We start from the raw sequence: 57,671 nt of genomic DNA, 5'->3' as shown, positions 1-57,671 counted from the left end.
TTAGCGGGCGATTTCAACCTTCGCTAACTTCTCATAATAGCAGGCCAGCGCGCTGTGGTCGGCGCTACCCTGTCCGTCGTTACGCAGCGCCTGCATCATCTCCATCACCGCCGCCGTTAGCGGCAGATGCGCGCCGATGCTGTGCGAGGTATCCAGCGCGTTCGCCAGATCTTTGATATGCAGGTCAATGCGGAAGCCGGGTTTGAAGTTGCGATCCATCACCATGGGCGCTTTGGCATCCAGTACCGTACTGCCGGCCAGGCCGCCACGAATCGCCTGATAGACCAGATCCGGATTCACACCCGCTTTGGTCGCCAGTGATAACGCCTCGGACATCGCCGCAATATTCAGCGCCACAATCACCTGGTTGGCCAGCTTAGTCACGTTACCCGCACCGATGTCGCCGGTATGCACCACCGATCCCGCCATCGATTTCATGATGTCGTAGCAGGTATCGAACACCGCTTTATCACCGCCGACCATCACAGAGAGCGTGCCTTCAATCGCTTTAGGTTCACCGCCACTGACCGGCGCATCCAGCATTTTGATCCCTTTTTCTGCCAGCGCATCGTGGACTTCACGGCTCGCCAGCGGCGCAATGGAGCTCATGTCGATGACCACCAGGCCTGGCTTCGCCCCTTCGATAATGCCATTTTTACCCAGGCAGACTTCGATGACCTGCGGCGAGTTGGGCACCATGGTAATCACCACATCGCACTGCTCAGCCACCTCTTTTGGCGATTTCGCCACGGTCGCGCCCAGTTCAGTCAGTTCCGCTTCGTTGTCAGCGTTATGATCGCGCACCACCAGCGAATAACCGGCTTTCACCAGATTTTTACTCATTGGTTTGCCCATAATACCCAGGCCGATAAATCCAATTTTCATTGCGTTTCCCCTTGATTGATTAGCGCTTAAATTTGTCGCATAACGCCTGAGAGGCGTTGCGGAACATACCGACATCGCTGCCGACGGCGACAAAAGTGGCGCCCCACTCCAGATAACGACGCGCGTCCGCTTCCACCGGTGCCAGAATGCCGCTCGGCTTACCGGCGGCTTTGGCGCGTTCAAAAATGTGTTTAATCACTTTCAGCACTTCAGGATGCGCAGGCTGACCGAGATAGCCCAGCGCAGCAGAGAGATCGCCCGGCCCGACAAAAATACCGTCAACACCGTCCACCGCCGCGATGGCGTCAATGTTGTCGACCGCCTGCTGGGTTTCGATCTGCACCAGCACCGTGATGTTGTCATTGATGGTGTTGTTGTAATCCGGCAGGGTGCCGTACATGTTGCTGCGGTGCGAAACCGAGACACCGCGAATGCCGGCTGGCGGATAGCGGGTTGAGGCGACGGCACGCACTGCTTCCTCTTCGGTTTCGACAAATGGCACCAGGAAGTTGTTAAACCCGATATCCAGCAGACGCTTAATAATCACCGGCTCGTTGCAGGGCGGACGCACCACGGGCGCACTGTGGCTGCCTTTAAGCGCCATCAGCTGCGGCACAAACGTGGTGATATCGTTGGGCGCGTGTTCGCCATCCAGGACCAGCCAGTCAAAACCGGCCAGCCCTAAAATCTCGGTAGAGATCGGGCTGGCAAGCGCACACCAGCTGCCGATCAGGGTTTCACCCGCTAATAAACGACGACGAAATCCATTTGGCCAGGCTGCATTACTCATGGTTAAACTCCTGTGACGATGGCTCCCCGTGGGGAGCCGAAAAGGTTAACGTACCAGGCAGGGACGTTTGTTGTCGTAGGTCCATCCCGGCACTAAAAATTGCATCGCTTCGGCATCGTCACGCGCGCCCAGCCCCTGCTTCTGATAGAGCGCGTTGGCCTGCATCACCTGATCCATATCCAGCTCGACGCCGAGACCGGGCTTCTGCGGTACCTGCACCATGCCGCCTTTGATCTGGAATGGCTCTTTGGTCAGGCGCTGATTGCCCTCCTGCCAGATCCAGTGGGTATCAATGGCGGTGATCGCGCCCGGCGCGGCAGCGGCGACGTGGGTGAACATCGCCAGCGAAATGTCGAAGTGGTTATTGGAGTGCGAGCCCCATGTCAGGCCGAAGTCGTGACACATCTGTGCTACCCGCACCGAACCCTGCATGGTCCAGAAGTGCGGATCCGCCAGCGGAATGTCCACCGACTGCAGCGACAGGGTATGGCCCATCTGACGCCAGTCGGTGGCGATCATATTGGTGGCGGTTGGCATGCCGGTGGCGCGGCGGAACTCCGCCATCACTTCACGGCCGGAGTAGCCCTGCTCTGCGCCACAGGGATCTTCTGCGTAGGCGAGCACATCTTTGAGCTGTTTGCCGAGCATGATCGCCTCGTTGAGCGACCAGGCCCCGTTGGGATCAAGGGTGATACGGGCTTCAGGAAAACGCTTAGCCAGCGCAGTAACCGCTTCGGCCTCTTCGCCGCCGCGCAGTACGCCGCCTTTGAGTTTGAAATCGTTGAAACCATATTTCTCATACGCCGCTTCCGCCAGCCGCACCACCGTCTCCGGGGTTAGTGCTTCTTCGTGGCGCAGGCGATACCAGTCGCAGGGATCGCTCTCCTGGCTCTGGTAAGAGAGGGACGTTTTGCGGCGGTCGCCGATGTAGAAGAGGTAGCCGAGCATCTCAACGCGGTCGCGCTGCTGTCCGTCGCCCAGCAGCGAGGCCACATTAACCTCCAGATGCTGACCCAGCAGGTCGAGCAGCGCCGCTTCAATGCCCGTCACCACATGAATAGTGGTGCGCAGATCGAAGGTCTGGGTGCCGCGCCCGCTGGCATCGCGGTCGGCGAAGGTGCTGCGCACCAGGCTGAGAATGTTTTTGTATTCGCCCACGGTTTTGCCAATCACCAGCGACGCCGCATCTTCCAGCGTCTGGCGGATTTTTTCGCCGCCCGGGATTTCGCCGACGCCGGTGTGTCCGGCGTTATCTTTGATAATCACAATGTTGCGGGTAAAGAATGGCGAGTGAGCGCCGCTGAGGTTCAGCAGCATGCTGTCGTAGCCTGCGACCGGAATAACCTGCATGGCGGTGACTTTCGGTGTTGAACTCATCTCCTGCTCCTTATGCTGTTGCACGGCCAAATGCCGGGCGTTTGCGATCAAATGTCCAGCCGGGGACCAGATATTGCATCGCCGTAGCGTCGTTACGCGCACCGGCGGGCAGTGACTGATAAAGCTGATTGGCTTTGTTTACCTGCTCCCAGTCGAGCTCAATGCCCAGACCCGGCGCATCCGGTACGGCAATTTTCCCGTTGCGGATTTGCAGCGGATTTTTCGTCAGGCGCTGATCGCCCTCCTGCCAGATCCAGTGGGTATCAATCGCGGTAGGATTGCCTGGCGCCGCTGCACCCACATGGGTGAACATCGCCAGCGAAATATCGAAGTGGTTATTGGAGTGGCAGCCCCAGGTGAGGCCCCACTCATCGCAGAGCTGCGCGACCCGCACGGCACCGCTCAGCGTCCAGAAGTGAGGATCCGCCAGCGGAATATCGACCGCATTGAGCATCACCGCGTGATTCATCTCGCGCCAGTTGGTGGCGATCATATTGGTGGCCACCGGTAAGCCGGTTGCGCGCCGGAACTCGGCCATCACTTCACGTCCCGAATAGCCCTGCTCCGCGCCGCACGGATCTTCGGCGTAGCTCAGCACATCCTGCATCCCTTTACACAGCGCTATCGCCTCGTCCAGCAGCCAGGCGCCATTCGGGTCGACCGTAATGCGGGCGTCGGGAAAGCGCTGCTTCAGCGCCGCCGCGGTGGCAATCTCCTGCTCGCCCGGCAACACGCCGCCTTTGAGCTTAAAATCTTTGAAGCCATATTTATCCGCAGCCGCCTCAGCCAGCCGAACCACGGCATCGCTGGTCAGCGCTTCCTGATGACGCAGGTGATACCAGTCGTGGCTGGCCTGCTCACCACTCAGATAGGGCAGATCGGTCTTGCGGCGGTCACCGAGATAGAACAGATAGCCCAGCACCGTCACTTCATCACGCTGTTTACCTGGCCCCAGCAGTTCAGCCACCGGTACGCCCAGACACTGTCCCAGCAGATCGAGCAGCGCCGCTTCCAGCGCCGCTACCGCGTTGACCCGCAACTCAAAAGTCCAGGCACCGTTGCCGAAGGTGGTGAAGTCAGCCGACTGATTGCCTTTGTGCACCTGCTGCACCAGACGGTTCATTCGCGCAATCTGCTGGCCTTTCACCTGCGGAATCGCTTCTACCAGCGTCTGATAGATGGTGTCGCCGCCGGGGGCTTCACCGACGCCGGTGTGACCGGCGCTGTCGGTGAGAACCACAATATTGCGGGTAAAACAGGCGTTGTGCGCACCGCCAATATTGAGCAGCATGCTGTCATAGCCGGCGACCGGGATAACCTGCATCTCAGTAATCACCGGCGAACTTTGCGTATTCATAATGCATCCTTACCGGGCCAGGTTTTCAGTTCGACACGTTTGATATCGCCCGCGATCACCAGGAAGCTGAATGCGGCGACAAAGGCATGAATACCGACATAGATCAGCGCGCCTTCAAAGGAGCCGCTGGTGGCGATGATGTAACCGATGGCGATAGGCGTCACGATGCCAGAGAAGTTACCGAACATGTTGAACAGACCGCCGCTCAGGCCACTGATCTCTTTCGGTGCGGTATCTGCCATCACCGCCCAGCCCAGCGCACCGATGCCTTTACCAAAGAACGCCAGTGCCATGAAGAACACCACCACCCATTCGGTATCGGTGTAGTTACACATCACCATCGAAATAGAGAGCAGCATGCCGAGCACGATCGGCGTTTTACGCGCGATATTCAGCGAGCCGGTTTTACGCATCAGCCAGTCGGAGATCACCCCGCCCAGTACGCCGCCGAGGAAGCCGCACACCGCCGGAATCGAGGCAATAAAGCCCGCTTTGAGAATCGACATGCCGCGCGCCTGTACCAGATAGACCGGGAACCAGGTGATAAAAAAGTAGGTTAAGGCGTTAACGCAGTACTGACCGAGGTAGATACCCAGCATCATGCGTGACGTCAGCAGCTGTTTGATCTGGAACCACTTCTCGCTCCAGCTCACTTTGCGGCTATCCTTTTTGACATCCATGTTGATCAGCGCACCGCCCTGCTCCATGTACTCCAGTTCGGCTTTATTCACGCCAGGGTGATCGGTGGGATCGTGGATCACTTTCAGCCAGATGAAACTGAGGATGATGCCCAGGCCGCCCATGAACCAGAACACGTGCGCCCAGCCCACGGAAGAGACCAGCCAGCCCATGATGGGCGCGAAGATGACGGTGGCGAAGTATTGGGCCGAGTTGAAGATCGCCACGGCCGTGCCGCGCTCCTGCGCCGGAAACCATGCCGCGACAATGCGGCTGTTGCCAGGGAAAGAGGGCGCTTCGGCCAGTCCCACCAGGAAGCGCAGAATAAACAGCGACATGATAATGCCGAAGCCGCTGAACAGATCGACGAACCCTTGCAAAAAGGTAAAGAGCGACCAGGTAAATATGCTCCAGAAATAGACGCGTTTTGAGCCGAAGCGGTCAAGCAGCCAGCCGCCCGGAATCTGACCAATAACATACGCCCATGAGAAGGCTGAGAAGATATAGCCGAGTCCGACCGAATCGAGGCCAATATCTTTTGACATCGCCGAACCGGCAATCGAAATCGTTGCGCGGTCACCGTAGTTGAATGAGGTGACGATAAATAACATCACCACAATCCAGTAACGGGCATTGGTGCGTTTCTGCACCGTTTCCGCGGTCTGGCTGAAACTATTCATGATGCACTCCTGAAATATAGCGTGAGCTACATTCGCTCTGACTGCATACACATCGCGTTGGGTATCAGAGAGAAGTTGGGTTAAACACGGCGATCTTTTTGTTTTGGCAAACTTTATTTATCCATCCGGTGTCTGGCAGCCGCGGCGGTTAATAACTCCAGGCAACCTCTTTCGGATGAATAATACGTCGTGACAGATAACCTGACTTTGGCTAACGGAACTCAGTATAAGAACAGCCTGTGGCGATCACATTGGCGCATCGCCCTGGAATAATCGCCTTATTGAAGTGATTGTCTGGCGAATGCACAAAAGCCTGCGGTATAGCTCACGAAAGTGGCAAATACCCGTGCAAAATCCGCCCCGGATAACGCTTTGCCCCGCTGTTTGTGAGGGTCTTCACTTGCTTTTGGATAATCGACCCAAAACAGCGAGGTGAATTGCCTTAATGGTGGTCATTTGCACAATGCGCGACCCGCCCCGCCTCCCTATACTGAAGCTGGCAAACAAGGGCGTGACAGGTCAGATCATTACAACGTGCCGCACAAGTACGGTACGACAGACAGGAAGGTGAGCGATGAACCCAAAAACAGATGAACAACCGCTCTATATCAAAGTCCATGAGCACGACAATGTGGCGATTGTGGTTAACAGCCTCGGTCTGCCAGCCGGTACGCAGTTTGCGGATGGTCTGACCCTCACAGAGCATGTGCCGCAGGGCCACAAAGTGGCGCTGAGCGCGATTAATCAGGGTGCAGAGATCGTGCGTTATGGCGAAGTCATTGGCTATGCATTGCGGGATATTGCCCAGGGCAGCTGGATTGACGAGTCACTGGTCGCGCTGCCGGAAGCCCCTCCGCTGGAGAGTCTGCCGCTAGCCACCCAGGTTCCGCCTGATTTGCCGCCGCTGGAGGGCTATACCTTTGAAGGTTACCGCAATGCGGATGGCAGCGTAGGCACGCGTAACCTGCTCGGCATCACCACCAGCGTCCACTGCGTGGCCGGTGTGGTGGATCATGTCGTACAGATCATTGAACGGGAGTTACTGCCGCGCTATCCGAACGTGGATGGTGTGGTTGCCCTGAACCACCTTTATGGCTGTGGGGTGGCGATCAACGCACCCGCGGCGGTCGTGCCGATTCGCACCATTCATAACCTGGCGCTGAATGCGAATTTCGGCGGCGAAGTGATGATCGTCAGCCTCGGCTGTGAAAAGTTACAGCCAGAGCGTCTGCTGACTGGCACCCCCGACGTGCAGGCGATTTCGCTGGACGACCATGACATCGTGCGTCTGCAGGATGAAAAGCTGGTGGGCTTTGGCGCGATGGTCAATGAGATTCTGCAGGTGGCGGAGCGTCATCTCCAGCGGCTGAATCAGCGCCAGCGCGAAACCTGCTCTGCAGCAGAACTGATTGTCGGCATGCAGTGTGGTGGCAGCGATGCGTTTTCGGGCGTGACGGCAAATCCTGCAGTGGGCTTTGCCTCTGATCTGCTGGTGCGTTGCGGTGCCACCGTGATGTTCTCCGAAGTCACGGAAGTGCGTGATGCGATTCACCTGCTGACGCCGCGGGTGATTAATCAGGAAGTCGGTAAGCGCTTACTGGAGGAGATGGCCTGGTATGATAATTACCTCGACCAGGGCCAGACCGATCGCAGCGCTAACCCGTCGCCGGGCAATAAGAAAGGCGGGCTGGCGAACGTGGTGGAAAAAGCGCTTGGCTCGATCGCAAAATCGGGACGCAGCGCCATTGTTGAAGTGCTCTCGCCCGGCCAGCGGCCCACGCGACGCGGATTGATCTACGCGGCCACGCCCGCCAGCGATTTTGTCTGCGGTACGCAGCAGCTGGCATCCGGTATCACCCTGCAGGTGTTTACTACTGGTCGCGGTACGCCTTACGGTCTGGCCGCAATTCCGGTGATCAAGATGGCGACGCGTAATGCGCTGGCAGAGCGCTGGCACGATCTGATGGACATCAATGCCGGGACGATTGCTACCGGTGAAGAGAGTATTGAGCAGGTGGGCTGGCGACTGTTTGAATTGATTCTGGATATCGCCAGTGGCAGGAAGCAGACCTGGTCCGATCGCTGGGGCATTCGTAATCAGCTGGCGGTGTTTAACCCGGCGCCTGTCACCTGACAGTGCACTCAACGGACATCGCCGTGCGCAACACAGGCTTATCTCTGTTAAGGCAGAGATAAGCCTGGCCTTGCAATCAGAGCTGCGCGCCCCAGGCTTCAACCCACGGCGAGGTAACCGCCTCCGGTTCCGGATTTTCAGTGGCATCAACCAGTAAAACCTCACCAACCCGCTGAGCGCCCTGCTCCTGCAGCAGCGCGTCAAAGGTTTTACCCGCGCCACAGAAATGGTCATAGCTGCTGTCACCCAGCGCGATCACGCCATAGCGCAGCGCGGGCTGATGACCGAGCTGATCTTTAATCGCATGGAACAGACCTGAAATCGTGTCGGGAAAATCGCCATGCCCGGTAGTAGAAGTGACAATTAACGCCACGTCGCTGGCATAGTTTTGCCAGTCAGCCAGCGTCGGATCGTCAAATACCGTTACGCTGTGCCCCTGCTGCTGCAGAATGGGCTCTGCTTCTTCCGCGACCAGTAGCGCATTGCCATATACCGTACCTACAAAAATGCCAATCTTTGCCATCTGCTTTCTCCCTTATTCTGAAACGTTATCCTGTCCTGGCGCTGCATCAAACTCAACCCGCGGCACCTCAGGAATGCGATCCTGCCAGCCAAACTGGTTCATCAGATTCTGCCAGACGCCATCCAGTCCGGCGCGAAGCAACAACGGTTCACCGGTCACCGGATGAGTTAATGCCAGGCTGCTGGCGTGCAGCATCAGGCGGTTAGCGCCAAAATGTTCGGCAGCACCCCGGTTCTGACGCAGATCGCCGTGCGCCGAATCGCCAATAATCGGATGACGCAGGTGTGACATATGACGACGCAGCTGATGCTTGCGACCGGTTTTAGGAGCCAGTTCAACCAGGCTATAACGCGAAGTGGGATAACGGCCAATGCCGACCGGCATCTCGACCGTTGCCAGTGACTGATATTCGGTGACCGCGGGCTGTGCGGTGCGCGCTTCCGTGGCGTGTTTATCGGCAATCTTATCCAGCTCTTCCACCAGCGGATAATCGAGCGTCCCGCTGCTCTCCAGCCAGCCGCGAACCACAGCGTGGTAGGTTTTCTGCATCTGGTGCTGTTCAAACTGCAGGGAAAGCAGACGTCCGACTTCACTGGAGAGCCCCATCAGCAGTACCCCTGACGTGGGCTTGTCGAGACGATGCGCCGTAAACACATGCTGTCCAATCTGATCACGAACGGTCTGCATCACAAACACCGTTTCATGGCGATCCAGCCAGCTGCGATGAACCAGCCAGCCGCTGGGCTTGTTGACGGCAACCAGCCACTCATCCTGATAGAGTATCTCCAGCATCAGTGGGCAGCATCCGTGATTAACGCATCAAGTTGACGCAGGGTCAGCAACAGCGGCGCAATACCCGGCTGGTCAGGCACCAGAGCCACCTCATAATAGGGGGCCACGGCAAAATTTTGTGGTAACGGATGTCGGGCCGCAATCAGGGCATGCATCCGGGGGACTAACACCCACTGGAGCCACTGCAGCGGCTCCAGCGTATCCAGGCAAAAGGGTTCGCGGCTCTCGAGCGCGCCCTCGGCCGGCGGGGTACTCTGCCAGAGATGATGCTCACGCATCACCGCTTCCAGTTGTTCCAGCCGTTGCGTAATCAATTGTTCATGCGCCATGCGCCACCTCCGCGAGCAGTCAAAAATGGGCGGCAAGCATATCACTTGTTGGCACAGGCACAAAAAAAGGGAGCACTGTATAAACAGTGCTCCCGGTTCGTTTGCAGCCATCCCGCCACGTTAATGCTCCCTGCTCTTCCATGACAACTTGTCCAGTGCGAACTCCTGTCGCGCATCGTCCTGATGTATCCTTAGCATCCTGGCCCACCACCTCTTCTGAGGGGGTTCTCATTCTCCATCCTGGAGGTGTCCCTTGCTCAATCCTGAGCGATCCTGTTTCATCCTGAAACCTTCCGTGTGCCGTAAGCTCCGTTACGTTCCTGCCTCATGGCTTATCATCATCCTGACGATATCTTTTTCCTGAGCCTCCTGCAGTGCGAAACATTTTGACAGAACTCGTTACGCGCACAAGGTACTCACAGCAGAACTTTACGAAATGTGCGGCGTAAATTCAGATAAACGCCATTAAGTTGATGATTCACAATATTTTTACATCTCAGCCTTCCGGAAGTCTCACCTGTTATATAGCGATCTCTCACAGCACATGTAAGAGATGTCTCACAAGGTCAGGGGCAAATCACTGCAACTCAGATGATAACCGGTTGTAATGACTTAAGAAATATCTCAAGCGTTTCCGCTAATTTCACACGCTGTTTACCGCCGGGCTGCTCCAGAATCACTTCGCCGCTGAGATTAGAAAGCGAGATGATCTCCTGTTCTGACTCGGTGGTGGCGATAAACAGCGTAGGCGACTGTTTAAGGCGGCGCTGCATCACCAGATGCCCGATCAGATTCTCCTGTAAACGCAGGAAATCATCCTCACTCCAGACCTGTAAGAGTGTCAGCTGATTCTCACCAAAACTGGCCTGCATATCGCCGGCAAACTGCGTGGTATAGAAAGCCGTGATCTGCGGCTGGAGCTGGATGTCGATCGCCCGCTCAACTGCATCCAGCGTCTGTGGCAGAGTAAAAGGCTGCGGCTGCCAGACGACCCGCTGATCGCGATCCTCCAGGGCACAGGGCGAAGGTACACCAAAGAGATCGCTGCTGGCCGGCGCATGCCCGGCCTGCTGAAGCCAGTGCTGGCAGTACCGGGTGGTAAAGTCGCGCAACGCGGCGGCAGTTTGCTGCATCATTCATATTCTCACTTCTGATGGGTTACACTTAGCCACTTTGATTAATTTTGGTGGTAACCGCAATGACTACTCACGAACAGGATCAGGCACTCAGCAACCTGACGCTGGGCAAACCCACAGCCTATCACGATCATTATGACAACAGCTTACTGCAGGCGGTGCCGCGCAGCCTGAATCGTGAACCCCTTGGCCTGTTTCCCGATAGTCTGCCCTTTACCGGCAGTGATATCTGGACCCTGTATGAACTCTCGTGGCTCAACAGCAAAGGTCTGCCACAGGTTGCCGTTGGCGAAGTGGTGCTCGATGCGCAGAGCCGCAACCTTATCGAGTCAAAAAGCTTCAAGCTCTACCTTAACAGTTTCAACCAGACCCGCTTTGCCGACTGGGGTGAGGTTCGTCAGACGCTGGAGCGGGACCTGAGTGCCTGTGCTGAAGGTGAAGCGCGGGTCGCGCTGTTCCGTCTCAATGAAGTGGAAGGTCAGCCCATCGGCCATTTTGAGGGAGTTTGTATTGATGAGCAGGATATCGCCATAGAGGATTACCGCTTCAATGCTGACTATCTGGCCGATGCTGCGGGCAGCGAAATCGTTGAAGAGACGCTGGTCAGCCACCTGCTCAAGTCAAACTGTCTGATTACCAATCAGCCCGACTGGGGCTCCGTGATGATTCGTTATAAAGGCCCGCGTATCAACCGTGAAGCGCTGCTGCGCTATCTGGTCTCATTCCGCCAGCACAACGAATTTCACGAGCAGTGTGTCGAACGCATTTTTAATGATGTGATGCGTTTCTGCCATCCGGAAGCGCTGACGGTGTATGCACGCTACACCCGTCGTGGCGGACTGGATATCAATCCATGGCGCACTAATGTGCCCTTCTCGCCCGGTTTTTCGCGACTGGTTCGTCAGTAGTTTGCGAGACTTCTCGCAGGCTGCATGCACTAAGCGCAGTTCCGCTTGAGCTGTGCGGGCCGACAAGGCTACTCTGGTGATGGCGGCTACCTGCGGGTGGCCGACCAGGGATTTTCGTCACTGCCGTTGCAGTGCCAACACGCACCCAGGCGGGTGTAAAGGAGTTCATTTGATTACCCATATCAGCCCTCTTGGCTCGATGGATCTGCTTTCACAGCTGGAAGTCGATATGCTCAAGCGCACAGCCAGCAGCGACCTCTACCAGCTGTTTCGCAACTGCTCTCTTGCCGTGCTTAACTCCGGCAGCCAGACTGACAGCAGCCAGGAGCTGCTCTCCCGCTTTGAAAATTTCGACATCAATGTGTTGCGCCGTGAGCGCGGCGTCAAACTGGAGCTGATCAATCCACCGGAAGAGGCGTTTGTGGATGGCCGCATCATCCGTTCACTGCAGGCTAACCTGTTTGCGGTGCTGCGTGACATCCTGTTTGTCAGCGGCCAGCTCAACATGCCGGGTCGGTTCACTGCGGCTGAAGAAAATGACTCCGCCACTATCACCAACACCGTGTTTTCCATTCTGCGTAACGCGCGGGCGCTGCACATCGGCGAGTATCCCAACACCGTGGTCTGCTGGGGCGGTCACTCGATCAACGCCGTTGAGTACCAGTATTGCCGCAATGTCGGAACTCAGCTTGGACTGCGTGAACTGAACATCTGTACCGGCTGCGGGCCGGGCGTGATGGAAGCGCCAATGAAAGGGGCCGCCGTAGGCCATGCTCAGCAGCGCTATCGTGACAGCCGCTTTATCGGCCTGACCGAACCCTCCATCATTGCGGCAGAACCGCCGAATCCGCTGGTGAATGAGTTGATCATCATGCCGGACATCGAAAAACGTCTGGAAGCTTTTGTGCGCATCGCCCATGGCATTATCATTTTCCCGGGCGGCGTAGGGACCGCAGAAGAGTTGCTCTATCTGCTGGGCATCCTGATGAATCCGCAGAACAGCGATCAGGTATTACCGCTGATCCTGACCGGGCCGGAAGAGAGCGCCGACTACTTCCGCGTGCTGGATGATTTCATCGTTAACACCCTGGGCGAACAGGCGCGTAAGCATTATCAGATCATCATCAACGATGCAGCCGAAGTGGCGCGTCTGATGAAGAAAGCGATGCCGCAGGTAAAAGAGAATCGTCGCGAAACCGGCGATGCTTACAGCTTTAACTGGTCGATTCGCATCGAACCCGATCTGCAGGTGCCGTTCCTGCCAACCCATGAAAATATGGCGAATCTCAATCTCTACACCAATCAGCCACCCGAAAAGCTGGCTGCTGACCTGCGCCGCGCCTTCTCAGGTATCGTAGCCGGTAACGTCAAAGAGATGGGCATCCGTGAAATCCGCGAGAAGGGACGCTACAAACTCCATGGCGACCCCGACATCATGCACCGCATGGATGAGCTGCTTCAGGGATTCGTTGCACAGCAACGCATGAAACTGCCAGGCACCGCCTACATTCCCTGCTACGAAATTATCAAATAAACCAGGAGGCAGCCCCCGGGCTGCCCATACTCTCATGGCTCTTCATCTTGTTATTGTTGACGCGTTGAATCTGATTCGCCGTCTGCATGCGGTACAGGGCTCCCCCTGTGTCGAAGGCTGCGTGGCTGCGCTGCGCCAGATACTGGGTCACGCCCATCCGACTCATGCGGTGGCGGTATTTGATGGCGAAGCGCGTCATCAGGGCTGGCGTCATCAGCTGCTACCCGATTACAAAAGCGGTCGCCCGCCGATGCCAGACGATTTACAGGCAGAGATGCCGGCGTTACAGGAGGCCTTTCGCGCCGCAGGCGTAAACTGCTGGATAGCGGGCGAGGATGAGGCGGACGATTTAGCGGCGACGCTGGCGGTGAAAATGGCTCAGGCCGGACATCAGGCCACCATTGTTTCAACCGACAAAGGCTACTGTCAGCTGCTGGCACCCGAGATCCGCATCCGCGACTACTTCCAGAAACGCTGGCTTGATCTGCCTTTTATCGAGGCTGAATTTGGTGTGGCGCCCCAGCGGTTACCCGACTACTGGGGATTGTGCGGCATCAGCAGCAGTAAAATTCCGGGCATCACCGGCATCGGTCCGAAAAGCGCGAAACAGCTACTAACAGAGTTTCACACGCTTGAAGGGATCTATCAGCAACTGGATCAGGTGCCAGCCAGATGGCGGGAGAAGCTCGCTGAGGGTCAGCAGATGGCAGAGATCAGCCGTCAGGTCGCAACCCTGAAGCGGGATCTGGTGCTGCAGGGCAATCTGAATACGCTGCGTTATACCGGCTGAGTGCCCCTGCACTCAGCCCTGCGATTAACGTTCGTCGCGACGACCACCGGCAGCCGCCCAGATTCGGCGCACATGTACGGTCACCTCTTCGCGGTCATGGTAAAGCTGACGAGCGCGAATCTGCACGTTAATACCATTATCATCGAATCGTTCCTGCATCATGGCCAGATTCTGCGTCACCTCTTCATAGCGCTTTTTCATGGGCAACTTAAGGTTGAAGATCGCTTCACGGCACCAGCCGTTGACCAGCCAGTCGGTCATCAGGTTAGCCACACGCACCGGCTTCTCCACCATGTCACACACCAGCCAGCTGATGTTGGTGCGTGGCGGACGGAATTTAAAGCCATCCGCTTTCTCGTGCATCACCTGGCCCGTATCCATCAGGCTCGGTGCCATCGGTCCGTTGTCCACCGCATACACCATCATGCTGCGCTGAACCAGCTGATAGGTCCAGCCGCCCGGACAGGCACCGAGATCCACGGCGTACATGCCGCTGGCTAAACGCTCATCCCACTCATCCGCAGGGATAAAGACGTGAAACGCCTCCTCCAGCTTAAGGGTGGAACGGCTTGGCGCATCGGAGGGGAACTTAAGGCGTGGAATACCCATGTAAAACGGCGAGCTGTTTTCCCGGATGGAGTAGCCGACGTAACAGGTGCCCGGTGCGATGAAAAACACATGCACGACCGGGCGCTTCGGGCTCTCATAATTCAACAGGATCTTGCTTTCACGCAGTGCCGAGCGCAGCGGCACGGTGAACTTGCGGCAGAACTTAGTCAGCTCTTTGGCTTCGTTGGTGTCTGGCACTTCAACACGCAGTTCGCCGCCCTTTTCCACTACGCCGGTCAGCATGCCGACAATCGGGGTAATGCGATCTTCCTGCGGCAGGTCACGCAGCATTTCGCCGACGACCAGCATCTGACGGGCAAAAATCAGCTCGTCAAACGGCAACTCACGTGCCAGCCGCTCGGCATCTTCAAACTGATAGCACTCGAACAGCACGTAGCCAGAGTCATCTTTAACCCGTGGAAAGCCGTAGATTTCACGTTCAGCCGCTTTGGCGCTGATTTCCGCCGCACACTCTTTTTCAAAACCGGGGCGACAATAGAGTAAAACTTTATTCATGGCGTTCTGCCTTTCGTTTAAGACGCAGCGCGCCAATCAACATCAATACCCAACCGGCGAGGAAACAGACCCCGCCCACGGGTGTGATAAAAACCCAAAACTTCAGATGTGACAGCGCCAGACAATAGAGGCTGCCACTAAACAGCACGGTGCCGAGCGCCATCAGCGCACTGCTCCAGTAAAACCAGATATTGGCGCGGCGTAACATCGCAGCACCCAGCCCCATCACCGCTAAGGTGTGATAAGCCTGATATTCCAGCCCGGTATGAATCCAGGCCATTTCAGCCGCACCAAGCGACTGACTTAAAACGTGGGCACCAAATGCGCCAAAAGCCACCAGCAGAAATCCGCTGATAGCCGAAAAAACAAACATGGCACGACTGGACATTAACCGATCCTCAGAGTCCTTTTGCATCTGAATGCAAATAAATCAATACGTTATTGTTGATAGCGAAAGCGGAATTTTTCTTGTTCGGTTGCAGCTTTTTCCAGGATCCACTGTCGGAAGGCGGCTATTTTACCCAGTTCTGCCTGACTGTCATGACAAACCAGATAAAAAGCGTTTTTACTGACTAATACATCATTAAACGGGCAGATTAATCGCCCCGCTTCTATTTCGCTCTGCGCCATGACGTTATTCGCCAGCGCCACGCCCTGACCATGAATCGCCGCCTGCAATACCATGGCGCTGTGGCTGAAGATTGGCCCCTGCTGCACATTGATATGCTGCAGGCCCAGTTGCCGGATATAAGATTGCCAGTCCCGGCGGGAGGCATCATGCAGCAGAGTAAAACGCGACAGATCCATCGGTGTTTTTAGCGGATTATCCCCGGTCATCAGCGACGGTGAACAGACAGGCAGCAGATATTCGGCGTAGAGTTTTTCAACCCGCAGGCCGGGCCAGTTACCCCGACCGTAAAAAATCGCCACGTCGACATCGTCGGCCAGTTTCTCTTCGTCGCGGTCAACCGCCTGGATACGCACGTCGATTCCCGGATAAGCCATATTAAAGCTGGAGAGGCGGGGAACCAGCCACTGAATGGCAAAGCTCGGCAGTAAACTAACGGTCAGCGCACCCTTGGCACTGCGCGCCTGCAGTTTGCGGGTCGCTTCGTTGATTGCCGAGAAAATCTCTTTGATATCGAGATAGTAGCTTTGTCCTTCTTCGGTCAGTAATAGCGAACGATTCCTCCGGCGAAATAGCTTTAACCCCAGAAAATCTTCCAGAGATTTAATCTGATGGCTTACAGCAGCCTGGGTGACAAACAGCTCTTCTGCGGCTTTGGTAAAGCTTAAATGGCGTGCAGCTGCATCAAAAACACGCAGTGCGTTGAGAGGAGGAAGGCGTTTCGACATGGTTTTCCGTATCCGGATCGGCAAAAAATACGCTGGCTTATACAAAGCGTTTACGTATTAGAATTTTTAATCCGAGGCATTATAATTTGTCCGTTGAGGAACCTCCAGCAAATACCTATAGTTGCCGCACTTCCTGAGCCGGAACGAAAAGTTTTTAGATTTGTGAGTGAGTTCGCAGATTTTCTGAAAGCTTTTGGCCTGTGGTCGTGATGTTGTGTTTGCAATTTTTGATCCGACGATTGCGGATCGAACTCTTAATTCCTGTAGATTTACCCTGTCTGTCCATAGTGATTTTTAAATAGCACCGCAAATTGCGGTGCTTTTTTTTTGCTGCTTAGTTGCCAGACTCTACCATCTCTTTGACATCAGAGCGGTTGATTTGCTGCTCGTTGCCATTCGCATCTTTATAGCTGATCATGCCGGTATCGTTATCGACTTTAGGCTTGCCGGCAGCCACAATGGTGCGACCATCATTGGTATGCATCACGTAATTGCTTGAACAGGCGCTCAGGGTAAAAGCCAGGGTACACACGGCCAGTACTGCGGTTAATTTTTTCATCTGCTATCTCCTTGTAGATTGATTGCATCAAACCACCCGCGTTACGCTAACCAGAGGCAGCCGATAAGTGAGATCGACTAGTAAACGTCCGATCGTTATGCGGGTTTGGTTCAAACCTTGCAATATTCAGCATAACGCGCTTTTCCAGCTTTGCCAGACGCAGACCATTCTTTCAGTGTGGTCCTAATTTTTCTTATCATGGACCAGGCATGACCGCATTCAATCCCACCGCATTTCGCCAGCAGTTTCCCGCACTCGCCGACGCAGGCGTTTATCTCGACAGCGCAGCGACCACGCTGAAGCCGCAGGCCGTCATTGACAGCACGCAGCAGTTTTACAGCCTCAGCGCGGGTACAGTCCATCGCAGCCAGTTTGCCGCCGCCCAGGCCTTAACCCATCGCTATGAGCAGGCGCGCAACCAGGTTGCCCGCTGGCTTAACGCCGCTGACGATCGTGAGATTGTCTGGACGCGCGGCACCACCGAAGCGATAAACCTGGTGGCGAACAGCTGGCTGCGCCCGCGCTTACAGCCTGGTGATGAGATTGTGGTCAGCGAGGCAGAACACCACGCCAACCTGGTACCCTGGCTGATGGCCGCGCAGGCGTGCGGTGCCCGCGTCGTAAAATGGCCGTTAGGCGCGGATCGCCTGCCGGATATCAGCCAGCTGCCCGCCCTGCTCAACAGCCGTACCCGCCTGCTGGCGGTCGGACAGATGTCGAACGTCACCGGCGGATGTCCCGCACTCGCTCAGGCGATCCCGCTCGCTCACGCCGTGGGCGCGAAAGTGATGGTCGATGGCGCACAGGGCGTGGTGCATTGTCCGCCTGACGTACAGGCGCTGGATATCGACTTTTACGCCTTTTCCGGACATAAGATTTACGGCCCAATGGGCATTGGCGCGTTATATGGCAAAGCGGAACTGCTGGAGGCGATGGAGCCCTGGCAGGGCGGCGGTAAGATGATAACGGATGTCGATTTCAGCGGATTCACGCCGCAGCCGGTGCCGTGGCGTTTTGAGGCTGGCACCCCGAATGTGGCGGGCGTGGTGGGCCTGAGTGCAGCACTGAGCTGGCTGGCGCAGTACGATCTGCCCGAAGCGGAGCGCTGGAGTCAGCATCTTGCGACGCTGGCGGAAGAGCAGCTGGCGGAATTACCCGGTTTCCGCAGCTTCCGCTGTTCAAATGCCAGCCTGCTGGCATTTGAATTCGCTGGCCTGCATCACAGCGATCTGGTGACGCTGCTGGCTGAGCAGGGAATCGCCCTGCGCGCTGGCCAGCACTGCGCGCAGCCGTTGCTGGCGGCGCTGGGCGTCAGCGGCACGCTGCGGGCCTCTTTTGCACCCTATAATAATCTGCAGGATGTTGATGCGCTGGTGCGCGCCATGAAGAGCGCCATCTCGCTGTTATCGGAGTTTTGATTATGCATTCATCGCCGTTAGCGCCACACCCGTTTGGCGAAGAGATTACCGTTGCCAGCCTGAAAGAGAGCTTTGGCCGCTTTCATCAGTGGGAAGATCGTTATCGTCAGCTGATCCAGCTGAGCCGCCAGTTGCCTGCCTTACCCGGGGAACTGAAAACAGCGGAAATTGAACTGAGCGGTTGTGAAAATCGGGTCTGGCTGGGCAGCCAGTTACGCGAAGATGGCACGCTGCATTTCTATGGTGACAGTGAAGGACGTATTGTGCGCGGTCTGCTGGCCGTGCTGCTGACCGCCGTTGAGGGCCAGACGCCGCAACAGCTGCTGGCAATGGATCCCTTAAAACTGTTTGATGAACTGGGCCTGCGCGCCCAGCTCAGTGCCTCCCGCAGCAGCGGCCTGCAGGCGCTGGCCGCCGCAGTGGAGCACGCCGCGCGTCAGGCGCTGACGGCGTCCTGACGGGCAGCACGCGCCAGAAACTTCTTCAGCGCATGCGAGACGGCAACAAAGCCGAAGGTGGCGGTTACCATGGTGGCCGCGCCAAAGCCGGATGTGCAATCCATTCTCTTCGGCCCCTCCGCTGTGCTGCGTGAAGCACAGACGCTGCCATCAGCCTGCGGATAGACCAGCGCTTCGGTAGAAAAGACGCAGTCGATGCCAAGTTTGCCCTTGCTGTTTTTCACCACGCCCAGGCTTTTCAGTCGTTCGCGCAGCTTCGCCGCCAGCGGATCCTGGATGGTTTTCGCCAGATCGGCGACCTGGATCTGAGTGGGATCGATCTGCCCACCCGCGCCACCGGTGGTGATCAGCGGGATCTTATTCCGGCGGCACCAGGCGATCAGCGCCGCTTTCGGTCGCACGCTGTCGATAGCGTCGATCACATAGTCGAAACCCGCTGCCATCAGTTCGGCGGTGTTCTCTGGCGTAATAAAGTCATCAATGCAGATCACTTCGCAGTCAGGATTAATCGCACGCAGCCGTTCTGCCATCACTTCTGTTTTAGCTTTGCCGACGTTGCCCTGCAGCGCATGAAGCTGTCGGTTGGTGTTGGTAATACAGACATCATCCATATCAATCAGGGTGATTTTACCAATCCCGGTGCGCACCAGCGCTTCCGCCGCCCAGGATCCGACACCGCCAATACCGATGACGCAGAAGTGTGCGTCAGCAAAACGTTGCAGCGCATCCTGGCCATAGAGACGCGCCGTGCCGCCAAAGCGCTGATGCCAGGCGTCATTTAACACTTTCATAGTTGAACCTGTTACGTCGTGCGGGCCCGAAGGCCCGCAGAGAAGAAATTAGTTAGCGCCGAGAAGCAGTGAACCATTATTACCGTTTTGCGGGCTGGAGAACAGCGGCTGTCCGGCACCCGGCGCGGCTTTAATTACCCAGACGCGTCCGTAGTGATTATAGAAGCCCGCCAGATGCGCAGCGTCGGGGCCGATACCCTGATAGATATCAAAGTGCTGGCCTTTAATCGCGCCACCCACGTCGAGTGCCACCATCAGGCGCATCTCATATTTGCCGTTGAATTTGCCCTTCTCATTTAACTGCGGCACTTCAGCCAGCAGTACGGTGCCCGCCGGAATAATTGAGCGGTCAGACGCAACGGAGGCTTTCGCCACCAGCGGAACTGCGCTGGCACCGCGCACCGGCGTAAACGGCTCAGCCTTAAAGAAGACAAATGATGGGTTGGTTTCCAGCAGCGCACGGACCTCCTGCGGTGAGTGCTCCTGCGCCCACTGACGAATCGCCTGCATCGACATATCTTCGCGCTTCACTTCACCGCGATCGATCAGCTCTTTGCCAATGCTGTGATAACCCCAGCCATTTTTACCGGCGTAACCAAAGAAGGTCATCGGGCGGCCATCGCCAAAGTCGACATAACCACTGCCCTGCACATCCATCATGAAGTTATCAATCAGGGAATTGCTGTAGGCGATGATGTAGCGGTCATCGAGTCCGCCACTATAGATAGAGGCGCGGCTCGGTAATTTTTCTCCGCGTTTGCGCGGCGGCATACGGTAGATGGGATACTGGAATTCGCCCTGACGGGTGTAGCGCGCTTCTACTACCGGTGTGTAGTAACCGGTGAACTGCACGTTACCGTAGTTATCCGTTCCCTCCATCTGCCAGGCGTTAAGCCCATACTGACGAAGCTGTCGGGTATCGGCACCCGCCATCAGCCAGCTCTCAATCGCGCTATAGGTGCCGTTCTGACGGCTATACAGGGCGGATGAGGCGGACTGAATCTGACGGATCTGCTCGCCAAAATCTCTGCCATTAACCGGTGCGCCTTTGGCATTGGGCTGATTCACCAGCGCCAGCGGTTGTTCCAGTTTGCCATCTTTATATTGCTGACCGCGATCGGTCGGTTTGGAGCTACAGGCCGCCAGCAGCGTTATTAACGCGCCAGTGAGTGCATACTTCACCCAATGTGATTTCATTATCTTCTCTTTTTATAACTGTTCGCCCCGCGACGATAGCAAAGCCCCCGACAGAATGAAATGCATCCGCTCAGACGTAGCACATATCAGTTTAATAATTAACCAGATGGTTGAATCCTTCAGCAACTGGCTGTTAATTTGGCTTTTATCTGCAAAAAGGGGTTGCATGAATTAGCGCGGAGAGTATAGTGCGCTTCCACGGACGCGGGGTGGAGCAGCCTGGTAGCTCGTCGGGCTCATAACCCGAAGGTCGTCGGTTCAAATCCGGCCCCCGCAACCAATACTTCTGCAGCAGTTTTACAGAAGTCACAATGTGAGAAGTAAAAGTAATAGAAGCAATACGGACGCGGGGTGGAGCAGCCTGGTAGCTCGTCGGGCTCATAACCCGAAGGTCGTCGGTTCAAATCCGGCCCCCGCAACCAATACTTCTGCAGTTGTTTTACAGAAGTCACAATGTGAAAAAAGTATGATACGGACGCGGGGTGGAGCAGCCTGGTAGCTCGTCGGGCTCATAACCCGAAGGTCGTCGGTTCAAATCCGGCCCCCGCAACCAATCATTTAAACACCTGAAAGGGTGTTTTTTTGTTTCTGACGTTCCCAAAAGCCGCTTCAGCCTCTTTCTGCCCTGAAAAGCGCGCGGATAGCCCGGCTACCCGCACTCCTTTACCGATGGGCCAGCGCCGCCCCACTCTCTACATACGCTTTGATGCCGTTCAGAATCGCCTCTGCCACCTGATGCTGGTAACGGGTGGTTCGCAACTTGCGCTCCTCCTCCACATTACTGATAAACGCCGTCTCGACCAGAATTGACGGGATATCAGGGGCTTTCAGCACCGCAAATCCGGCCTGATCCACGGTGCGTTTGTGCAGATGGTTGATGCGCCCCATGCGATGCAGCACCTCTTTGCCGAATTTAAGGCTGTCATGAATCGTCTGACGCTGCACCATATCGAACATGGTGTGATCGAGATAGCGGTCACCGCTTTTGCTGACGCCGCCAATCAGGTCTGATTCATTCTGAGTCTGAGCCAGGAAACGAGCCGCCGCCGAAGTGGCACCGCTGGTTGATAAGGCAAACACTGAAGAGCCGCGTGCCGCGCGACTGGTAAAGGCATCCGCATGGATCGACACAAAGAGGTCGGCACGCTGTTTACGGGCTTTGGCAACCCTGACGCGCAGCGGAATAAAGACATCTTCATTGCGCGTCATATAGGCTTTCATATTGGACTCTTTATCGATCAGCGCTTTGAGTCGCCGTCCAATCTTCAGCACAATATCTTTCTCGCGGGTCTTATATTTGCCGTGCGCGCCCGGATCTTCCCCACCGTGACCGGGATCGATCATGATAATGATCGGACGATCGCGCCCCGCTTTGCCGGGTAAGGGCGCCTGCACCCCTTCATCTTTCTCCAGATCGCCCTGGTTGTAATCTTTCAGCAGGGCCAGCAGAGGATCGTCCTCAACCTGGTTCTGGCTCGGATAGAGATCGACCACCAGCCGGTGATTGATCCCGGCGACCGGCGAGAGATTAAAGATCTTCGGCGCGACGTTGCGCTTTAATTCCAGTACCACGCGCACCGTGTTGCTGTCGAACTGACCGACACGGGCATTTTTAATAAAGGGATCGTCGACCCGAACCTGCTTATCTACCCCTTTCAGAACCGGATTGAGATGCAGCCCCTGAATATCAATCACCAGGCGTTCGGGATTGCTCAGCGCAAACTGCTTGTACTTCAGCGCGACATTGGACTCCAGCGTCATCCGCGAGTAGGTCGATGAGGGCCAGATACGCACCGCCACAATGTGGTTCTTCGCCGCCAACCCTGTCCGGCTGACGCTTAACAGCAGTAAGGCGCCCGTCCCCTGTAAAAATCGTCTGCGTGAAAAATGGGAATTAACGTCTGACATGCCGCTCCAGCTGCTGTGTAATGTCTAAAAAAGCGCCAGTTACTAAAATGGCGGCGAAAACTTTATCCAATCCGCAGCATGATGTCACCCCGGAAACCCTAAATAATGCAGGCTGTTAGCGGCTTTGACACCCAGAAAAACGTAAATTTTCGTCAGGATTAAGACTTGCAAAACCGGACGTAAAAGCATAAAAATACAAAAAATACGAATAAACATTCACTGAGGGTTGGCCGTGAAGGAACGTAGTACCGAACTGGTTCAGGGTTTTCGCCATACCGTTCCCTATATCAATGCCCACCGGGGTAAAACCTTTGTCATCATGCTGGGTGGCGAAGCGATTGAGCATGAGAACTTCTCTGGCATCGTTAATGATATCGGCCTGCTGCACAGCCTGGGCATTCGCCTCGTCGTGGTGTATGGCGCACGCCCGCAGATTGATGCCAGCCTGGCTCAGCAGCAGCTGGAGCCGGTTTACCATAAGTTTACCCGGGTCACCGACGCGCAATCGCTGGAGTTAGTGAAGCAGGCCGCCGGCCGGCTGCAGTTAGATATCACGGCCCGCCTCTCAATGAGTCTCAACAACACGCCGCTGCAGGGCGCGCATATCAACGTGGTCAGCGGCAACTTCATTATTTCACAGCCGCTGGGCGTGGATGATGGCGTGGATTACTGTCACAGCGGCCGTATCCGTCGTATTGATGAAGAGGCCATTCATCGTCAGCTGGATAACGATGCGATTGTGCTGATGGGCCCGGTTGCGGTTTCAGTTACCGGCGAAAGCTTTAACCTGACCTCGGAAGAAGTGGCTACCCAGCTGGCGATTAAACTCAAAGCGGAGAAAATGATCGGCTTCTGCTCTGAGCAGGGCGTGCTGAACAGCGAGGGTGAAATCATCTCCGAGCTCTTCCCGAATGATGCGCAGGCCCGTATCGATGAGATTGAAAAGGAAGGCGATTATCTTTCCGGGACCGTTCGCTTCCTGCGTGGGGCGGTGAAAGCCTGCCGCAGTGGTGTTCGCCGCAGCCATTTGATCAGTTATCAGGAAGATGGCGCGCTGTTGCAGGAGCTCTTCTCACGCGACGGTATCGGTACCCAGATCGTTATGGAGTCGGCAGAGCAGATCCGTCGCGCCAATATCAATGATATCGGCGGCATCCTCGAACTGATCCGTCCGCTGGAGCAGCAGGGTATTCTGGTGCGTCGCTCGCGCGAGCAGCTGGAAATGGAAATTGATAAGTTCACCATCATTCAGCGCGATAATCTGACCATCGCCTGTGCAGCACTCTATCCGTTTATGGATGAGAAGATTGGCGAAATGGCCTGTGTGGCGGTTCATCCTGACTATCGCAGCTCTTCACGCGGTGAGATGTTGCTGCAGCGCGTGGCACTTCAGGCACGCCAGATGGGGCTGGAAAAACTGTTTGTTTTAACCACCCGCAGCATCCACTGGTTCCAGGAACGCGGCTTTACGCCGGTAGATATTGAGTCCCTGCCCGAGAGTAAAAAAGAGATGTATAACTATCAGCGCCGTTCAAAAGTGTTGATGGCCGATCTCACCTGATTCAATCCGTAAGGGACAGGCCCCCCCGCGTGGTCTGTCCCCTCTCTTCTCAGCCAGATTCCCCTAGTCGCTCCACCAGACCGCTGCGTCGCTGCGTTTGCAGCTGCACGGCACGCTGAAATACGCCGGGTTCGCTGTAGATGGTCAGTTGCCGCCGTGCACGTGTAATCGCGGTATAGACCAGTTCACGGGTCAGCACCGGCAGAAACTGCGTGGGCATCACCAGCGCGGTATGATCAAACTCCGAGCCCTGTGATTTGTGCACCGTCATCGCCCAGGCCGTTTCATGTGAGGGTAACCGGCTCGGCTGAATCGCCTTGATCGATCCATCCGGCAGCGGGAAAAAGACCTTCAGGTTGCCCTCTTCATCCCGCATCGTCATGCCGATATCGCCATTAAACAGGCCGAGCGCGCTGTCATTTCGGGTGATCATTACCGGACGCCCTTCATACCAGCGGCTGCCCATGCCAGGACGACGGATGCGCTGCAGCTGCATCAGTCGCTGCTCAATACGCTGGTTCAGACCCTGCACGCCAAATGGCCCGTCACGTAATGCACACAGCAGCTGATAACGGCCAAAAGCGGCAATCACTTCTGCGGGCGACGACTGCTGTCTGATCAACTGCAGGAAGGGCTGATAACCCTGGGCTACCTCATCCAGCATCGCCTGATAAGCGTCAGCGCTGTTCAGCGGCTGGTAACTGATATCCTCATAAGCCGCAGCAAACACCGCCCTGACCTGCTCTGCATCGCCACGGTTGATCGCTTTTGCCAGCTGGCCGATGCCTGATGAGTCATCAAAACGATAACTCTTCTGCAGCAGACAGATACTGTCGCGGACTGCGGGTGCCTGCACATCGTCACTGCCCTGCAGTGTGCAGCCGGTCAGCAGCGCGAGCTGTTCAGCCCGTGCCAGGCTGTAGCCGCTTTCGGTGCAGCGGCAGATGTCGCCCAGCACCGCACCGGCTTCGACCGAGGCCAGCTGATCGCGATCGCCCAGAAACACGACGCGGGCATGGGCAGGCAGCGCGGCGATCAGTTTTGCCATCATTGAGAGATCGACCATCGACGCTTCATCAACCACCAGCACATCAAGATGCAGTGGGTTACCGGCATGGTAGCGCAGCCGCTGGGTGTCGGGCTGTGCGCCCAGCAGGCGATGCAGCGTGGTGGCTTCGGCAGGAAAACGCCGGCGTTCTTCGTCGCTGACCGCCAGATCCTGCAGTGCGCTGCCCAGTGACTCGGTCAGTCGCGCGGCGGCTTTGCCGGTCGGTGCCGCCAGCTGAATCCGCAGTGCACCGGGATTCAGGCGAATCAGGGCAGCGAGGAGTTTCGCCACAGTGGTGGTTTTACCGGTACCCGGCCCGCCGGAAATAACCGCAGTCTTGCGGGTCAGCGCCACGGCCGCCGCAATTTTCTGCCAGTTCTCCGGCTGGTCGTCAAACAGGCTGTTCAGCACGTCGCCTGCAGCATGCATATCAAACGCAGTTTTCACTTCCTGCGCAGCGAAGAAGTCGGCAACCCGGCCTTCGCTTTGCCACAGCCGATGCAGATATAAACGCTGATTGCTCAGTACCAGCGGCGTAACCAGGCTGCCATCACTGACTGCCGACCAGTCAGCAAAGCGTGCTGTCCAGTCTTCCGGCGCACCAGCAGCGTGCCAGATCGCCTGAGCCAGCGCAGGCTGGCGACCAGCGAACAGATTCGCTTCGCAGAGGTTGCTCAGCGGTAAACAGACGTGCCCCTCACCCGCGTCAGCGCTGACGCAGGCCGCAGCGAGCAGCAGCCCAGGCTGTGATTCCGGGGCCACCAGTTGGGCAAACTGTATATCCAGCGGCCGCAGGAGACGCTTCTCTACCGCCTGCAGCAGCAGACTCAGCATGTCACTCATAACATCTCCCCGGTTTCACCAAACAGTGCATCAATTTCTTCCACAAAGGCTTCAGCAGGTCGGGTGGCGAAAATGCCGTTGTCCGGCGAGCTGCCATCCATCCCGCGCAAAAACAGATAAAACACCCCACCAAAGTGACGCTGATAGTCGTAGTCCGGCAGGCGATGCTGCAGATAGCGATGCAGCGCCAGCGTATAGAGCTGATACTGCAGATCGTAGCGGTGGCCAATCATCGCCTGCGCCATCGCCTCTGGCGTGTAAGCGGCGTGGCTATCCCCCAGCCAGTTCGATTTGTAGTCGAGCAGATAATATTTTCCCTGCCAGCGGAAGACCAGATCGATAAAGCCCTTCAGCATGCCCCGCACCTGACGAAAATCCAGGGGGGCGGCCTGCTGAGAGAGGCTGTCGTGCCGGCGCAGCAGAGCGTCAAGATCCGCCGCAGTCAGCAGATTGTTGATCGGCAGATAGAACTCCATCTCGATCAGGCGTTCGCTGCTTTTTATCGCCGACAGCGTCAGCCCCTCAGCATTGAGCGGCGTATGTAAGACCCGGTCAATCCACTGTTCCAGAACCGGCAACCAGCTCAGCGGATAGCCATTATGCTGCAGCTGATCTTCCAGCCAGACGCTGTCCGGCGGTTCGGTAAAGTCGATCGACTCAAACAGACCGTGCAAAAACGTACCAGGTGCCGCTCCACGCGGAAAGTGGTGGGGTGTCAATGCAGCCTCTTCACCCTTCTCTTCTTCGCCCGCTGCATCAATATCAAAATTGGGCATCGCATCCAGCAGCGGCGAGCTGTGATGCTGTTGCAGGCCTGAATAACTGGTTACCCGCCAGACGTCAGCCAGCGCGCGCGTAATGTCGCGACTGCTTAAAACCTCATCGCCCTGCTGCGCATCCTGCCACATTTCTCCCGGCAGCAGAGCCTCTTCAACCAGCGCAATCCCTTCACCGGTTAACGCATTCAATCGCTGACTGAGCTGCTGCGCATCCGCCGCCTCACCCTGCTGCACCAGGTAGCCCAGCGCGCTCTTGTGCAGATCGCTTTCGCCCTCTTTTTTGCGGGTGCCTTTGATCAGTGGCGCAATGCCGACGCTGCAGTGATAGACCGAACGGGTCAGCGCCACGTAGAGCAGACGCAGATCCTCCGCCAGGCGCTCCTCTTCGGCCAGCGCCAGACTTTGTGCATCACCCTGCACATCCAGCAGTGCCGTGAACGTGTCGCGATCGTGATAAAGCGCGCTGGCCGCCTCGCGGAACCCGGCAGCAAATGGCAGCCAGACCAGCGGATATTGCAGTCCTTTCGATTTATGGATGGTGATGATCTGCACCAGATGGCGGTCGCTTTCCAGACGCAACTGCTGGCTGGAGGCCTGGCTGTTTGGCCGGGCAATCTGCTGCGCCAGGAAGCGCACCAGGGCGTGCGGACTCTCCAGCTGCACCGAAGCCTCCTGCAGCAGTTCACCCAGATGCATCAGATCGGTCAGGCGACGTTCACCGTTCTCCGAGGCCAGCATATTCTCTGCCAGCTGCCGCCTGATCATCACGTCACGCAGCATCGGTAACACGCCGCGCTGATGCCACAGCTGCTGCCAGACGGCAAACTGCTCCACCAGCGCATCCCACTCGCGTTCATTCTGTGTCAGCGCGTCTAGCGTTGCTGCATCAATAGCAAAGATTGAGGTCGCCAGCGCGCTGCGCAGCAGACGTTCCTGCTCAGGTGCCTGTATCGCCTGCAGTAACCAGAGCAGTTCGCGCGCTTCCGGCGTGGTGTAGACGCTGTCCCGGCTGGAGAGATAGACCGAAGGAATCGACAGCGCATTCAGCGCGTCGCGGATTAAACCGGCCTCATTACGACTGCGCACCAGCACGGTGATATCGGAAGCCCGCACCGGCTGCAGCGCCTCGCCTTTGCCCAGGCGGGCGCGCCCCTGCTGTCCGGCCACCAGCCAGCGGCTGATATCGGCCGCACACTGCTGTGCCATAAACTGCTGGTAATCGCTGTTACCCACGCCCTCGCCAGGCTGCAGCCAGAACCGTAACGCCGGTTGCTGCTGCTCGTCAAAAATCAGTTTCAGCGACTGATTGGGCGCAGCAGGCTTAACTGGCTGAAAGGGGATCGCCGAGAACAGAAAAGGCGAATCGAGCTGAGAAAAGAGGCGGTTGACGCTCCCGACCATCTCAGGTGATGAACGCCAATTGGTATCGAGCGTGTAGTGAGCGCTGACTTCGTTTCTGGCCCGCAGATAGGTAAAAATATCCGCACCGCGAAACGCATAGATCGCCTGCTTAGGATCGCCGATCAGAAACAGTGCCTGTTCAGGCTGATTAATATAGAGCGTGCGGAAGATGCGGTATTGCTGCGGATCGGTATCCTGGAATTCATCAATAAGGGCCACCGGGTAACGCGCCCGGATGGTTTCTGCCAGCAAAACGCCACCTGGCTGCTGCAGCGCTTCATCCAGTTTACTGAGCAGATCGTCGAAGCCTAACAGTGCACGTAACCGTTTCTCGCGCTGCACCGTGGCGCGCACATCGGTCAGCGCCTGCGCAATGATGACATCCCGCAGCGACAGCGGTTCTGCCAGAAACTGATCGATCGCCTCAAAAAGCGAATGACGCGGCGCTTCACCCTTTTTAGTTTTCTCCTCCAGCACCTGCTGTCCAAAGCGCTCCAGCTCTTTGGGCAGCTGATAATCCAGCGTGTCACTGCTGGCCCACTGCGTGACGCGGGCGACCCAGTTGGGCAGATGTTTACTGCTGTAGCTGCGCTTATCAACGCCAGATGCAGTGATAATGCCCTCAACATCGGCGCTGAGCGCCTGCCACTGCTGCTTGATGGCCTCGATGCGCGCCAGATTGCGGGCGTGCCGTGATGCCAGCGTCTCATCGGCGGCAGGCGGACGTTTCAGCCCCGGGGACTCCCCCTGTAGCCAGGGGCGCAGCGTGGCCAGCAGACTGTCCGGCCCGCTCCACTCTGCGGCGATGACCCGTGCCACATCCAGACTCAGTGGATAGCACTGACGACGCCAGAAATCGGCGGTCGACTGCTTCAGCAGCGCCTGCTCATCTTCAATCAACTCCTGCTCGAACAGCATACCCGACTCAAAGGCATTGAGATTCAGCATCCGCTGACAGAAGCCGTGAATGGTAAAAATGGCGGCTTCATCCATCTGCCGCTCGGCAGCCAGCAGCTGCGCGGCGGCCTGACTCAGATCCGGCATCTGCTCCAGCAGTAACTGGTGCATCGGATTGCTGCTTTTGCCGCGGATACAGGCCAGACGTAGCTGATGAATATTCTCGCGGATGCGCCCGCGCAATTCGGCGGTCGCGGCCTCGGTAAAGGTCACGACTAAAATTTCTTCGACAGAGAGCGGCCGGCTGTAGGCGTTTTCACCGCCCAGCCCCAGCAGCAGGCGCAGATAGAGCAGACCAATGGTAAAGGTTTTTCCGGTGCCCGCTGACGCCTCAATCAGCCGCTCGCCTCTGAGCGGCAGCGTTAAAGGATTCAGCGATACGGGAGGTAACTGCGTCATTGGGTCTCACTCTTTACCGGCAGCGACTGCTGCAGTTGTGCCACTTCACTCCAGGTTTTCCAGCCAGGCTGACGGGCAAACTCAACTTTGCCATTGCCGGTGCCTGCAATCTGCGAGGTCATCACCATGCCCTTATGTTCGATCACGGCCTGCCGGAAAAAGTCTGCCAGGCTGGCCGGGGTTAACCGCTGAACCTGCTCTGTCATTTTTTGCCGGGTATCAAATTGATCATTCTGCCGATCAAAGTCGCGGCTAAAGCGATCCGCTTCCTCAAAGAGCGTCTGAGGACGCTGCTGCAAATCATTGATCATCGCCTGCTGATACTGGGCAAAGTCTGCCTGGCTCATACTGCGCAGACGTTTTTCCGCCTGCGGGTAGAAGGCCTGATAGCGCTGCAACAGCCAGCCCGGTTGTTTGCTGTTACTTTGCAGCAGGAAGCCGATCCCCCACTGGCGACCCACTGGCATCTGGAAGGCAAACACCGCGTAGCCGAGCTGCTCTTTGGTCCGCAGCTGATTGTAGAACCACGGCTGCACAATCTGGCTCAGCATGGAGCTGTGCGCCATGCTCTGATATTCACTGTATCCCAGTGGAACATAGAGCGCGGCAAGGGCGGAGTCGGTGCTGCTGCCTTTTTGTTGCAGGTTGGCTTTCAGCGGTTTTTTAATCGAGACATACTGACTATGCCAGTCGCGGATCGCATGACTCTGCATCTGCTGTTTAAGCTCATGCCCCAGCTGCGTCACGCTGTCAGCACTGAGGTTGCCCACCACCAGCATCTCCGGCGTCGCGTCGCGGAACAGCGTATCGCGATAGTCAGTGACATCCTTAAGTGAGAGTGTGCTTACCAGCTTGCGGCGAGCCTCGCGCTGGGTATATGGCAGCTGCGACAGCAGTTGCATCGGCTGAATCGCCTGTTCAAACGCTTTGCCCTTTTCCGCCGCGTCCAGCCGCTCCAGATACCAGGATTTAGCCTGCTCCAGCTGCTGTTCTGTCGGCTGGAAAGTGGCATAACCTTCCACCAGTTTCTTCAGCAGCGTCGGCAGACGCTGGGTGAAGCCGTTGGCGCTGAACACCAGCCCTTCATCTTCACCCGTTGAGAAGCTGATGCCGCCCACTGAAGCCTGTGAATTTAGCTCGTCCAGCGCCAGGCTGGAAAGGTAGTCATTCAGGCCAAACAGCACCTGCTGACGGGCATCACTGATGGTGTGCTTATTGCGTAACGCCAGGGTGATCGCCGCTTTTGGCTCGCTGGCGTAATAACGACTGGGCATCCAGTAAATACGCATATCATCCTGGTTATCCAGTCTCACCGGATGCTGATACGTTTTGCCGTCTGACGGTAACAGGGTGAAGTCGTCCGGGATATAGGGGTTCAGCACGGGCATCGCCAGCGTAATCTGGCTGGCGCGTTGCTGCCAGTCTGCAAAGGTTTGTGGGGTGATCTTCTCAACCTGATAAGGCGCATCCACAAAATAGGCTTTTTTGTTGTGCGGCTCCTGCGGGCTGATGTACCAGATACGCGCATGCTGCGGGGTCATCTCTTTCAGCCGGGCATTAATCGCGGCGGCATCGTACTGATCCGCCAGATAGGGTGCATCCAGCGTATGTTCAACCGGTACGCGCAGCATGGTGTCGGCCAGCCATTCAATGTAATCCATATCGCGGGTAATTGAGGGATAGCGGAAGTCGAGCGCCAGCACATGCGAAACTTCATCGAAATAGCGCTTATCATCCCCCTGCTGACGCAGCAGATTGATGTAGCTGAATATCGCCGCCACGACCTGGTCGCGCTGCGCCAGCCCTTTATCAGTCAGTGACGCGGTAATCGCAAACACGCCGCTGTTACGCTCGGTCATTGGGTCAGCACCCGCATTCACCCCGTCGGCCAGTCCCTGTTTTTGCAGCCAGTCAGTCAGCGTGTTTTTGCTGCGGTTACTGATTAAATAGCTGATCAGCGTGTCGGTTTTACTGCGGAACCGATCGCTATTGTTGGAAATGCGGAATTCAATTTTGAGCTGCTTGCGCGGCTGAGCCGGAACGTAATGGATGATGATGCCCTGTTGCGCATCGGTCACCACCGGCACCGTAATCTCCGGCACGCTGGCGTCATGATTTTGTACCCGGCCAAAGGTTTTAGCCGCAATCGACGCCATCTCCGGCAGCGGTTTGTTGCTGTAGATCACCGCTTTCATCAGATTGGCGGAGTAATGCGTATGATAAAAGTCCTGCAGCGCCTGGTGCAGTTTGCTGCCTGGCTTATCTTTCAGGGTCTCAAGATTGCCGCCCGAAAAACGTGACGCCGGATGCGCCGGGTTCAGGGTTTCTGCGCCGACCTGGGCCATACGCAGGCCATCGCGCGAGCGCGCCATGGTCAGCTCGGCATTCACGGCGTGGCGCTCGCGGTCAGCGTTAACCGGATCCAGCAGCGGCTCAGCCACCGCATCCGCCAGGCGATCAACCGCCGGTTCCAGCGCGTCATTTTCCACTTCCAGATAAAAGGCGGTGCGGTAAGAGGCTGTGCTGGCGTTGTGGCTGCCGCCATGTTTTTTCAGGAATTCAGCCAGGTTGTCGGGCTGCGGGTAGTGCTTTGAACCCATCAGCACCATATGCTCAAGGTAGTGCGCCAGTCCCGCCTGCTGATCGGGATCGTCCAGCGATCCTATCGGCAGCGTCAGCGCCGCCAGCGATTTCGGTGCCACAGGATCGGAAACCAGTAACACCGTCATCCCATTATCAAGCCGGATAGCCTGATAGTGGCGGGGATCCTGTTCACTTTTGCGAATAGTGTCGTTAACCGGCTGCCAGCCTGATGATGCCTGCTCCTGCGCCTGCGCTGTGCAAGCCATCAGGCTTAACATTAGCGCCGCTATCCAGCGTGCGTGTACCCGCATGTAAACCCCTCTCGTTTCCCGATAAACCGCCAATGTCGGACGCGGCGGCTCAAAGCAGAGCAAAATTTCTGTGTAATGAGTCAGTCAGCAAAAACGCCTTCTGATCGGCTATTCATCATCCTGATGTGCAGCCAGTACCGGTAAATACCAGCGCTGTGCCGCCTCAGTTATCTGCTGTAGTTGTGGCTCATCCAGCACCCGGCAAAGACGTTGCAGATAGGGATCGCTGCCTTCACCCTCAAGCTGATAGTTGCCTGACCAGGCCGTCAGCAGGCGATTACGCGCCTTAAGCTGGGTTGCCTCATCAGTCAGTAACTGCTGACTTTTTTTGTCGTAGCTGGCGGTCAGCCATGCGCCGCCACTTTTGTTAAGCAGCATCAGCGGCTGACGCATACCCGCGAGATACCCCGTGACATACTCATTCAGCGCAGCAATCGCCTCTGCCTGCGGCACAGCAAGGAAGCACCAGCGGCTCTGCTGCCGGCCAAACATCCGGCTGCTGCCGGTGCCGCCCAGCGCGCAGTAGACCAGATGTTCCAGCCAGAGTAGCAGTCCGTCGTTCATGTTGAGTACGCCAGGCCGCCAGCGCAGCAATCCATCACTCTGAACCTGCGTCAGCCACCCGGTTAAGCTGACCTGCTCCAGTTGCAGATTCACTTCCCAGCTCTCGCCGTCGCTGCGCTGGGTGACCACTTCTGCCGCTACTTCCTGCATCTCATCGCGCTGCGCCTGCCAGAACAGCTCACCGAACGCGCCATAAGGCAGATTACCGGCCGCACGATGGTGCGCATAAAGCCGCTGAGTATCCTCGCCTTCGACCAGGGCATTCAGCAACTGCGCGTTAATCTGATAACGCTCAAGGTTGTCGAGCGCAAACGGCTCGCTGTCGGGCAGTTCGTTCTCCTCCAGCCAGAAACTCACGCCAAGCCGCTGGTGGAACCAGGCCCGGACCGGATGTCGCCAGAAGCGCAGGAACGCCTCCAGCGTCAGCGCGTCAATTAACGGCGCCTCCAGCGGCTGCACAAAATCGGGCTGCGGCTGCCCCGCGCCTCGCGCAGCAGGCAGCCACTCACGGGCGAAACTTTGCAGTCTGGCAGCAGGCTGGAAATTCTCGGCGGCAAACGGCATCCGGCTGTGCAGGTGCTGCAGGTGCATCCGCACCCGTTCGGCACTCTCATCCAGCTCAAGATGGCCATCACCGTCCAGATAAAAACTCTGTCCAATGTAATCCAGCAGTTCTGTGACCAGCACCGAGGGGTAGCGTTCCGTATTATCCTGAATCGCCCGGCCGATATAACTGATATAGAGCTGCTGCTGCGCCGAAATCATCGCCTCCAGGAAGAGATAGCGGTCATCATCGCGGCGACTGCGGTCGCCTTTGCGGGACTGCTGCTGCATCAGATCAAAACCTAACGGTGCTAAAGTACGGGGATAGACGCCGTCGTTCATGCCCAGCAAACAGACCAGCTGAAAAGGAATGGAGCGCATTGGCATCAGGGTACAGAAGTTAATCTGCCCCGCCAGGAAACGCTGACTGATGCGCTGTTGATCAAGCCGGCTACGCAGATCATCGCGCAACAGCGCCACCGGAATCGCCTCTTCAAACCGCGCATCCATGCCATATTCAATCAATTGCTGCCACTGCTCTTCCACCAGCAGCAAGGCGGCCTCGGTTTCTGCATCGGGGCTGAAAAAGGCATTGAGCAGTTCCCGGCACATGGGCAGCCAGGCCGCCAGTGGCCGGGGTTCGGCAAGCAGCTGCCGCCAGTGATTAAGCCGGGAGAGCAGCTCGGCCAGATGTCCCGCCAGCTCCCCCACCAGACCACCCGACTCGTCATAAGGCAGAATTCCTTCCCAGTCACCGTTGTGGCTCTCCATCGCATAACCCAACAGCATACGCTGCAGGCCAAAGCGCCAGGTGTGCTGGCCGGTAACCGGAAGTGACAGGGCTTCTACGCTGGCATCATCCAGCCCCCAGCGTACCCCCGATTCGCTGACCCAGCGCCGCAGTAAACGCAGGCCGCTTTCATCAATGGCGAAGTGGGAAGCGAGCGCCGGGACATCGAGCAGCGCCAGCACATCCTCCGAGACAAAACGGCTGTCCGGCAGTGCCAGCAGATGCAAAAACGCCACAATGGCCGGATGAGCCTGACTGGCACGGCGATCTGAAATCGCAAACGGCAGATAGCGATCGGCAGGTGCATTGGCGAACACCGCCTGAATAAAAGGGGCGTAGGCGTCGATATCCGCCACCATGACGATGATGTCACGTGCTTTCAGCGTCGGATCGGCCTCCATCATTGCCAGCAGATGATCCTGCAACACTTCAACTTCGCGCTGGGCACTGTGGCAGACCTGCACCGCAATTGACCGATCCTCCGGATCCAGGCAGCGCTTCTGATCGCTGTGTGCCAGTTCCGCCGCATTCAGTCCGATGATGGCGTTATCCTGCAGATTGAGAAGATCGTGCTGCATACAGTGCAGCAGGTTGTCCGGCTCCACATCGACAAAAGCATCAATGTCATCGTTTGACTCCATCTGGCTCAGCAGAAACAGGTTGTCACGCCCCAGCTTGCCCCAGGAGGCGAGCAAAGGGTTGGTCAGTTGCTGTTCACCAGCGTCGTTAAACAGCACCGGTGCCTGCTCTGCATCCCGGAAGAGTCCGCGTGATTCATCAGCACCATGGCGGCGGCGCTGACGACTTTGCAGTTTCGCCAGAAACGCATAATCCTGAATATCGCCCCAGTAATCGCGGCAGGGATTGGTGAACAGCAGATGAATGTCGATGTGACGTCCCAGCGCCTGCAACGCCTGCAGATAGACCGGCGGCAGCGCAGAGATGCCACAGATAAAGACCCGTTTGGGCAGATTTTCCGGCGTGCTTTTCGCCTGATCCAGCGTCTGGATAAATCGCGCATAGAGGTTGGCGCGGTGCCATTCAGGCTGGCGCAGGGCCTGGGTATAACTCACCAGATCGCGCCACAGGGCAGCCTGCCAGCGCTGCGCCTCGCCCAGCCCCTCAATGGTTTCGCCGCGCTCCCAGCTGTTGAGCCAGTCGGCACGATAGACCAGATACTGGTCGAACAGATCGGCCACGCGGGAGCTGAGCTGAAACAGTTTACGCTTGTCGCCGTCGTCATGGAGATAGTGGCGCAGAGAGGTAAACTCTTCATGCTTCAGCATCTCCGGCAGCCGGTGCATCAGCTTCCAGCCCATGCTGGCCTTACTGAAAGCACTCTCTACCGGGATATCAGGCAGTACGCGGACGAACATCTCCCAGATAAAACTGGCGGGCAGCGGAAATTCGATATTAGCAGCAATACCAAAGGTTTGCGCCAGCTCCATCTGCAGCCACTGCGCCATACCCGGACTCTGCACCAGCACCATTTCTGAGGCGAAAGGATCATCAAGAGGGTCATGTTTAATCACCGCAGCCGCCAGAATCTTCAGCACATCAAGCTGATTTGAGTGATAAACGTGAAACATGAAAACTCCTGTGATAACTCAGAACGTGACTGCGGTATTGCGGCTCTGTCACTTTACCGCGTATCGCGGTTGAAACCCATCAAAAGGGCAACCGGGGAGAGTTAACATCGCAGCCGCGTCAGGGTGGCACTGCGCTGATAAGGCCCCGTCACGTCAGCCCGATCCAGTGTGCAACCTGAAGGGCCGCTCTGCTGTTGCAGTATTGAGGTCCAGCCGGGGCTCTCATGTCCCATCAGTTGCTGCTCAGCCACCCGCCATGCCTCACGCTGATACCACTGATGGCTGAATCCCAGTGCCAGTGCGCGATGATAGTGCAACAGCGTGCTGCTGCTTAATGCCATTAACAGCAGAGCAAACAACACTTCCGGCAGGCTGAATCCACCGCGCTTACTGGCAGGTGGCCGGGGGCGTAAGCGGGCAGTAGTCGATCCAGCCGTGCGGCAACGTGGTAATCTGATTGCCCCGTAACCGCACCCACTGCCAGACTGCCATGCCACTGCCGCTGGCCTCCCCTTTAAGCAGACCTTCATCCTTTTCACCTCGTTGTAAACAGCTGCGCCAGCCCTGGCGATCATCCTGCTGACAGCTGGCCGCCTCACTGGCTGACCAGCTCAGGGAGAAGCCCCATTGCAGCGCAGACTGCGCCCGCCAGAAACCCTGAATAAACTGCTGCTCATCCGCCAGCAGTCGCATTCCCTGCTCAGACATCTTACGGCTGGCATGCAGCGTAAAGCTGCCAATGACCATAATCATCAACACCATGCCCAGAGCGCTGCTGCCTCGCTGCTTCACAGGTTATCTGCCTCAACCCAGCTCTCCACCGTTTCAAGCCAGCGTCCGGCCCGTGCCTGCAGCACTAATCTGACCTGCGTGCCCTGCTGGCTGACGCTGAACTGCTCCAGCGTCATAACCGCGGGACCGGAGAGCCGCTCCCAGCCCGCTGACTGACACTGGTCAACACCTCGCTGCATCTCAAGCTGCTGTTGTCGCAGGCGATAACCGTAATAGTCACTCTCTGCATGGCTCACCCCTTCCCATTTACCGTTGCTGTTCTCATCCCAGCGCAGCAGCAGGCAGTTCTCTCTGATTTGCAGCGCCCCACTGCCACACTCACCGTGACAATAACCGGCACGCCGCACCGCTTTTTCCAGTGTCGCCATCATCTGCTGTAACTCCTGACGCAGCTGCGCCCGTTGCATCACGCCGGCGTTCTCTGCCAGCAGCAGCGGCAGAAAACGGCCAGCACTTAACATCACGACGGCGCTGATTGCTAAGGCGATCAGCATCTCCAGCAGGCTGAATCCGGCCATTTTCAACGGCACGTCTCCTCATCCGTCATGCAGAGGCGAATACGGGCTCTTGCCGAGATAATCAGCCGCATTCGTCCGGCGCTGTTACCCAGCTCAATGCTGCCCGCCCGGGCCACATTACGTCGGCCATAGAAGCCCGGTTCACCCCGGATGTCATAGAGCGCAACGCCAGCGTGCGGCGCTACGAATTGCAGCCGTTTTCGGCTATCACAGCCTGCAACGGGGCGGCTTCCGGCACCGATGCACCAGGGATCGCCAGGCCGTGACCATAAAATCAGGTCGCTATTTTGCCGGTTGGCCTGGGCACGCAGCCCAAGCAGGAATCCCTGCAGTTGCTGAGCGCTGTCGCGCAGTTGCTGCCGCTGTTGCCAGCGCTGCCAGCCATGCAGCGCGGCAACGCTCAGCATGCCGGCAATCACCATCACCAGCAGCAGTTCCGGCAGGGTAAAGCCGCGTAAGTGTGCTGTTTTCATGGTGTCAGAGTGCGGGTGATGAACAGATGAAACAAGGTGCGGTTTGGCAGGCTGGAAAGCACGTCGCAGAGAATCTTCCCCAATAGCATGAATTGGCAGAAGCGTGCGAGCGTTGCCGCAGATTTACCGGTTTGCGGGCAAAAAAAAAGCCCCGGCGAAGTGCCAGGGCGTTATCTTTTATCGCGAATCAGATGGCGACAGGGGCTTTGATCGCGGGATGCGGATCGTAGCCTTCAATCTCAAAATCTTCGAACTGATAGTCAAACAGCGACGCCGGTTTGCGTTTGATAACAAGTGATGGCAGCGGACGCGGTTCGCGGGTCAGCTGCAGGCGCGCCTGCTCCAGATGGTTACTGTAGAGGTGGGTATCACCGCCGGTCCAGACAAAGTCGCCCACCTGCAGATCGCACTGCTGCGCCACCATATGTACCAGCAACGCATAGCTGGCGATGTTAAACGGCAGGCCCAGGAAGATGTCGCACGAGCGCTGATAGAGCTGGCAGGAGAGTTTGCCGTCCGCCACGTAGAACTGGAAGAACGCGTGGCAAGGAGCCAGCGCCATCTCGCTCAGCTCGCCGACGTTCCAGGCAGAAACGATAATCCGGCGTGAGTCGGGATCGCGCTTCAGCTGCTCCATCACCTGGCTTAGCTGGTCAATCTCCTGGCCGCTGGCCGTTCCCCAGCTGCGCCACTGTTTGCCATACACCGGGCCGAGATCGCCATTCTCATCCGCCCACTCATCCCAGATGGAGACGTTGTTATCTTTGAGATAACCGATGTTGGTATCACCTTTCAGAAACCACAGCAGCTCATGAATAATCGAGCGGATATGACATTTCTTGGTGGTGACCAGCGGAAAACCATCCTGCAGATTGAAACGCATCTGGTGACCAAAAATTGAAAGCGTACCGGTGCCGGTACGGTCAGCTTTTGGCGTGCCTTCGTGCAGCACATGTTGCATTAAATCCAGATACTGTTTCATTTTTCCTCGCGAAATTGTGGCTGCGGGCGACGACGATACGCCCAGATCATCATAATAATACCGGCAATAATCATCGGCACAGAGAGGATCTGTCCCATACTGATTCCGCCTTCAAACAGGCCAAGCTGGGCATCCGGCTGGCGGAAGAACTCAACGATAATACGGAAGGCGCCATAGCCAATCAGGAACAGGCCAGAGACGCTGCCCATCGGGCGTGGCTTACGAATAAACAGATTCAGGATGATAAACAGCACTATCCCTTCCAGCACCAGTTCATAGAGCTGCGAAGCATGACGCGGCAGCACGCCGTAGGTGTTGAGCAGCGCCTGGTATTGCGGATTGGTGGCGGCCAGCGCGACATCTTCGCTGCGGGAGCCAGGGAACAGCATGGCATAGCGGAAGCCCGGATCGACACGGCCCCAGAGCTCACCGTTAATGAAGTTGCCGAGACGACCGGCACCCAGACCGAACGGGATCAGCGGCGCGATGAAATCAGCCACCTGGAAGAAATTACGTCGGGTGCGGCGGGCAAAGACCAGCATGACGACAATCACCCCGATGAGGCCACCGTGGAACGACATGCCGCCATCCCAGACTTTGAACAGATAGAGTGGATTTTCCAGGAACAGCGGTAAGTTGTAGAACAGCACATAGCCGATGCGTCCACCCAGGAAGACCCCCAGGAAACCGGCATAAAGCAGGTTCTCCACTTCCTCTTTTTTCCAGCCGCTGCCCGGCTGATTGGCGCGGCGGACAGCCAGCCACATGGCGAAAACAAAGCCCACCAGATACATCAGACCGTACCAGTGAAGCGAAACCGGTCCAATCGAGAAGATCACCGGATCGAACTGCGGAAATGCAATATAGCCGTTATTCATCATTCACCGTCTATTTTTCAACCCTGAAAAGGGGGTGTTGTCAGGCACATAAATTAAGGCTGCGCATCATAGCACAGCCGGTTTTGTGAATTGTCCCGCAAATGTAAACGCGGATAACGCCCAGAGTCTGACTCGTCAGGCGTACATTGTTGCAGCCAGACTGGTCACGGACAGCGCGCAACAACCGGAGCGTACACGTAGTACGTGAGGATTACTCGCTGTGCTCGCCCCTTCAGGGCCGCCCTGACGGGCGTTCAGGTTGCTAAAGCAGCCTGTGTGAGCACTGCCCGGGACCAGAATGGCAAATAAAATAGCCTGAAGTAGCGCTTAGCGACCGCCGCGGATTAAACCGCCCAGCCCGCGACGCTCCATAAAGGTCGAGACCAGATGACGAACTTCGGTGGCGGTATGAGCATTCATCCCCTGCTCGCTGAGCTGCTGTGCTTCTTCGTGATCCAGATGGCGCAGCAGGTATTTCACCCGCGGTACGTTTTTGCCGTTCATGCTGAGATGGTGATACCCCAGCCCGACCAGCAGCGCCACGCACATTGGATCGCCGGCCATTTCACCACACAGGCACAATTCCAGATTGGCCAGACGGGCTTCCTGCGCAATCGTATTCAGTGCACGCAGCATCGCCGGATGCAGCGAGTCGTAGAGATTGGCCACGCGGGTGTTGTTGCGATCCACCGCCAGCAGATACTGGGTCAGATCGTTGGTGCCAACCGAGATAAAATCGACCCGTGACGCCAGATGCGGGATCATAAACAGCATCGACGGCACTTCAATCATGATGCCGATGCGCGGCGCGGGGATCGTATAGCCCAGCATCTCTTCGACTTCGCGTCCTGCGCGATCGATCAGCTTTTTCGCTTCGTCGATCTCATCGATATGGCTGATCATCGGCAGCAGAATACTGAGGTTGCCGGATGCGGCGTTGGCACGCAGCATCGCGCGCACCTGCACCAGGAAAATTTCCGGCTGGTCAAGCGTCAGGCGGATGCCGCGCCAGCCCAGACAGGGATTCTCTTCACTGATAGGCATGTAGGGTAGCTGTTTATCTGCTCCTACATCCAGGGTACGCAGCGTCACAGGCTTGTTGTGAAACAGCTGTAACATGCCCTGATACTGCGCCACCTGCTCCTCTTCCGACGGGAAGCCGTTCTGCAGCATAAACGGGATTTCGGTGCGGTAGAGACCGATGCCATCCACCCAGTTGCCCAGCGTCTGCTCATGCTCCGGGCTTAAGCCGGCATTCAGCATCACCTGCACGCGCTCGCCACTTTTCAGCTCACCGGGCTGATCGACCACGCCTTCCGCCATTTTGCTCAGCGCATTCTCTTCGCTGATCAAACGCTGGTACTCCTGCACCAGCACCGGCTCGGGATCGATCAACAGCTCACCGCGATACCCATCGACGATCAGCAAACGTTTGTTGAGCTGATGAGGCTGGATGTCAGCGCCCATGACCGTCGGGATCCCCATCGCGCGGGTCAGAATCGCCGCATGGGAGTTAGCTGCGCCGTCACGCACCACCACGCCCGCCAGCCGCTCATGCGGCAGCTCAGCTAAGGTGGTGGCGGTCAGCTCATCGGCCACCAGCACAAAGCGTTCCGGCCAGGCATTGGTGCCGACCAGCGTATCGTCAAGGTGAAACAGCAGGCGCTGACCCAGCACCCGCAGATCGCCTGCGCGTTCACGCAGGTAGGTGTCCGTCAGGCTGGCAAACTGTTCAGCAAACTTCTCGATCACCTGTTTCACTGCCCATTCGGCGACCGATCCGCGTTCGATCTCATCGAACAGATCTTTTTTCAGTCGGGCATCGGTTAACAGGTGAGAGTAAAGGTCGAAAATGGCCGCACTCTCTTTCTGAGCGCTGGCGCTGAAGCGTTTACTGAAGCGACGAAATTCACTGGTGGCTTCACTCATGGCGAGCGACAGACGCTCACGTTCGCGATGAACATCCAGCGTTGAGGCAGCCGAAACCTGATCGAGCAGTGGCTGCGTCTCATCTACCCAGCCCGGTGCTACCGCCACGCCAGGCGCAGCTGCAATTGCGCGCACCCGCGTCTGCCGGAACTGACCAAATAGTTGAGCCATCTGCGACTGCGACAGCAATGCCGCCATCTGGGTGGCAAGGGTGACCAGAAACGACTCTTCGCTTTCATCAAACTGACGGTGCTCGCGCTGCTGCACCACCAGCACGCCCAGTAACTGGCGACGGCTGATAATCGGCACGCCGAGGAAGGAGCGGTAGCGCTCCTCTTTCACTGCGGGGATATATTTAAAGCTGGGATGACTCTGGGCGTCAGCAAGGTTAATCGGTTCGGCCAGACGGCCCACTAAACCGACAATCCCCTCGTCAAACGCCAGGGTCACGGTGCGGCCACGCGGTTTTTTAAGTCCGCGCGTCGCCATCAGGTAGTAGCAGTGACGATCGTGGTCGGCGAGGTAAACGGAACAGACTTCCGTATCCATCGCCAGACAGATCTCATTAACCAGGATGTCGAGTGCTTCATTGAGACGCGGCGCACTCGCCACTTTTTCTACAATTTCGCGCAACTGAGTGAGCATAAAGGGCGTGGCCTATCCTCTCTTACGTCGATGGGCAGGATTATTTCGCTGCCCCGCACTCTCCTGCATAGACATCACCACGCCAGCGAATTCCTTCATCACCCGACGATAAACGTCGCGCTTAAAGGAGACAACCTGACGCACCGGATACCAGAAACTGACCCAGCGCCAGCCATCGAACTCGGGCGTGCTGCTGTGCTGCACATTGATATCCGCGTCATTACACATTAACTGCAGAAGAAACCACTTTTGTTTCTGGCCGATACATACCGGCTTTGTGTCCCAACGCACCAAACGTTTTGGCAACTTGTAACGTAACCAGTTACGGGTAGAAGCAAGTATTCGAACATCTTTCCGGTGTAATCCGACTTCTTCGAACAGTTCGCGATACATCGCCTGTTCTGCGGTTTCACCGGGATTGATGCCTCCCTGAGGAAATTGCCAGGAGTGCTGTCCAAAGCGCCTGGCCCATAACACTTGTCCCTGCCGGTTACAGATTACGATACCAACATTCGGGCGGTAGCCATCATCATCGATCACCGGACTACCTCAAAGCAAAATTTGAATGAGCTGATTGTTTCACACTCCTTACAGGCGGTAAACCACTGGATTCATGGGGGGTTAAGCCATCATCGCCGGGATAACTCACAGAAAATGGCAAAGTTATAAACAATGACCGAGAAAAAGATCGATCTTATTCACCTTTTCTGTGGATAGCTTTGTGCAGAACGCGGGAGTTATCTGAATAACCTTTTCCGTGCACGCTGAAGAGCCAAAATGAGCCAGCAACACATCCATCTGATTTTTAATGAAATTAAATAGAAAACCTTACCGGTAAATCTTTTATAAACAGTGAATATTTTCATGGTAACTGACAATTGCTTAAAATATAAGCACACTGCTTTTTATCCACAGATAATCGCTCAGGGTTAGGCCAGAGCGGCGAAATTATGGCCAGATCGTGAAAAGTCAAGGCTGTAAATGGAACCAGTACCGCACTCAGACGGTGGTTATCCCATTTTTCTGTGGATAACCGGGCTGGAGATCCTGTTCATTGTTGCGGGTAAGCTGGGATAACCCTGAAGCACCTGGGGCGGCGAGCGTGCAATCCGCTAAAAAAAGCACGATCTATCATGTTATTATCGATCCCTGACGCAGATTATTTATGTGAGAAACGTGACTCACCTGCTGCTGTACAAATTTTAATCATTGCGAGTGTTCACCATGAGTTACCAGCCAGGACCACCTGAAGATGAAGCCAGCCTACTGGCACGCGCGCAGGATTTAGCCGGTTTGACCCTGGAAACCCTGGCCGCGCGCGCCGGTCTGCCCATGCCTGCGGATCTCAAACGTGATAAGGGCTGGGTCGGCATGCTGCTGGAGTGGCATCTTGGTGCCAGCGCAGGCAGCAAAGCGGAGCAGGACTTTGCCCATCTGGGTATCGAACTGAAAACCATCCCGATTGATGCGCAGGGTAAACCGCTGGAAACCACCTTTGTCTGCGTAGCACCTCTGACCGGCAACAGCGGCGTGACCTGGCTCACCAGCCATGTGCGCCACAAGCTGGCGCGGGTATTGTGGATCCCGGTTGAAGGCGGACGTGAGATTCCGCTGCGGGAACGCCGTGTCGGCGCGCCGCTGTTATGGAGCCCCGATGCGGAAGAAGATGAGATGCTGCGGCAGGACTGGGAAGAGCTGATGGATATGATTGTGCTGGGTCGCGTAGAGCAGATTACCGCGCGACATGGTGCCTGGCTGCAAATTCGGCCCAAAGCCGCCAATAGCAAAGCGCTGACAGAAGGAATCGGCGATCAGGGCCAGCCAATCATGACGCTGCCGCGCGGTTTCTACCTGAAGAAAAGCTTCACCGGGCCCCTGCTGGCGCGTCATTTTCTCCTCTGAACGTCGCCACCCGCGTTGATGTGTCGCAATTTTGTGGGAGATCGGCGAAATGAATGCGTATAATCGCCGTTTACTTTTCGTTTAGGATTAAATGTCGGTATGTTTGAGTGGATTTCCGATCCCAACGCCTGGCTGGCGCTGGGCACCCTGACCATCCTTGAGGTGGTGCTGGGTATTGATAACATCATTTTCCTGTCGCTGGTGGTCGCTAAACTGCCAAAACACCAGCAAGCCAGCGCACGTCGCATTGGTCTGATGGGCGCGATGCTGATGCGTCTTGGCCTGCTGGCTTCTATCGCGTGGGTTGCCCGTCTGACTAACCCGCTCTTTACGCTGATGGATCATGCGTTCTCGGCGCGCGATCTGATTCTGCTGTTTGGCGGACTGTTCCTGCTGTGGAAATCGAGCATGGAGATCCATGAAACGATCGAAGGCAGCGAAGGCGAACACAACACCCGCGTCCATTCCTTCCTGGGTGCGATTGTACAGATCATGATGCTCGACATTATTTTCAGCCTCGACTCGGTGATCACGGCCATCGGCCTCTCCGATCATCTGTTCATTATGATGGCGGCGGTGGTTATTGCCGTGCTGATGATGATGTTCGCTGCGCGCGCGATCGGTGAGTTTGTTGACCGCCATCCGTCAGTGAAAATGCTGGCTCTCTCTTTCCTGATTCTGGTCGGTTTCACCCTGATCCTGGAGAGTTTTGCGGTCCACGTACCAAAAGGTTACATTTATTTCGCTATGTTCTTCTCAATGGCGGTTGAGTGTCTTAACCTGATGCGCAGTAAGAAAAAGCACGCCTGATAAAGTCAAGGGCGAGCCTGCTCGCCCGGTTATTTTCAGATTCATACGATTAACCCTGCCGGCAAAACCATTTATTACTACACTGTTTGCACTTGACCATTTGTGAGGATTAGGCGTGATGAAAGGGTTGGCAGGAGTAGCACTGGTGATGGTAACCGCCGCATTCTTAAGTGGATGCAGTTCTGATTATGTCATGGCGACCAAAGATGGCCGGATGATCATGACCGAAGGCAAGCCGAGCATTGATAAAGAGACCGGCCTGGTGGAGTACACTGACCAGACGGGTCATATGGTGCAGATTAACAGCGATGAGGTTTCTACGATCATTGAACGTTAAGTGCCCGATTTAATCACCTGCCACCGATTCCCGGCTGGCAGGTGATTTCCCCGACTTTTCCCCCTTCCTTCCCCGCCATTGCTCGCGCTATAGTCCCTGAGGACACAACATTCCATTCCATAAAGAAAAGGAAGCTGGCAATGCACTATCATCGTATTCCCCACAGCACGCTGGAAGTGAGTCAGCTGGGGTTGGGCACCATGACGTTTGGCGAACAGAACAGCGAAGCCGACGCCCATGCTCAACTGGATTTAGCTATCCGTTCCGGCATCAACTTTATTGATACTGCCGAGATGTATCCGGTGCCCCCGCGTCCGGAAACCCAGGGTCTGACCGAACAATATATTGGCAGCTGGCTTAAACAGCGCGGCAGCCGCGACAAAATCATTCTTGCCAGTAAAGTGGCCGGGCCTTCACGTGGCAATGATGCGTCGATTCGCCCGGATATGGCGCTGGACCGTAAAAACATCCGCGCAGCACTCGATGCCAGCCTGAAACGCCTGAATACTGACTACCTTGACCTCTACCAGCTGCACTGGCCACAGCGTCAGACCAACTATTTTGGCAAGCTTGGCTATCAGTACAGCGAAACCACTGCTCAGGTGACGCTGCTGGAGACGCTGGAAGCGCTGACCGAACAGGTGCGCGCTGGTAAGATCCGCTATATCGGGGTGTCGAACGAAACCGCGTGGGGCGTGATGCGCTATCTGCAGCTGGCGGAGAAGCATGAGCTGCCGCGCATTATCAGCATTCAGAATCCCTACAGCCTGCTGAACCGCAGCTTTGAAGTGGGTCTGGCCGAAATCAGCCAGCATGAAGGCGTAGAGCTGCTGGCGTATTCCAGCCTGGCGTTTGGAACGCTGAGCGGCAAATACCTGAATGGCGCGCAGCCTGCGGGCGCACGCAACACGTTGTTCAGCCGCTTTACCCGCTACAGCGGCGAGCAGTCACAAAAGGCGATTGCCGAATATGTGGCACTGGCTCAGCAGCATCAGATCGACCCGTCGCAGATGGCCCTGGCCTATGTGCGTCAGCAGCCGTTTGTGGCCAGCACGCTGCTGGGCGCTACCACGCCTGAACAGTTGCAGATCAATATCGACAGCTTCAATCTGACCTTAAATGCAGAGATCCTGGAAGGCATTGAGGCGATCCACCGTCGTTATACCTATCCGGCTCCCTGAGCGCTCTGTTGCCAGCTGCCGCGATGGCGGCTGGCATCTCTTACAGATCGCGATAATAGAGTTTTACCGGCTTAGCGGGATACTCCAGCGCTTCGCCCTGTGGCAGCCAGCCATAACGTTCGTAGTAGCCCCCAAACGTTGACCATAACCATAACCGTGGATAGCCTTGTGCCTGCGCATAGGCGATGACATGCTGCTGCAGCGCCTCACTGACACCTTTGCCGCGCACCGACTCATCAACATAGAGCGCCGCCAGCCAGGGGAAAAGATCCTGACGGCTGATCAGGTCGCAGCGCCAGAATCCCACCGTGCCGACTGCCCTGCCCGCCTCCACGGCAACGAAAGTCACCGGAAAATCAGCACCGATAAGGCTGCTGTTCACCACACTGGCAAAGAACGCCCGGCTGGTGGCTTCACCAAATGCGCGCCACTGCCAGTCGATGATCTGATCGGCAAATTGAGGGACATCGCTGAGCGATACAATCTCAATCACATCAGTTTCCCCTGAAAGATCGGGACTGAATCAAACAGGTAGCCATCAAAGTCAGGCGCATCGGCGTCGGAAAGCTCCAGCAGCGTATTCTTGACGTTCTCAAGGTGCTGCCAGGTGGATTGCCAGGCCCCCATCACATCACGCCGACGCAGAGCGGCCAGGATTGTCTGGTGATCGCCGAGCCACTTCAGGCGATAGGCGCGGGTTTCAAACTGCGGGCGCAGCTGCTGCCAGAGCGGGCTGCTGTCATGATGTCGCCAGATACTGGTGACGGTATCGAGCAGCATCTGGTTCTGACTGGCACCCGCCAGCAGCAGATGAAACAACTTGTCGTTGTCCTGACTGCTGTCGTTGGCGGCGATAGCACGCTGCTCCTGTTCCAGCGTTCGGCGCAGATTTTCAATGTCCGCTTTGGTCGCCATTTTTGCGGCAAAGGCTGCAATATTGCTCTCCAGCAACTGACGTGCCTGTAGCATTTCAAACGGGCCAACGTCGCTGCGGAAGAAGGCCTCTTCTTCGTCATCACTGGCGGAAGGAATACGCATCACATAGACGCCGGAGCTCTGGCGGATATCCACCGTACCTTCCAGCTCCAGCATCAATAATGCCTCGCGCACGATGGTCCGGCTGACGCCCCAGGTTTCAGCCAGCTGACGTTCAGGCGGCAGGCGCGATCCCACCGGATAGTGCCCGTCACAGATCTGCTGACGCAGGTGCTGACCAATTTCCTGATACTGCTTTTTTTCTTGCGGCGCTTCGGCTTTGTCCACACTGTCACCCTTTGCAATCAATGCGCTAACGGCATTGCCGCGGTTCCCTGCGCGACAATGCCCGCGAACCGGAGAGGCTGGCTCGCAAACTGGGGCTCAGTGTATCAAAGCCAGCGCCTGATCGAGTACCTTTGCACCATTCAGCGTGCCGTAAGCAACCGTATCGATCACCGCGATGGGCAACTGATAGCTGTCGGTGAGTTTTCTGTTCTCCTCCAGTTTGAAGCGCACCTGTGGCCCGAGCAGCACGACCACCACCTCGTTGCCGTAGTTTTGCAGCTCTTCACGCAGGTTTTGCTCCGGAATGGCGTAGATCTGAAATGCCAGTCCGCGCGCGGCAGCCTCCTTTTCCATCCGCGTCACCACCATTGAGGTCGACATGCCCGCAGCACAGGCCAGAACAATTCGTTTCATGCTCGTTTCCTCGCGTTATTTCGGCTCATCATCAAGCCACAGGGTAAATTGCTGCGTGTCGCGCAGCGTACGGAACCAGTGGGCAGATTTCTTCATACGGCGCTGACGCTGCTTATCTAAGTCGATTTCGATAAGACCATAGCGATTTTTAAAGGCATTCATTGGCGAGACATTGTCGGTAAACGCCCACAGCATGTAGCCCTGACAGTTAATCCCCGCCTGACTGGCGCGTATCGCCTGATGCAGGTGCTCGCTGATAAATGCGATGCGGTAATCGTCCTGAATCTCCCCGTCGGCATTTTTGAACTGCGCTTCGTTCTCAATTCCCATACCGCTTTCCGCCACAAACCACGGGATATTGCCGTACTCATCGCGCATCCGCTGCGCCATATCCCAGATAATTTCAGGCTGAATTTCCCAGCCGCGTGAACGGTTCATCCGCCGCCCCGGCAGTTCAAAGTGTTCGTAATACCAGGCGGGATGAAAGGGCGTCTCGGGATGCCAGGCGCGGGATGGTGCCTTCACGCGATGCGGATAGTAGAGATTAAGCCCGACTTCATCGACGGTATTGGCGGCAATAATCGCCAGATCTTCCGGGGTGGTTTCCCACTCAATCTGATGCTTATCAAGCAGCGCCAGCAGCTCCGCCGGATACTCGCCTTTAATGGCGGGATCGAGAAACACCCGGTTGTAGAACAGGTCATAAATATGCGCTGCCTTCTGGTCGTGCGGGGCTGACGATCGCGGATAGGTGACTTCCGGATTGAGTATGGTACCAATGCGACCGGCATAGCCTGCCGCGCGGAACAGCTGCACTACCCGGGCGGTAGCAAGATTCTTGTGGTGGTTCCACTGCATCCATTTATGGGTGTTCTGCTCATAAGGCCAGCGCAGCGCGTCGAGATAGACGCGGGTCTGCACCACAATCGGCTCGTTAAACACAAACCAGCGCGTGACCCGACCGGCATAGCGTTTAAACACCTGTTCGACATAACGGATAAAGAGTTCAACGACATGTTTTGACTGCCAGCCGCCATACTGCTCCAGCAGCGTGGCGGGCAGCTCGTAATGCTCCAGACAGAGCATCAGTTCAATGCCCTGGCGCTGCATTTCATCAATCAGCCGGTCATAGTAAGCCGCGTATTCCTCATCGACCGTAGCGGTTTCGTAATCGATCAGGAAACGCGACCAGTTGATTGAAGTGCGGTAGTGGGTCAGCCCGCTGGCCTTCATTAGCGCCACATCCTCACTAAAGCGGTTGATAAAGTCGGTGGCAACCGCCGGGCCGTAGCCGTTGTGCCAGACGTGACGATCCTGCTGATACCAGGCGTCAGGCCAGGAGTCCTGCCCCGCTTTTTTTCCGCTCCAGCCTTCCGTCTGCCAGGCGGAGGCAGCAGCTCCCAGAATGAAATTCTCAGGTATGTGGACAGTCTGACGACTCATAACACCTCCGTTCGGTTAGGGTTCAGCTCAGGTTGCAGGCTCTTTGCTTCCGCTGCTTCTGCTGCATCCGCGCGGCGGGCTGCGACTTTCACAAATGGCAGATAGATAAGTACTGACACCAGAATGCAGACGATCTGCGTCACCACCGCACCCATCGATCCGGCCGTTGACAGCCAGGCATTGATAATCGGAGGCGTGGTCCATGGCACCATCACCACGGCTTTCCCGGCAAATCCCATCACCGTAGCGAAGTAACCGATAGAACCTGTCACTAGCGGTGTGATGATGAAAGGGATTGCCAGTATCGGGTTAAGCATAATCGGCATACCAAATATAACCGGCTCGTTGATATTGAAAATGCCTGGCCCGAACGACAGTTTGGCGATTTCACGCATCTCTTTGCGTCGCGTTGCCAGCATCACGGCGGTGAGCAGCCCGATGGTCAGGCCGGAACCGCCGATGCTCATATAAACATCCCAGAACGGCATGGTGATGATGTTCGGTGCCTCTTTTCCCTGCTCAAAAGCGGTCATGTTGACCATAATCGCGCCCAGCAACAGCGGCTCACGGATCGGCTTCACCATCTGGTTGCCGTGAATACCAATCACCCAGAACAGCTGGGCAACGAACATCAGAATCAGAATGCCCCACAGGCTCTGCACCACCGACTCCAGCGGCTGCTGCACCACCTGGTATACCGCATCGTAAAGGTACATGCCGGTGACGCGATGGAAGATAAAGCCAAAAGTCGCTATCAGCATCACGGTGATGATTGAGGGGATTAGCGCGGAGAAAGAGGCGGCCACGTTGGGCGGCACCGTGTCGGGCATTTTGATTTTCAGCCGCTCAACCTGTTCGAGGCGGCAGTAGATCTCTACTGATAGGATGGCGATAAACATGCCGAGAAACAGGCTTTTGGTATCGGAGAATTGTTTGGCCAGCACGTCGGTGACCAGGTGCATCTGCCCATCGACCATCATCTGTAAGGTGGTCGGCGTCACGGATACAAAGCAGATGATAGCCAGCAGGCCGGGAAACAGCGTTTTTATACCGTTGATGCGCCCAAGCTCAATACCAATCAGGAACACCGCACCAATGTTGAGAAAGCTGAGCGTGGCGTAATTGATACTGCTGGTGATGGGCTTGAGGTCAGCTAAAAAAGCCAGGGCGGCAAAGCTGGCAAGGCCATTTTTGCTGTCCAGCACCATGTTAGAGATCAATACCGAGAAAGCGCCAACAATGATCACCGGCATCAGGGTAATGAATGAGGCTTTAATCGCCATGATGTAGCGATAACTGTTAAAGCGGGTAGCAAAGCTGCCCAGGGAATCGATAAGGCGGTCCTGTAGAGACATGATCAACCCTCAGAGATGTAAGATCGGTATTCCTGTAATCGTCGTGGTCTTCCCTGTTAGTGGCATACCAAAATGACGAATCCCCTCGGTTTTTTCTGTGACGAGCCTCCCGGAAACGCTTATTGGCATTCCAGTATGATTAAAACGGCCAATTTGGCATACCAATAGCGGAGGCGTTATGGATTACGAACAAACCATGATGGAATTGCTGATCAATGCAGGGGAAGCCCGTTCGTCGGCGATGATGGCGATTCAGTGTGCGCGCAAACGCGACTGGACCGGGGCTGACGCGGCGCTGGCAGCTTCAGATACCGCGGCAAAAGCGGCACATAAAATTCAGACCGCGTTGATTGGTGCAGACGAGGGAAGCGGAAAATTGCCGGTCACGCTGATTCTGGTGCATGCGCAGGATCATCTGATGAATGCAATGCTGTGCCGCGAGCTGGCAGAGGAGCTGGTCATGCTGCGCAAAGAGATCTATGGCTGACAGGCGGCGCGCTGGCCGCCCGAGTGAGGTGATTAGCTGATTTCCAGTGCCAGTAGCGACTCAATAGTCTGCGCGCGGCGGATCTCGCGCGGCTGGCCCTGCTCAAACAGCACTTCCGGGATCAGCGGACGGCTGTTGTAGTTAGAGGACATGGATGCACCGTAAGCACCGGTGTCGTGGAACACCAGGTAATCGCCAACCTTTGCCGCCGGAATCGCGCGTGGTTCGACCATGCCGCCCTCCAGCTGGGTAAAGACATCACCCGATTCGCACAGCGGGCCAGCGACCACCGTGTCGATAGTCTGCTGCTCATCAATGGCCCGCTCATCGCCCGCCATCAGCGAGATATGGTGATAGCTGCCATACATGGAGGGACGCATGAGGTCACTGAAACCGGCATCGACCAGCACGAAGTGACGGCTGCCCATCGACTTAACCGCCCGTACCTGAGAGACCAGCACACCGGCCTCGGCCACCAGGAAACGGCCCGGTTCGATCTCCAGCTTTATCGCGTGACCCAGATGCTGAGCGATACGCTGCCGCGCTGCATCCCACAGGCCGAAATAGTGATCGGTATCGATCGCCTCTTCGCCATAGCGATAAGGCACAGAGAGGCCGCCGCCCGCAGAGATCGCGGTCAGATCCTGACCCGACGCCATCACCAGTTCAACCATCGCATCACAGACCTGCTGCAGATGCGCATAATCGACGCCTGAGCCGATATGCATATGAATGCCCACCAGCTGCAAGCCGTGCTGCTTAATCGCCGCCAGCGCCTCGGCTAAATCGGCATGCCAGATACCGTGCTTGCTGTTTTCGCCACCGGTATTGGTTTTCTGACTGTGGCCGTGACCAAAACCAGGATTGACCCGCAGCCACACCGCATGTCCCGGTGAGACCGCGCCGAGCTGATGCAGCATATCGATCGATCCGGCATTAACCGGCACCTTTAACGCGGTCACCCGCTCCAGTGTCGGCTGATCGAACAGATCCGCGGTAAAGACGATCTCATCACCGCCAGGCTGGTAACCCGCGGCCAGCGCACGTTCGATCTCACCCAGCGATACCGAGTCCACTTTCACGCCTGCTGCGCGCATCAGGCGCAGGATATGCGTATTCGAGCAGGCCTTCTGCGCAAAGCGCACCACATCAAATGCATGCAGCTGGGCAATACGCGCCTGAATAATCTGCGCATCATAAGCCCAGAATGGCCCGGCGTAGCGGCGTGCCAGCGGCAGCAGGTTAGCGGCGCTGAGTGCGGTTTCGGTACTCTGTAAGGAACGTGGCATGGCAATTCTCCTGTGGCAATAGCTGCATTAAGCCAGAATCGTGTCATAGCGAAAAATATCTGTTTTAATAGCATCTATGCAGAATGGATATAGGAAGGGTGCGTGGCGAACATTAACTGGCGGCATATCGAGATTTTTCATGCGGTGATGACCAGCGGCAATCTGACTCAGGCCGCGACACTGCTGCACACCTCACAGCCGACGGTGAGCCGGGAGCTGGCACGCCTGGAGCAGCAGCTGGGATTAGAGTTGTTCGGACGGGTTCGTGGTCGCCTGCAACCGACGGTGCAGGGATTGCGTCTTTTCGAAGAGGTGCAGCGATCCTGGTACGGACTGGATCGCATCATGGAAGCGGCTGAAGGGCTGCGCCAGTTCCGTCAGGGTGAGCTGTCGATCGCCTGCCTGCCCGTTTTTTCGCAGTCGCTGCTGCCACCACTGTGTCAGCCCTTTTTACAGCGCTACCCGGATGTGAGCCTGAATGTGATTCCGCAGGAGTCGCCGCTGCTGGAGGAGTGGCTGTCAGCACAGCGCTACGATATCGGCTTAACCGAAACCCAGCACGCTCCGGCCGGCACTGACCGTCTCGCCCTGCTCACCTGCGATGAAGTGTGTGTATTGCCTCAGCATCACCCTCTGAGTCAGCGTTCAGAGCTGACGCCGCACGATTTTGCGGGCGAACAGTATGTGAGCCTGTCGCGCAGTGACAGCTATCGTCAGTTGCTGGATGCGCTGTTTCATGAGCAGGGCGTCGAGCGGCGGCTGGTGATGGAGACGCACAGTGCCGCTTCGGTGTGCGCCATGGTCAGAGCGGGCGTGGGCATTTCAATTGTGAATCCGCTGACGGCGCTGGATTACGCCGACAGCGGTGTGGTGATGCGTAAGTTCAGCGTGGCGGTTCCGTTTACCGTCAGCCTGGTGAGGCCGCAGCACCGCCCTGCATCGGCGCTGGTCGATGCGTTTGTCAGCCATCTGCAACGGCAGGTGGCTGACTTTCCGGCACGCATCGCCGCCCGCCTGGCTTAAGCGCGAACCCTGGCGGCTGCGCGGCCCGATTTGCGGAAGGTGATCAGACAGATCAGCAGGCCGATTGCCGCCAGCGCAGCGGCAGCAACCGGCACCGCCGTCAGGCCATATCCACGGCCAATCACCGCACCGCCGACCCAGGCACCCAGCGCATTGCCCACGTTAAACGCCGAAATGTTCAGGGTTGAGACCAGGTTAGGCGCCTCTTTGCCGTGCCGTACCACGTTGATCTGCAGACCCGGCACCGTCGCAAAGGTCGCCATCGCCCACAGGAACAGGGTGATCTCCGCCAGCCACAGCGCATGGCTGGTCCAGCTGAACAGCAGCGAGAAGATGGCGATCAGTGAGAAGCTGAGGATCAGGCTAAAGGAGACTTTCCAGTCGGCCAGTTTGCCGCCAAGAATATTACCGACCGTCAGGCCTGCGCCAATCAGGAACAGCGTCCAGCTGACGCCGCGATCGCTGATGCCCGTCACCTCTAGCAGCAGCGGCGCAATGTAGCTGAACAGCGCAAACATCGCCGCGGCAAAGAACACCGTCATCAGCAGCGACAGCCACAGTTTCCCGTTGACCAGTGCACCAATTTCACTCGCCAGGTGAACCGGCTTTTCCTGTTTATTGTTGGGCAGACTCACGATCAGGGCGATAAACGCCAGCACGCCAATCACAGCCACGCCCCAGAAGGTGGCTCGCCAGCCAAACATCTGTCCGAAACTGGTTCCCAGCGGAACGCCCAGCACGTTGGCTAAGGTCAGTCCGGTGAACATCAGTGCGACAGCGGAAGCCTGGCGACCGGCTGGTACCAGACTGGCGGCGACCACCGCGCCAATACCGAAGAAGGCACCGTGACAAAGCGCGGTGACGATGCGTGCCAGCATCAGCAGGTTATAGTTGTAAGCCAGCGCACACAGCAGGTTGCCGACAATAAATATCACCATCAGCAGAATCAGCGTTTTTTTACGCGGCAGCCTGGCGGTGAGCAGCGCCATAATCGGCGCACCAATCGCCACGCCCAGCGCGTAGCCGCTGATCAGCCAGCCCGCCGAGGGAATTGACACCTGAAGGTCACGCGCCACCTCCGGCAGCAATCCCATAATGACAAACTCAGTGGTTCCGATGGCGAACGCACTCAACGCCAGCGCCATTAATGCTACAGGCATAACACTCTCCCAATATCATTTGCAGGTGAACTGCACAGACGCGCAGCCCCTCGACGCTTATTAAAATTTGATCTGCGTCACGGTGAGCATTACAGCACAGTGCTGATGCGCGACATAGCCTGCGCGCAGCAAAGGATTATTGCCGGGGCCGCAATAATCCTGCCGCTTTGCCGGAACAAATGGCTTTGTCAGCCTGCTGGCTAAGCCCGTTAAAGCGCACATGACCCAGGGTCAGGTTGTCATTTCCCGCGAACCCGTTACGCTTTTTAGTGCGTATTTAATTAATAAATCCTTAACGTTGCCGATATATCCCTAATCAATTGCCAGGTGATGTGATCAACTTCTGACGCAGGGAGAGAGAATGCAACGACTCATAGCCTTAATGGTGTTTGGCTTAACCGGTTGCTCGGTAGGTCATTATGAGTACAGTAAAGAAGCTGAAAAACGGGTGGATATGACCGTGACCGGCATTCCCACCGTGCTGGGTTTAGGCACGCTCGGTACCACCATCCCACTGACGCCGGAGTACAGCCTGACCGCCGCACATGTGGCAAAGTTTTCGCTTTACCGGGTCAAAGCCTGGCATCCGCAATGCGATCTGGCCGTGGTCTACCATAAAAACAGCGAAATGAACCTGCCACCTAACTTTCGTAACAGCCACATCGGCGATCAGGTCAATCTCTACGGCTACAGTTTTATTTCGGCCATGCCGGTCAGTTCCAGCGGGCAGAACCTGATCAATACCACGCTGGCGAACAGCTGGAACAAATCAGACTGCGTCGTGGTGGCGGCGAATGCGGGTGTGGTCAAAGGGATGTCGGGCGGCGCAGTCTATAACGCCTCTGACGATACGCTGGCGGGCGTGATTATTGGCTACAGCAATAACATCAACGACAATGTCAGCGGTAAGACACTCTATAAGAACGTTGCGCTCTATGTGCCTTACTCGCGATTTCAGACATGGCTGGATCAGGCGATTAAATCCTGATATCTGCTGAACGAACAGATGTAAAAAAGGCCGGAATTTCCGGCCTTAAGCTTGGTGACAAAGTCGGGCCTGGTTCGCTGTAAGACCGAGCCTGCACAGGTAACACGGTCAGATCGGAAAGACGCAAAAACTGTCATCCATGACCGCTCGGCCCACGCCATCCATGGCGCGGGACGCTTTCCTCTTCTGACCGTGTTCCCTGTGCCGTGAGTTTATCAGTTGCTGCCAAATTCACTCTGATTCGGCTTTGTCATCACGCTGTCAGGCCTGAAGATCAGGCCTGACAGCGACTCATAACGATTACTTGCTGCCTGGGCGCAGTGCCGGGAACAGAATCACATCGCGGATAGTGTGGCTGTTGGTAAACAGCATCACCATACGGTCAATACCGATACCCAGACCGGCGGTTGGCGGCAGACCGTGCTCCAGTGCGGTGACATAGTCTTCGTCGTAGAACATCGCTTCGTCGTCGCCAGCATCTTTGGCATTCACCTGCTGCAGGAAACGCTCAGCCTGATCTTCCGCATCGTTCAGCTCGGAGAAGCCATTACCGATTTCACGACCGCCAATGAAGAACTCAAAGCGATCGGTGATTTCCGGGTTCTCGTCGTTACGACGGGCCAGCGGAGAGACTTCAGCCGGATATTCAGTGATGAAGGTCGGCTGAATCAGATGCGCTTCTGCGGTCTCTTCGAAGATTTCGGTTACGACACGGCCCAGACCCCAGCTTTTCTCAACCTTGATGTGCAGTGATTGAGCAATCGCCACCGCTTTATCAAAGTCTTCCAGATCGGCCAGATCCGTTTCCGGACGGTATTTCTTGATCGCTTCACGCATGGTCAGTTTTTCAAACGGCTTACCGAAATCAAACTCCTGCTCGCCGTAAGGCACCACGGTGCTGCCCAGCACATCCTGCGCCAGCGTACGGAACAGGCTTTCGGTCAGCTCGATCAGATCTTTGTAATCCGCATAAGCCATATAGAGTTCCATCATGGTGAACTCTGGGTTATGACGTGGCGAAATACCTTCGTTGCGGAAGTTACGGTTGATCTCGAACACGCGATCGAATCCGCCCACCACCAGACGCTTCAGATAAAGCTCTGGAGCGATACGCAGATACATGTCGATATCCAGCGCATTGTGATGGGTGATGAACGGACGCGCAGACGCGCCGCCAGGGATCACCTGCATCATCGGGGTTTCCACTTCCATAAAGTCGCGGCCCACCATGAACTGGCGAATACCGGCCATGATCTGCGAACGAATTCTGAAGGTGTTACGCGACTCCTCGTTGGCGATGAGATCAAGGTAACGCTGACGGTAGCGCGTTTCCTGATCGGCCAGGCCGTGGAACTTGTCCGGCAGCGGACGCAGTGCTTTGGTCAGCAGGCGCAGTTCAGAACAGTGAATCGACAGTTCGCCGGTTTTGGTTTTGAACAGTTTGCCGCGCGCGCCCAGGATATCGCCGAGATCCCACTTTTTGAACTGCTCGTTGTAGATGCCTTCAGCCAGATCGTCACGCGAGACGTAAAGCTGAATCCGGCCACCCACATCCTGCAGGGTCACGAAAGAGGCTTTACCCATAATACGACGGGTCATCATACGTCCGGCAACGCTGACTTCGATGCCGAGATCTTCAAGCTCTTCGTTGCTCTTCTCGCCATAGCTCTCATGCAGCTGGTTTGAGAGGCTGTCACGACGAAAATCGT

50 protein-coding genes and 3 tRNA genes (1 of these 53 cut by a window edge) are annotated in these 57,671 nt (G+C 56.6%); 17 read left to right on the top strand and 36 right to left on the bottom strand.

Going from position 1 to position 57,671, the window contains the following annotated elements:
- Genes garR through ACXKZD_RS04060 form a run of 5 tightly spaced genes read right to left on the bottom strand, consistent with a single transcriptional unit; the run spans position 1 to position 5,767 of the window.
- On the bottom strand, positions 1-885 hold the full coding sequence (gene garR / locus ACXKZD_RS04080) for a 2-hydroxy-3-oxopropionate reductase (protein WP_010248583.1): 885 nt from the start codon (positions 883-885) through the stop codon (positions 1-3).
- Between the two features lie 19 nt (positions 886-904).
- Positions 905-1,675 carry a 2-dehydro-3-deoxyglucarate aldolase gene (garL, locus tag ACXKZD_RS04075; protein WP_443485318.1) on the bottom strand — a complete coding sequence of 257 codons (771 nt, stop codon included), beginning with the start codon at positions 1,673-1,675 and terminating at the stop codon, positions 905-907.
- 45 nt (positions 1,676-1,720) lie between these two features.
- On the bottom strand, positions 1,721-3,052 hold the full coding sequence (gene gudD, locus ACXKZD_RS04070; protein ID WP_010248587.1) for a glucarate dehydratase: 1,332 nt from the start codon (positions 3,050-3,052) through the stop codon (positions 1,721-1,723).
- Positions 3,053-3,062: 10 nt separating this feature from the next.
- Positions 3,063-4,409 carry an enolase C-terminal domain-like protein gene (locus ACXKZD_RS04065; RefSeq protein ID WP_010248589.1) on the bottom strand — a complete coding sequence of 449 codons (1,347 nt, stop codon included), beginning with the start codon at positions 4,407-4,409 and terminating at the stop codon, positions 3,063-3,065.
- Entirely contained in the window at positions 4,406-5,767 is a 1,362-nt protein-coding gene (locus ACXKZD_RS04060) for an MFS transporter (protein WP_010248591.1), read from the bottom strand. Before ACXKZD_RS04060 ends, ACXKZD_RS04065 begins: the two co-directional genes overlap by 4 nt.
- Positions 5,768-6,341: 574 nt before the next feature.
- Here ACXKZD_RS04060 and garD point away from each other — a divergent pair.
- The gene (gene garD, locus ACXKZD_RS04055; protein ID WP_033769943.1) at positions 6,342-7,901 is read left to right on the top strand and encodes a galactarate dehydratase; all 1,560 of its coding nucleotides are present in this window, start codon (positions 6,342-6,344) and stop codon (positions 7,899-7,901) included.
- A gap of 76 nt (positions 7,902-7,977) precedes the next feature.
- Here garD and ACXKZD_RS04050 read toward each other — a convergent pair whose 3' ends face one another.
- The 4 genes from ACXKZD_RS04050 to syd all read right to left on the bottom strand — a co-directional run bounded on the left by ACXKZD_RS04050 (position 7,978) and on the right by syd (position 10,681).
- Positions 7,978-8,424, bottom strand: a complete 447-nt coding sequence (locus ACXKZD_RS04050; protein WP_010248594.1) for a flavodoxin — start codon at positions 8,422-8,424, stop codon at positions 7,978-7,980.
- 12 nt (positions 8,425-8,436) lie between these two features.
- A complete protein-coding gene (gene truC, locus ACXKZD_RS04045) occupies positions 8,437-9,216 on the bottom strand; it encodes a tRNA pseudouridine(65) synthase TruC (RefSeq protein ID WP_010248597.1) in 780 nt (259 codons plus the stop codon).
- Positions 9,216-9,545: a YqcC family protein gene (locus ACXKZD_RS04040; RefSeq protein ID WP_010248600.1), complete on the bottom strand. Its 330-nt coding sequence runs from the start codon at positions 9,543-9,545 to the stop codon at positions 9,216-9,218. Before ACXKZD_RS04040 ends, truC begins: the two co-directional genes overlap by 1 nt.
- 587 nt (positions 9,546-10,132) lie before the next feature.
- Positions 10,133-10,681: a SecY-interacting protein gene (syd, locus tag ACXKZD_RS04035; RefSeq protein WP_010672142.1), complete on the bottom strand. Its 549-nt coding sequence runs from the start codon at positions 10,679-10,681 to the stop codon at positions 10,133-10,135.
- Positions 10,682-10,743: 62 nt separating this feature from the next.
- Here syd and queF point away from each other — a divergent pair, with 62 nt between their 5' ends.
- The 3 genes from queF to xni all read left to right on the top strand — a co-directional run bounded on the left by queF (position 10,744) and on the right by xni (position 13,913).
- Positions 10,744-11,589 carry an NADPH-dependent 7-cyano-7-deazaguanine reductase QueF gene (queF, locus tag ACXKZD_RS04030; protein WP_157353627.1) on the top strand — a complete coding sequence of 282 codons (846 nt, stop codon included), beginning with the start codon at positions 10,744-10,746 and terminating at the stop codon, positions 11,587-11,589.
- Between the two features lie 169 nt (positions 11,590-11,758).
- Entirely contained in the window at positions 11,759-13,123 is a 1,365-nt protein-coding gene (gene ppnN, locus ACXKZD_RS04025; RefSeq protein WP_010672144.1) for a nucleotide 5'-monophosphate nucleosidase PpnN, read from the top strand.
- A 34-nt stretch (positions 13,124-13,157) separates the two neighbouring features.
- Positions 13,158-13,913 (top strand): flap endonuclease Xni, encoded by a 756-nt coding sequence (gene xni / locus ACXKZD_RS04020; RefSeq protein ID WP_187496092.1) that lies wholly within the window; start codon positions 13,158-13,160, stop codon positions 13,911-13,913.
- 24 nt (positions 13,914-13,937) lie between these two features.
- Here the strand turns inward: xni and rlmM are convergent, their stop codons facing one another.
- The 4 genes from rlmM to ACXKZD_RS04000 form a co-directional block, all read right to left on the bottom strand.
- Positions 13,938-15,038, bottom strand: coding sequence for a 23S rRNA (cytidine(2498)-2'-O)-methyltransferase RlmM (rlmM, locus tag ACXKZD_RS04015; RefSeq protein WP_010248609.1), 1,101 nt, complete (start codon positions 15,036-15,038; stop codon positions 13,938-13,940).
- Positions 15,031-15,426 carry a DUF423 domain-containing protein gene (locus ACXKZD_RS04010; RefSeq protein WP_010248611.1) on the bottom strand — a complete coding sequence of 132 codons (396 nt, stop codon included), beginning with the start codon at positions 15,424-15,426 and terminating at the stop codon, positions 15,031-15,033. Before ACXKZD_RS04010 ends, rlmM begins: the two co-directional genes overlap by 8 nt.
- A gap of 50 nt (positions 15,427-15,476) precedes the next feature.
- Positions 15,477-16,394 (bottom strand): transcriptional regulator GcvA, encoded by a 918-nt coding sequence (locus ACXKZD_RS04005; RefSeq protein ID WP_003854641.1) that lies wholly within the window; start codon positions 16,392-16,394, stop codon positions 15,477-15,479.
- A 334-nt stretch (positions 16,395-16,728) separates the two neighbouring features.
- Positions 16,729-16,953, bottom strand: coding sequence for a YgdI/YgdR family lipoprotein (locus ACXKZD_RS04000; RefSeq protein ID WP_010248613.1), 225 nt, complete (start codon positions 16,951-16,953; stop codon positions 16,729-16,731).
- Positions 16,954-17,162: 209 nt separating this feature from the next.
- Between ACXKZD_RS04000 and csdA the strand changes: the two genes are divergently transcribed.
- Both csdA and csdE read left to right on the top strand, forming a co-directional pair.
- A complete protein-coding gene (csdA, locus tag ACXKZD_RS03995) occupies positions 17,163-18,371 on the top strand; it encodes a cysteine desulfurase CsdA (protein ID WP_033758705.1) in 1,209 nt (402 codons plus the stop codon).
- A gap of 2 nt (positions 18,372-18,373) precedes the next feature.
- Positions 18,374-18,829 carry a cysteine desulfurase sulfur acceptor subunit CsdE gene (gene csdE, locus ACXKZD_RS03990; RefSeq protein ID WP_010248617.1) on the top strand — a complete coding sequence of 152 codons (456 nt, stop codon included), beginning with the start codon at positions 18,374-18,376 and terminating at the stop codon, positions 18,827-18,829.
- Here the strand turns inward: csdE and tcdA are convergent.
- On the bottom strand, positions 18,808-19,620 hold the full coding sequence (gene tcdA, locus ACXKZD_RS03985; RefSeq protein WP_010248618.1) for a tRNA cyclic N6-threonylcarbamoyladenosine(37) synthase TcdA: 813 nt from the start codon (positions 19,618-19,620) through the stop codon (positions 18,808-18,810). The genes csdE and tcdA overlap by 22 nt on opposite strands.
- A 48-nt stretch (positions 19,621-19,668) precedes the next feature.
- Positions 19,669-20,817 carry a murein transglycosylase A gene (gene mltA / locus ACXKZD_RS03980; RefSeq protein ID WP_488981884.1) on the bottom strand — a complete coding sequence of 383 codons (1,149 nt, stop codon included), beginning with the start codon at positions 20,815-20,817 and terminating at the stop codon, positions 19,669-19,671.
- Positions 20,818-21,020: 203 nt separating this feature from the next.
- Here mltA and ACXKZD_RS03975 point away from each other — a divergent pair.
- The 3 genes from ACXKZD_RS03975 to ACXKZD_RS03965 all read left to right on the top strand — a co-directional run bounded on the left by ACXKZD_RS03975 (position 21,021) and on the right by ACXKZD_RS03965 (position 21,370).
- Positions 21,021-21,097 (top strand) — tRNA-Met (locus ACXKZD_RS03975).
- A gap of 65 nt (positions 21,098-21,162) precedes the next feature.
- A tRNA-Met gene (locus ACXKZD_RS03970) sits at positions 21,163-21,239 on the top strand.
- 54 nt (positions 21,240-21,293) lie between these two features.
- Positions 21,294-21,370 (top strand) — tRNA-Met (locus ACXKZD_RS03965).
- A gap of 110 nt (positions 21,371-21,480) precedes the next feature.
- On the opposite strand, the gene amiC is transcribed toward ACXKZD_RS03965, so the two are convergent.
- Positions 21,481-22,725 carry an N-acetylmuramoyl-L-alanine amidase AmiC gene (gene amiC, locus ACXKZD_RS03960; RefSeq protein WP_010248623.1) on the bottom strand — a complete coding sequence of 415 codons (1,245 nt, stop codon included), beginning with the start codon at positions 22,723-22,725 and terminating at the stop codon, positions 21,481-21,483.
- Between the two features lie 232 nt (positions 22,726-22,957).
- On the opposite strand from amiC, the gene argA reads away from it, so the two are divergent.
- Positions 22,958-24,286 (top strand): amino-acid N-acetyltransferase, encoded by a 1,329-nt coding sequence (gene argA / locus ACXKZD_RS03955; RefSeq protein ID WP_010248624.1) that lies wholly within the window; start codon positions 22,958-22,960, stop codon positions 24,284-24,286.
- A 49-nt stretch (positions 24,287-24,335) separates the two neighbouring features.
- On the opposite strand, the gene recD is transcribed toward argA, so the two are convergent.
- From recD to rppH, 12 genes are all read right to left on the bottom strand, one after another.
- The gene (recD, locus tag ACXKZD_RS03950; protein ID WP_122457771.1) at positions 24,336-26,177 is read right to left on the bottom strand and encodes an exodeoxyribonuclease V subunit alpha; all 1,842 of its coding nucleotides are present in this window, start codon (positions 26,175-26,177) and stop codon (positions 24,336-24,338) included.
- The gene (gene recB / locus ACXKZD_RS03945; RefSeq protein WP_488981883.1) at positions 26,174-29,713 is read right to left on the bottom strand and encodes an exodeoxyribonuclease V subunit beta; all 3,540 of its coding nucleotides are present in this window, start codon (positions 29,711-29,713) and stop codon (positions 26,174-26,176) included. Before recB ends, recD begins: the two co-directional genes overlap by 4 nt.
- A complete protein-coding gene (ptrA, locus tag ACXKZD_RS03940; protein ID WP_488981882.1) occupies positions 29,710-32,607 on the bottom strand; it encodes a pitrilysin in 2,898 nt (965 codons plus the stop codon). The genes recB and ptrA overlap by 4 nt, the downstream gene beginning before the upstream one ends.
- A gap of 108 nt (positions 32,608-32,715) precedes the next feature.
- Positions 32,716-36,093, bottom strand: coding sequence for an exodeoxyribonuclease V subunit gamma (gene recC / locus ACXKZD_RS03935; protein WP_488981881.1), 3,378 nt, complete (start codon positions 36,091-36,093; stop codon positions 32,716-32,718).
- A gap of 101 nt (positions 36,094-36,194) precedes the next feature.
- Entirely contained in the window at positions 36,195-36,455 is a 261-nt protein-coding gene (locus ACXKZD_RS03930) for a prepilin-type N-terminal cleavage/methylation domain-containing protein (protein WP_371006382.1), read from the bottom strand.
- 25 nt (positions 36,456-36,480) lie between these two features.
- Entirely contained in the window at positions 36,481-36,885 is a 405-nt protein-coding gene (locus ACXKZD_RS03925; RefSeq protein WP_201499786.1) for a DUF2509 family protein, read from the bottom strand.
- Positions 36,882-37,409 (bottom strand): prepilin peptidase-dependent protein, encoded by a 528-nt coding sequence (locus tag ACXKZD_RS03920; RefSeq protein WP_488981880.1) that lies wholly within the window; start codon positions 37,407-37,409, stop codon positions 36,882-36,884. Before ACXKZD_RS03920 ends, ACXKZD_RS03925 begins: the two co-directional genes overlap by 4 nt.
- Positions 37,406-37,876: a prepilin-type N-terminal cleavage/methylation domain-containing protein gene (locus tag ACXKZD_RS03915; RefSeq protein WP_488981879.1), complete on the bottom strand. Its 471-nt coding sequence runs from the start codon at positions 37,874-37,876 to the stop codon at positions 37,406-37,408. Before ACXKZD_RS03915 ends, ACXKZD_RS03920 begins: the two co-directional genes overlap by 4 nt.
- 187 nt (positions 37,877-38,063) lie before the next feature.
- Positions 38,064-38,858: a thymidylate synthase gene (gene thyA, locus ACXKZD_RS03910; RefSeq protein ID WP_033772525.1), complete on the bottom strand. Its 795-nt coding sequence runs from the start codon at positions 38,856-38,858 to the stop codon at positions 38,064-38,066.
- A complete protein-coding gene (lgt, locus tag ACXKZD_RS03905) occupies positions 38,855-39,736 on the bottom strand; it encodes a prolipoprotein diacylglyceryl transferase (RefSeq protein WP_010248645.1) in 882 nt (293 codons plus the stop codon). Before lgt ends, thyA begins: the two co-directional genes overlap by 4 nt.
- A 327-nt stretch (positions 39,737-40,063) precedes the next feature.
- Positions 40,064-42,310: a phosphoenolpyruvate--protein phosphotransferase gene (ptsP, locus tag ACXKZD_RS03900; RefSeq protein ID WP_010671041.1), complete on the bottom strand. Its 2,247-nt coding sequence runs from the start codon at positions 42,308-42,310 to the stop codon at positions 40,064-40,066.
- 12 nt (positions 42,311-42,322) lie between these two features.
- Positions 42,323-42,850: an RNA pyrophosphohydrolase gene (rppH, locus tag ACXKZD_RS03895; protein ID WP_009087042.1), complete on the bottom strand. Its 528-nt coding sequence runs from the start codon at positions 42,848-42,850 to the stop codon at positions 42,323-42,325.
- 684 nt (positions 42,851-43,534) lie between these two features.
- On the opposite strand from rppH, the gene mutH reads away from it, so the two are divergent.
- The 4 genes from mutH (at position 43,535) to ACXKZD_RS03875 (ending at position 46,540) form a co-directional block, all read left to right on the top strand.
- Positions 43,535-44,212 (top strand): DNA mismatch repair endonuclease MutH, encoded by a 678-nt coding sequence (gene mutH / locus ACXKZD_RS03890; RefSeq protein WP_010248652.1) that lies wholly within the window; start codon positions 43,535-43,537, stop codon positions 44,210-44,212.
- A gap of 99 nt (positions 44,213-44,311) precedes the next feature.
- On the top strand, positions 44,312-45,022 hold the full coding sequence (locus ACXKZD_RS03885; protein WP_010248654.1) for a TerC family protein: 711 nt from the start codon (positions 44,312-44,314) through the stop codon (positions 45,020-45,022).
- Positions 45,023-45,140: 118 nt separating this feature from the next.
- A complete protein-coding gene (locus tag ACXKZD_RS03880; protein WP_003853956.1) occupies positions 45,141-45,359 on the top strand; it encodes a YgdI/YgdR family lipoprotein in 219 nt (72 codons plus the stop codon).
- Positions 45,360-45,499: 140 nt separating this feature from the next.
- Positions 45,500-46,540 carry an NADP(H)-dependent aldo-keto reductase gene (locus ACXKZD_RS03875; protein WP_010248659.1) on the top strand — a complete coding sequence of 347 codons (1,041 nt, stop codon included), beginning with the start codon at positions 45,500-45,502 and terminating at the stop codon, positions 46,538-46,540.
- A gap of 40 nt (positions 46,541-46,580) precedes the next feature.
- On the opposite strand, the gene ACXKZD_RS03870 is transcribed toward ACXKZD_RS03875, so the two are convergent.
- The 5 genes from ACXKZD_RS03870 to ACXKZD_RS03850 form a co-directional block, all read right to left on the bottom strand.
- The gene (locus ACXKZD_RS03870; RefSeq protein ID WP_488981878.1) at positions 46,581-47,033 is read right to left on the bottom strand and encodes a GNAT family N-acetyltransferase; all 453 of its coding nucleotides are present in this window, start codon (positions 47,031-47,033) and stop codon (positions 46,581-46,583) included.
- Entirely contained in the window at positions 47,030-47,803 is a 774-nt protein-coding gene (locus ACXKZD_RS03865) for an FCD domain-containing protein (protein WP_010248663.1), read from the bottom strand. The genes ACXKZD_RS03870 and ACXKZD_RS03865 overlap by 4 nt, the downstream gene beginning before the upstream one ends.
- Positions 47,804-47,899: 96 nt before the next feature.
- Positions 47,900-48,217 (bottom strand): PTS sugar transporter subunit IIB, encoded by a 318-nt coding sequence (locus ACXKZD_RS03860; protein ID WP_010248665.1) that lies wholly within the window; start codon positions 48,215-48,217, stop codon positions 47,900-47,902.
- Positions 48,218-48,232: 15 nt separating this feature from the next.
- On the bottom strand, positions 48,233-49,660 hold the full coding sequence (locus tag ACXKZD_RS03855; RefSeq protein ID WP_158149019.1) for a glycoside hydrolase family 1 protein: 1,428 nt from the start codon (positions 49,658-49,660) through the stop codon (positions 48,233-48,235).
- Positions 49,657-51,015 (bottom strand): PTS sugar transporter subunit IIC, encoded by a 1,359-nt coding sequence (locus tag ACXKZD_RS03850; protein ID WP_488981877.1) that lies wholly within the window; start codon positions 51,013-51,015, stop codon positions 49,657-49,659. The genes ACXKZD_RS03855 and ACXKZD_RS03850 overlap by 4 nt, the downstream gene beginning before the upstream one ends.
- Before the next feature lie 178 nt (positions 51,016-51,193).
- Between ACXKZD_RS03850 and ACXKZD_RS03845 the strand changes: the two genes are divergently transcribed.
- Positions 51,194-51,502, top strand: coding sequence for a PTS lactose/cellobiose transporter subunit IIA (locus ACXKZD_RS03845; RefSeq protein WP_010671044.1), 309 nt, complete (start codon positions 51,194-51,196; stop codon positions 51,500-51,502).
- 32 nt (positions 51,503-51,534) lie between these two features.
- On the opposite strand, the gene lysA is transcribed toward ACXKZD_RS03845, so the two are convergent.
- Entirely contained in the window at positions 51,535-52,791 is a 1,257-nt protein-coding gene (gene lysA, locus ACXKZD_RS03840; RefSeq protein WP_488981876.1) for a diaminopimelate decarboxylase, read from the bottom strand.
- Between the two features lie 102 nt (positions 52,792-52,893).
- Between lysA and ACXKZD_RS03835 the strand changes: the two genes are divergently transcribed.
- Entirely contained in the window at positions 52,894-53,814 is a 921-nt protein-coding gene (locus tag ACXKZD_RS03835; RefSeq protein ID WP_010248675.1) for a LysR family transcriptional regulator, read from the top strand.
- Here the strand turns inward: ACXKZD_RS03835 and ACXKZD_RS03830 are convergent.
- Positions 53,811-54,974 carry an MFS transporter gene (locus ACXKZD_RS03830; protein ID WP_033758717.1) on the bottom strand — a complete coding sequence of 388 codons (1,164 nt, stop codon included), beginning with the start codon at positions 54,972-54,974 and terminating at the stop codon, positions 53,811-53,813. The two genes, ACXKZD_RS03835 and ACXKZD_RS03830, sit on opposite strands and share 4 nt — an antisense overlap.
- A gap of 361 nt (positions 54,975-55,335) precedes the next feature.
- Here ACXKZD_RS03830 and ACXKZD_RS03825 point away from each other — a divergent pair, with 361 nt between their 5' ends.
- The gene (locus ACXKZD_RS03825; RefSeq protein WP_029519406.1) at positions 55,336-55,962 is read left to right on the top strand and encodes a serine protease; all 627 of its coding nucleotides are present in this window, start codon (positions 55,336-55,338) and stop codon (positions 55,960-55,962) included.
- Positions 55,963-56,262: 300 nt separating this feature from the next.
- On the opposite strand, the gene lysS is transcribed toward ACXKZD_RS03825, so the two are convergent.
- Positions 56,263-57,671: the 3' portion of a lysine--tRNA ligase gene (lysS, locus tag ACXKZD_RS03820; RefSeq protein ID WP_010248682.1), read on the bottom strand. The gene runs 112 nt beyond the window's last position; the window shows 1,409 of its 1,521 coding nt (coding positions 113-1,521); its start codon lies beyond the right edge, outside the window — the gene reads right to left on this strand; it ends in the stop codon at positions 56,263-56,265.

It is taken from the genome of Pantoea sp. ABR1s (assembly GCF_057812235.1).
The sequence above is the reverse complement of the archived record's forward strand: the minus strand, read 5'-3'. Positions and strand labels throughout refer to the sequence as shown.

Bases quoted from the DNA above. Each gene is read 5' to 3' on its own strand.
- garR (WP_010248583.1), bottom strand. From the start codon at position 885: ATGAAAATTGGATTTATCGGCCTGGGTATTATGGGCAAACCAATGAGT.
- garL (WP_443485318.1), bottom strand. From the start codon at position 1,675: ATGAGTAATGCAGCCTGGCCAAATGGATTTCGTCGTCGTTTATTAGCG.
- gudD (WP_010248587.1), bottom strand. From the start codon at position 3,052: ATGAGTTCAACACCGAAAGTCACCGCCATGCAGGTTATTCCGGTCGCA.
- ACXKZD_RS04065 (WP_010248589.1), bottom strand. From the start codon at position 4,409: ATGAATACGCAAAGTTCGCCGGTGATTACTGAGATGCAGGTTATCCCG.
- ACXKZD_RS04060 (WP_010248591.1), bottom strand. From the start codon at position 5,767: ATGAATAGTTTCAGCCAGACCGCGGAAACGGTGCAGAAACGCACCAAT.
- garD (WP_033769943.1), top strand. From the start codon at position 6,342: ATGAACCCAAAAACAGATGAACAACCGCTCTATATCAAAGTCCATGAG.
- ACXKZD_RS04050 (WP_010248594.1), bottom strand. From the start codon at position 8,424: ATGGCAAAGATTGGCATTTTTGTAGGTACGGTATATGGCAATGCGCTA.
- truC (WP_010248597.1), bottom strand. From the start codon at position 9,216: ATGCTGGAGATACTCTATCAGGATGAGTGGCTGGTTGCCGTCAACAAG.
- ACXKZD_RS04040 (WP_010248600.1), bottom strand. From the start codon at position 9,545: ATGGCGCATGAACAATTGATTACGCAACGGCTGGAACAACTGGAAGCG.
- syd (WP_010672142.1), bottom strand. From the start codon at position 10,681: ATGATGCAGCAAACTGCCGCCGCGTTGCGCGACTTTACCACCCGGTAC.
- queF (WP_157353627.1), top strand. From the start codon at position 10,744: ATGACTACTCACGAACAGGATCAGGCACTCAGCAACCTGACGCTGGGC.
- xni (WP_187496092.1), top strand. From the start codon at position 13,158: ATGGCTCTTCATCTTGTTATTGTTGACGCGTTGAATCTGATTCGCCGT.
- rlmM (WP_010248609.1), bottom strand. From the start codon at position 15,038: ATGAATAAAGTTTTACTCTATTGTCGCCCCGGTTTTGAAAAAGAGTGT.
- ACXKZD_RS04010 (WP_010248611.1), bottom strand. From the start codon at position 15,426: ATGTCCAGTCGTGCCATGTTTGTTTTTTCGGCTATCAGCGGATTTCTG.
- ACXKZD_RS04005 (WP_003854641.1), bottom strand. From the start codon at position 16,394: ATGTCGAAACGCCTTCCTCCTCTCAACGCACTGCGTGTTTTTGATGCA.
- ACXKZD_RS04000 (WP_010248613.1), bottom strand. From the start codon at position 16,953: ATGAAAAAATTAACCGCAGTACTGGCCGTGTGTACCCTGGCTTTTACC.
- csdA (WP_033758705.1), top strand. From the start codon at position 17,163: ATGACCGCATTCAATCCCACCGCATTTCGCCAGCAGTTTCCCGCACTC.
- csdE (WP_010248617.1), top strand. From the start codon at position 18,374: ATGCATTCATCGCCGTTAGCGCCACACCCGTTTGGCGAAGAGATTACC.
- tcdA (WP_010248618.1), bottom strand. From the start codon at position 19,620: ATGAAAGTGTTAAATGACGCCTGGCATCAGCGCTTTGGCGGCACGGCG.
- mltA (WP_488981884.1), bottom strand. From the start codon at position 20,817: ATGAAATCACATTGGGTGAAGTATGCACTCACTGGCGCGTTAATAACG.
- amiC (WP_010248623.1), bottom strand. From the start codon at position 22,725: ATGTCAGACGTTAATTCCCATTTTTCACGCAGACGATTTTTACAGGGG.
- recD (WP_122457771.1), bottom strand. From the start codon at position 26,177: ATGAGTGACATGCTGAGTCTGCTGCTGCAGGCGGTAGAGAAGCGTCTC.
- recB (WP_488981883.1), bottom strand. From the start codon at position 29,713: ATGACGCAGTTACCTCCCGTATCGCTGAATCCTTTAACGCTGCCGCTC.
- ptrA (WP_488981882.1), bottom strand. From the start codon at position 32,607: ATGCGGGTACACGCACGCTGGATAGCGGCGCTAATGTTAAGCCTGATG.
- recC (WP_488981881.1), bottom strand. From the start codon at position 36,093: ATGTTTCACGTTTATCACTCAAATCAGCTTGATGTGCTGAAGATTCTG.
- ACXKZD_RS03915 (WP_488981879.1), bottom strand. From the start codon at position 37,876: ATGAAAACAGCACACTTACGCGGCTTTACCCTGCCGGAACTGCTGCTG.
- thyA (WP_033772525.1), bottom strand. From the start codon at position 38,858: ATGAAACAGTATCTGGATTTAATGCAACATGTGCTGCACGAAGGCACG.
- lgt (WP_010248645.1), bottom strand. From the start codon at position 39,736: ATGAATAACGGCTATATTGCATTTCCGCAGTTCGATCCGGTGATCTTC.
- ptsP (WP_010671041.1), bottom strand. From the start codon at position 42,310: ATGCTCACTCAGTTGCGCGAAATTGTAGAAAAAGTGGCGAGTGCGCCG.
- mutH (WP_010248652.1), top strand. From the start codon at position 43,535: ATGAGTTACCAGCCAGGACCACCTGAAGATGAAGCCAGCCTACTGGCA.
- ACXKZD_RS03885 (WP_010248654.1), top strand. From the start codon at position 44,312: ATGTTTGAGTGGATTTCCGATCCCAACGCCTGGCTGGCGCTGGGCACC.
- ACXKZD_RS03880 (WP_003853956.1), top strand. From the start codon at position 45,141: ATGAAAGGGTTGGCAGGAGTAGCACTGGTGATGGTAACCGCCGCATTC.
- ACXKZD_RS03875 (WP_010248659.1), top strand. From the start codon at position 45,500: ATGCACTATCATCGTATTCCCCACAGCACGCTGGAAGTGAGTCAGCTG.
- ACXKZD_RS03860 (WP_010248665.1), bottom strand. From the start codon at position 48,217: ATGAAACGAATTGTTCTGGCCTGTGCTGCGGGCATGTCGACCTCAATG.
- ACXKZD_RS03855 (WP_158149019.1), bottom strand. From the start codon at position 49,660: ATGAGTCGTCAGACTGTCCACATACCTGAGAATTTCATTCTGGGAGCT.
- ACXKZD_RS03850 (WP_488981877.1), bottom strand. From the start codon at position 51,015: ATGTCTCTACAGGACCGCCTTATCGATTCCCTGGGCAGCTTTGCTACC.
- ACXKZD_RS03845 (WP_010671044.1), top strand. From the start codon at position 51,194: ATGGATTACGAACAAACCATGATGGAATTGCTGATCAATGCAGGGGAA.
- lysA (WP_488981876.1), bottom strand. From the start codon at position 52,791: ATGCCACGTTCCTTACAGAGTACCGAAACCGCACTCAGCGCCGCTAAC.
- ACXKZD_RS03830 (WP_033758717.1), bottom strand. From the start codon at position 54,974: ATGCCTGTAGCATTAATGGCGCTGGCGTTGAGTGCGTTCGCCATCGGA.
- ACXKZD_RS03825 (WP_029519406.1), top strand. From the start codon at position 55,336: ATGCAACGACTCATAGCCTTAATGGTGTTTGGCTTAACCGGTTGCTCG.